Below are 55,942 nucleotides of genomic sequence, written 5' to 3' on the forward strand. Positions count from 1 at the left end.
CGGCTCGGGGCGCGGGCGGGGGGGGCGGCGGCGGGTCCGGTCGGCGGCACCGCCGGGTGCGGGACGGGGGCTGCGCTCCGCTGGGGTGGAAGGTGAGCACATGGCCCGCGGTGGTCGTCCCGGGCGCGGGGGGCGCCCCGGCGGCGGCGCACACCGTGCCGCTGAGCGCGCGGTGACTGGCGACGGTGCTGTGGGGGCGGGAGCGGGGGGCGGGGCGATCAGCGGCATGGTGTGCACCGGTGTCGGGTCGGGTACCGGGGCCGGGACCGTCACCTCGGGGCCTGTGATCTCCTGCCACACCGCCGGTCCGCCACCCGCGTCCGCGTCGCGGCCCAGTCGCTGTCGGCACCACTCGACGACCTCGGCGAGGGTGGCGCGTTCCTGGGGGGCTCTGGCGAGGCATCGCTCGATGAGGGGCCGGAGCGAGTCGGGGAGGCGGGACAGGTCGGGTTCGGAGTGGACGATCCGGTAGAGGATCGTGGCCGAGGGGCCGTCCCCGTACAGGGGTGAGCCAAGAGCCGCGAAGGCCGCGGTCTGGCCCAGCGCGAAGACGTCCGTCGCCGGTGTGATGTCGCCGGCGACCGCCTGCTCGGGGGCCATGAACTGCGGCGTGCCGACGGCGGCGCCCGTGGCCGTGTACGCCGTGGTGTCGGCGGCGAGGGAGATACCGAAGTCGATGACCCGGGGGCCGTCGGCGGCCAGGAGGACGTTGGACGGCTTCAGGTCGCGGTGGACTATGCCCTCGCCGTGGATGGCCTGGAGCGCCTCGGCCACGCCCGCCATCAGCCACAGCACGGCAGGCACCGGCAGCGGGCCGCGCCGGTGGACGGCTTCCGCGAGGGAGGGTCCGGGGACGTAGACCGTGGCCAGCCAGGGCGGACGGGCGTCCGCGTCGGCGTCGATGAGCTCGGCGGTGTAGGCGCCCCGCACCCGCCGGGCCGCCTTGATCTCCCGGCCGAAACGCCGCCGGAAGTCCGGGTCGTCGGCCAGCTCCGGGCGTACCACCTTGATCGCCACGGGTCGGCCGCCCGCCGTGTGCGACAGATAGACCCGACCCATGCCACCCGCGCCGAGCCGGGCGGCGAGACGGTAACCGGCCACCACGGGTGGATCGTCCACCTGAAGTGGCTGGAACACGTCAGCCGCGTTGTTCACCTGTCCCCCTGATCCCCTGATCCCCTGTCGCGACGATCCGATCATCCGTGCGACAGCGGCAGCTTAAAGGGTCTTCAAGTGCTGGTCGTCAAGGTTGGATGAGTGAGCGTAACCATGCGTGAGTGAGTGTCGTTGTCTGAGCATGAATCTCACGGAATGGGCGAAGGCGCAGGGCGTGCATCCGCAGACCGCGTATCGCTGGTTCCGTGAGGGGACGCTGCCGGTACCGGCTCAGCGGGTCGGACCACGCACGATCCTCGTGAACGTAGGCCTCAATGCCGCGCCCGAGGCGATTGGCGGGCTGGGCCTGTACGCCCGTGTCTCCTCCCAGGACCAGAAGACCGACCTGGAACGGCAGGTCGCCCGGCTGTCCCGGTGGGCGGAGCAGGCCGGCCACCGAGTGGTGCGGGTGGAGGCGGAGATCGCATCCGGTATGAACGGGGCGCGACCCAAAGCCAAGCGCCTGTTGGCCGATCCGGACGTGACCACGGTGGTGGTCGAGCACAAGGACCGACTGGGCCGGGTGAGCACCGAACTTGTCGAAGCCACCCTGTCCGCACATGGGCGCCGCCTCGTGGTCCTTGAGGACGGCGAGGTCGAGGACGACCTGGTGCGCGACATGGTGGAGGTGCTGACCTCGTTCTGTGCTCGCCTGTACGGTCGCCGGTCGGCGAAGAACCGGGCCCGCATGGCTTTGGAGGCCGCCGAGCATGGCTGACTCCGCACTGCGCACGATTGAGGCGCCGTTCGTTGCGCCGGGCCCGTCCGGGGTGGCGATCCGCACCAGCATCAAAGGCATGTCCCAGCGGGACCATGAGGTGCTGCCCCTGGTGGGCGCACACCTGGGTTCGCTTGCTTCCGCCGACTTCAAGACACGTTGCCGGGCGGGCACCGATCACAACAGCGACGAGTGGGCAGAGCGTAAACGGGCCCTGACCAAGGAGTCATCCTCGCGCTGGGCCGGGAGCATCACCAAGGCCACCCACGACCAGTGGGGCCTGGCGCGCCGTGCCCAACTCGCCCACATTCACAGCCTTGAGGACGGAGTGCGCACGATTGCGCACCGCCTGTCCCAGCCTGTCGGGGCAAAGGGTACGAGGCGGACGCCAGGCGGCTACTGCACGAAGCAGGAGTGGTTCCAAAAGACCCGGCGACTGCATGTTCTGGAAGACCGGCTGGAACGCGAGCGGTCCGACCGTGAGGCCGGTGTCGTGCACGTGGCGCGGGGAGGAAAGCGCCTGGCCCGAGCCCGGCACAATCTGGAAGCCGCCCAGCTCACCAAGGACGAGTGGCGCAGACGCTGGGATGCCGGACGCTGGTTCCTGCACGCAGACGGGGAGTCGGGTAAGCGTTTGGGGAACGAGACCATCCGTGTCAGCTGCGACGGCGAGGTCAGCATCAAGCTCCCGGCTCCGCTGGCGCACCTGGCCAACGCCGCTCGCGGCCGGTACGTGCTTGACGGCCGGATTGGTTTCCGGCACCGCGGCGAAGAGTGGGCCGACCGCGTATCGGCGAACCGTGCTGTCGCCTACCGCATCCACCTGGATGTGGACCGGGGCCGCTGGTACCTGACCGCGTCGTGGACGATCCCGCCGGTCCGGACCGTTGCCTTGACCGTAGCCAGGGCGCACGGGCTCATCGGTGTGGACACCAACGCCGACCACATTGCAGCGTGGCGTCTGGATGAGCACGGCAACCCGACGGGTGAGCCCCGCCGATTCTTCTACGACTTCGACGGACCGGCCACCTACCGGGACGCCCAGGTGAGGCACGCCCTCACCCGCCTCCTTCGCTGGGCGCGGCGCGAAGGCGTCTCCATCGCGATCGAGGACCTGGACTTCGGCGCGGAGAAGACGCGGGAGAAGCACGGCCGCAGGAAGCGGTTCCGTAAGCTGATCTCGGGCATGCCCGTCGCCAAACTGCGGGCACGGCTGGTATCCATGGCCGCCGAACTCAGCATCACCATCATCGTCGTCGACCCCGCCTACACCTCCCGCTGGGGCGCCGAGCACTGGCAGAAGCCCCTCAGCAGCAAGAACCGCAAGACCACCCGCCACGACGCCGCCGGCGTCGCGATCGGGCGACGCGCTCTCGGGCACCGTGTCCGGCGACGGACGGCACCGCCCCCACACGACCAGAGTGATCGTGTGGGGCATCGGACCGTCCAGGCCGGACACGGCTCGCGCGGGCGCGAGGAAACCCGCCCCCGCATCCCCGGACCACGGACACGATCCGTGTCGCCGGACGCGGCGCGAACGCGGGTGACCAGCGCATCCACAACCGTTCGGGATGCGCCAGTTGACCAGGGCTGGGCCCAATACCCACTCCTGCTCACTGATCAGGAACGGTTTTCTGTGCCCGCTGACCACGGTCGGGACCGAAACCGTCCAGCCCGGCCGCCCACCTGATCCCGCCCAGCAGATGCGCCCGGAAGTCGGGGTCCTCGTACGCCTCGGCGGCGTGGCCGAGCGCCGTGTAGAAGACCCGGCCCCTGCCCTGCTCGCGGCACCAGACCAGCGGGTGGTCGTCACCCATGCCACCCCCGCCGTACGACGACTCGTCGGCGCGGGCCAACACCCGTACCGTGCCACGGGGGTTGGTGCGGAAGTCGTACCACTCGTCGGTGAAGTCCCATACGGCGGGCAGATGTCGGGTGGCCGGGTGGTCGTGGTCCTCGACGACGGCCTTGCCGGGCTGGTGGTCGGGGTGCCGGTCGAAGCGGGCGCCCAGCAGTTCGCCGTAGTACGGCCAGTCGTATTCGGTGCAGGCCGCCGCGTGTACGCCTACGAAGCCGCCGCCCGACTCGACGTAGGAGGCGAGCCGTTCGCGGCCGGCCGGGGTGAGGACCTCGCCGCTGGTGGAGAGGAAGAGGATCGCGGCGTACCGCTCCAGGGGCTGCTCCACTGCCGTCGGGTCCTCGCTCGCGTCGACCTCGAAGCCACCGAGGGTGCGTACGGCGGCGATGGCGGCCGGGATGGAGTCGTGCCGGTAGCCGGTGGTGCGGGTGTAGACGAGCAGTCGGGGCGTCATGGCTTCGACCCTATGCCGCGCGCGGTCCGGGTCCCGGCCAAGTGATCAAGCCCGAAAATTTCGCGGACGACGGCACGCCGGCCCGCGCGTGAGACGACACGCCGTCGCGCAACTGTTCCTTCACGGAGGCCGGTCTGCGTAGCCTCGGCTGCACGATGAACACCATTCCCGCACGACTTGACCATCTTGTGCTCGCAACTCCCGATCTGGCGGCGACAGTTGCCGACTTCACCCGGCGGACCGGGGTGGCGCCCGCTCCCGGCGGGGTGCACATCGGGTTCGGCACCCGCAACTACCTGGTGTCGCTGGGTGGTACCGGTTATCTGGAGATCATCGGGCCGGACCCGGAGCAGCCCGAGCCGCAGGGTCCGCGCCCCTTCGACGTGGACACGCTGGCCGCGCCCCGCACGGTGACCTGGGCGATCAGTCCGCCGGACCTGGACGCGGCGGTCGCGGCCGCCCGGGCCCGGGGGTACGACCCGGGCGCGGTGCATCCGATGAGCCGTCGCAGACCGGACGGCACCCTGCTGGAGTGGCGGCTGACGGACGGCGAGACCCAGCACCCCTCCGGTCTGGTGCCGTTCCTCATCGACTGGGGCACCGCGGTCCATCCCTCCGCGTCGGGGCTGCCCGCCACTCCCCTGCTGGCGCTGTCCGCGACCGCGCCCGACCCGGACGAGATCCGCGGTCTGCTCGCGGCCCTGGACACCGAACTCACGGTCACCGAGGGGCCGGTGGGGCTCTCCTTCACGGTGGACACCGCGCTGGGGCCGGTCCGCTTCGACTGACCACGGGCACCGTCCGTGGTCGAGGACACGTCCGATTCCTTCAAGACCTGGCGCCCCCGCCCTGCCTACGGTGGCCGCATGACTCCACGATTCGATGCCATCGGCCTGATCGTCTCCGACATGGCCGCCTCCCTCGCCTTCTACCGCCGCCTGGGGTTCGAGTTCCCCGAGGGCTCCGAGCAGGAGGGGCATGTCGAGGCACAACTCCCGGGCGGACTGCGGCTGTTGCTGGACACCGAGGAGGTGGTGCGGTCCTTCCACACGGGCTGGCAGGCACCGGCCGGCGGCGGTCGCACGGCGCTGGCCCTGCGCTGCGACAGTCCCGGCGAGGTGGATTCGGTGTACGAGGAGCTGGTGGGCGCCGGTCACCACGGCGAGCTGAAGCCGTGGGACGCGGTCTGGGGCCAGCGGTACGCGAGCCTGCTCGATCCGGACGGCAACGGCGTCGACCTGTTCGCGCCGCTACCGGCGGCCCAGTAGCTCGGTCAGCGGCACACCGGCCAACTCGCGGACGTCCCGGGCCAGATGAGCCTGGTCGGCGAAGCCGGCGCGGATCGCCGTCTCCGCGTACGACACCCCGCCCCGGGCCAGGCCTAGCGCCCGCTGCAATCGCAGCACTCGGGCCAGGGTCTTGGGGCCGTACCCGAACGCGGCGAGGCATCTGCGGTGCAACTGGCGGGCGCCGAGAGCGAGTTCGTCGGCGGTGGCGGCGACCGGCCGGCCCGCGTCGAGGGCGTCCACGACATGTCGTAGCAGAGGATCGCCGGGTTCGGCATCGGCCGCCCGCCCCAACGCCACCTCTTCGAGCCCGCTCGCCGGATCAGCGGCCGCGTTCACGCGCGCGGTGAGCCTGCGGACCTCGGCGGCCGGCCAGAGGTCGGCGAGGTCGACGCGCCGGTCGAGCAGCTCGCGGGCGGGAACGCCGAGCAGCGCGGGCGCGGTACCGGGCGCGAAGCGAACCCCGGCCCACGCGCTCGGCGCGCCTTCGGTGACGTACGCGCGCGTGTCGGGCCCGGCGACGAGCAGCCGTCCTTCGTGCCAGAGCAGATCCATGCACCCGTCGGGCAGGACGCGCCCGGGCCCGTCGGAGGACGGCTGATTGGTCCAGACGACGGCACCGTCGAGTCGGGAAGCCCGCTCCGCGTACATGAAGACCACGCTACGCTCCCCGCGACCGCCGACGCCTCTACGCCCCTACGCCCCTACGCCCCTACGCCCCTACGCCACCCTCCCCCGATGCTCCTGCGGACTCACCCCGTAGACCCGCTTGAAGGCACTCGACAGCGCGAACGCGCTCCCGTACCCCACCTGCCGGGCGATCGCGTCGAGTGTCGCGTCGCTGTCCCGAAGACGGTCCGCGGCCAGGGCCAGCCGCCAGCCGGTCAGATAGGTCATCGGCGGCTCCCCCACCAGCTCCGTGAAGCGCCGGGCGAGGGCCGCCCGGGACACCCCGGCCTTCGCCGCGAGGGACGCCACCGTCCAGGGGTGGGCCGGATCGTCCTGGACGAGTCGCAGCACCCGCCCGACGACCGGGTCCGCCATCGCCCGGTACCAGGCCGGTGCCGCCGCCTCGGGCCTGGAGAACCACGCCCGCAGTGCCGCGATGACCAGCAGGTCGAGCAGCCGGTCGAGGACGACCTCCTGGCCGGGCTCGTCGCGCACGATCTCCTCCATGAGGAACGGTGTGAGCGGGCAGTCCCACACATCGGAGGTGAGTGTGAGCAGGGGCGGCAGCGCGTCCAGGAGGCGCCCGCTGACCTCGCCCTGCCACAGATACGTGCCGATGAGCATCACGGCCGATCCGTCGAGGCGGTCGCCCCAGGTCCGCACGCCCAGGTCCATGGAGCCGTTCAGGGCGCGCCCGTCCGGGTAGTGGCACTCGGCGCCCGGCAGGATCACCGCCTGCGGTGCGGTGCCGGGGTCGTCGGCGCAGGTGTAGGGGTCGGGGCCGCGGGCGATGGCGAGGTCGCCTGCGCGCAGCCGGACCTTCCCCCAGCCTTCGGCCGGGGGGACCCCCATCTCGCTTCGCTCGCCCGTGTCCGGCGTGATCCACGCCTCGCCGCGGATCATGAGCATGACGGTGAGGGGTGCGCGGTCCTCGATGCGTACGCACCAGGGGGGTTCGAAACACGCTCGGATCATGAAGGCGCCCCGCGCGCGGGGTCCTTCGAGAAGGCCTGCGAGTGCGTCCATTCCGTCAGCGTAGACGGCCGCGTATGGGAATGAGCCGTTCAGCGATGGGGTCTTGGGGCGTGCGGCCGTTGACTGGGGGCATGGCAGACAACACGGCGAAGAAGACAGTGGTGGTGACCGGCGCCTCGGGTCGTACGGGCAGCCGGGTGGCGCAGGCGGTGCGGGCGGCCGGGTTCGAGGTGCGGGCGGCGTCCCGGGCCCAGGGCTTCGACTGGGAGAACCCGACGACCTGGGCGGAGACACTGCGGGACGCGGACGCGGCGTATCTGATGTACCCGTCCGACGTCGGCTCCCCGGCGGCGGCCGAGGGGATCGGGGCGCTCGCCCGGGAGGCGGTGGGGCTCGGCGTACGGCGGCTGGTGCTGCTGTCGGCGCGGGGTGAGACGCAGGCGCTGGCGACGGAGGAGGCGTTGAGGTCGTCGGGGGCGGACTGGACGGTCGTACGGGCGTCGTGGTTCTCGCAGAACTTCAGTGAGGGGCCGCTGGTGGAGGAGTTGCGGCGGGGGGAGCTGGCGTTTCCGGCGGGTGAGGTTCCGGAGCCGTTCCTCGATGTGCGGGACATCGCGGACGTGGTGGCGGTGGCGTTGACGTCCGGCGAGGCGTATGTGGGGCGGACGCTGGAGCTGACGGGGCCTCGGTTGCTGTCGTTCCGGGAGGCGGTCGCGGAGATCGCGGCGGCGTCCGGGCGGGAACTGGCGTACATCCCGGTTCCGGCGCGGGACTACGGGGACGCGCTGGTGGGGTTCGGGGTGCCGCCGGAGGAGGCGGAGTTCCTGGTGGAGGTGTTCGAGGGGCTGCTCGACGGGCGGAACGCGCGTCTCACGGACGGGGTCCGGGAGGTGCTGGGACGTGCGCCTCGGGAGTTCGGGGAGTTCGTTCGGGAGGCTGCGGCGGCGGGGGTGTGGAAGGGATAGCGCGCGGCGGAGCCGCACATCGATGCGGCGCCGCGCCCCTGAGGTTCCTCAGGCCACCCCGACCCCTCTAAGAACCGTCCTCCTTGTGCGGGGGGTGTGTGCTCCTCACATGCGTCCGCAGTCTCGACGTCACGTCCTCCGGCGGCAGGAACCGCGACCACCGCTCCGGGAACTCCGAGGGCATGTCGGGGTCTTCCGGGTCGACGCTGTGGTGGGCCGCGGCTCGTGCGACGTACTCGGCGACCTGCGCCTCGCGGACCCGGTCGTTCGCGGCGCGGGCCGCTGCCGTCGCGGCGGCCGGCCAGACCCGGTCGATCGCGGCGTTGACCGCGGCGCCGACGAGGACGGCGAAGGCGGAGACACCGATCCACAGCATCACGGCGACGGCGGCGGCGAGGGAGCCGTAGATCGACGCGCCCTCGATGGTGTTCGTGAGGTAGATGCGCAGCAGGAAGCTGCCGAGCACCCACATGGCGAGGGCGACCAGTGCGCCGGGCACGTCCTCGATCCAGGGGGAGCGGACGGGGACCGACACGTGGTACAGCGTGGTCAGGAAGGCGATCGACAGGATGATCACCACCGGCCAGTACAGGATCTGTACGAGGGTCCCCGACCACGGCACGATCCGTACCACGGCGTCCGGCCCCGCGACCATCAGCGGCAGCGCGATGGAGCCGATGAGCAGGGCCGCGAGGAAGAGCAGGAACGCCACCAGACGGGTCTTGACGATCCCCCGGACGCCGTCGAGGCCGTACATGACAGTGATGGTGTCGATGAAGACGTTGACCGCGCGGGAGCCGGACCACAGGGCGAAGAGGAAGCCTATGGAGATGACGTCGGGGCGGCCGCCGTTCATCACGTCGTCGAGGATCGGCTGCGCGATCTGCCGTACGCCCTTGTCGGACAGGACGGTGCGGGAGGCTTCCAGGAGGTTGGCCTCCAGGCTGCTGATGCTGTCGGTACCGGTCCAGTCGTCGACGTAGCCGAGCAGGCCGATCATGCTGAGCAGCAGCGGCGGCACGGACAGCAGGGTGAAGAACGCGGCCTCGGCGGCGAGGCCCAGGATGCGGTACTCCATGCACGAGTTGACGGTGTCCTTGAGCAGCAGCCAGGCGGTCCTGCGCTTGGAGACGTCCCGATAGAGGGCACGCGCCCGGTGGAGGCGGCCGGAGGGGGGCCGCTGGGGGGATTCACTTGCTGGCTGCACGCCCTAAAGGTATCCGTCGCGGGAGGCTGCACTCATCCCCCGGGTGGTCGTCGGGCCCGTGTGAGCGCGTAGGCGATTCGAACCGTTTTCCTGTCATGTCCGCGTTGGCCGAAATGTTCGGTCACTGATGTGAACACCCTGATCCGGAAATCATCGGGGCCCGGAAACGGGCCAATGACCGAAAATCTCTTGAAGTGTTCATGAATCTGCCGAAACAATCCTGATTGCATTCGTCGCGTATGCCGAGGATCACTCGGGCGCACACGACACGGGGGAATTCACGGGTCACTGACCATGGCCTTTTCCAGCCGCGTCGCCTGTGACGTGGCCTTTCCCACGGCCACTCCCATCACCTCCAGAACATGTCGCACCGCATTTCTCACTGCCCCCGGGGAACTGCACCAATCACCGAGGAGCTCTTGTGCCGAACGGCACTGAACGTGTTCTCGCAGAAATCCTGGCCGGTGTCGTCCGAGTGGACCGTGTACCGCCCGACAGCCACTTCTGCGCCCGGGTCAGGAAACTCCCGGACCTGCCGTCCGTGTCGATACGGGACGACTACGGCCGTCCGACCGTCCGCAGCCCGGCCGCCGCGCTCGAACGGGCCCCGGAATCCGCCGTGGCCAGGGCCGAGGAGCCGCCCCCACCGCCGGACAGGACGGCGGGCGCACCGGGGCGGAAGTCCCGCGGTGGGGAGGTAGGGCCATGAACACGATCCCGCACTGGACCCTCGACCCGAGGCCCGGCACGGCGGTGTACGAGGTCCCGCTGCCGGACGGCCTGTCGGTCGACGCACGGGCCGTCCGGGCCGCACACGACAGGGTGCTCGCGAGCTTCCGCGCCGACCGCGACGACACCGTGCTCCGGGTCGCCGTCGTCGGCCACACCCTGCGCCTGCGGTACCGCACCGACGTCCTCGACCGCGAGGCCGCCGCCCGGATCGCCGGCTACCACCTGGCCGCCCTCACCACACCGGTACGGCGCAGCCTGCTGTCCGAGGCCGAACTCCACTTCCAGCTGGAGGAGTTGGCGGGTCCGCGACGCGTTCTGCCGGACCGGCGGGTGCACGAGCTGTTCGAGGAGCGGGCGGCGGCCCACCCCGACGCCGTGGCCGCCGTGGAAGGGGACAGGCAGTGGACGTACGGCGAACTCAACTCCCGGGCCAACCGCATCGGCCGGGCCCTGCTGGGGCACGGACTGCGCACCGAGGGCGTCGTCGCCGTGCTCATGGAGCGCAACCTCGACTGGCTGGCCGCCGTGCTCGGCGTCCTCAAGGCGGGCGGGGTGTATCTGCCCATCGATCCGCACTTCCCGGCCGGACGGGTCAGGGCGATCCTCGCCCGCGCGGACTACGACCTCGTCCTCACCAAGGACTCGGTCTCGGCCGCCTATGAAGAGGACCATGCCGAGACCGACCTCGGTGTCCCCGTCGCGGCGGACCAACTGGCCTACATCTGCTTCACGTCGGGTTCCACAGGGGAACCCAAGGGTGCGATGTGCGAGCACGCCGGTTTCGCCAACCACGTCCTCGCCAAGGTGGAGGACCTGGACATCGGCCCCGGTCAGGTGGTCGCGCAGACCGCGCCGCAGTCCTTCGGCATCTCCCTGTGGCAGCTGCTGGCCGCGCTGCTGGTGGGCGGGCGGACGCTGCTGGTCGGGCAGGACACGACCCTGGACGTGCCGCGGTTCGTGGACACCATCGAGCGCGGCCGGGTCAGTGTGCTCCAGGTGGTGCCGTCGTGTCTGGAGGCGGTGCTGGCCGAGTTGGAGCAGCGGCCGCGTGAACTCCCCGATCTGCGCAGGGTGTCGGTGACCGGGGAGACGGTGAGGAAGGAGCTGGTGGAGCGCTGGTTCGCGGCCCGGCCCGGAATCCCGCTCGTCAACGCCTACGGTCTGACGGAGACGTCGGACGACACCAACCACGAGGTCATGGACCGGGTACCGGACGAGGCCCGGGTCCCGCTCGGGCGGCCGATCGCCAATGTGCGGATCTACGTCGTCGACGAGCGGTTGGTGCCGGTGCCGCTGGGCGCGCCCGGCGAGATCGTCTTCTCCGGGGTGTGCGTGGGCCGCGGGTACGTCAACGATCCCGAGCGCACGAAGGCGGCGTTCACCGAGGACCCGTACCGGCCCGGGGAGCGGCTGTACCGCAGCGGGGACCACGGGCGCTGGCTGCCCGACGGGAAGCTGGAGTTCCTCGGGCGCCGGGACACCCAGGTGAAGATCCGGGGTGTCCGCGTCGAGATCGGCGAGATCGAGAACACGCTGCTGCGGGTGCCCGGCGTCCGGGACGCGGCGGTGGTCGTCGTGCGGGGTACGCGGCTGGTCGCGTTCTGCACCGGGGCGACGCCGGTCGACGCGGGTGCCGTGCGGCGGAGGCTGGCCGCCTCGCTGCCCGCGTACATGGTCCCGTCGGTCGTGCACTGGCGTCGGCGGCTGCCGCTGACCGCCAACGGCAAGACCGACCGGCGCACGCTCACCGCGCTCGCCGAGGACCTCGACACGCGGACGGACGGTCCCAGTACGCCGGTCGAGCTGCGGCTCGCCGCCGCCTGGGCCGAGGTGCTGGGGATCCCGGCCGACCGGATCGGCCGCCATGATCACTTCTTCGACCGCGGCGGCACCTCACTGGCCGCCGTGAAGCTGGCGATCGCCCTGGACCGGGCGATCACCCTCAAGGACGTCACCCGCCACCCGGTCCTCGCCGACCTCGCGGGCCTGCTCGACCGAACCGCCTGAAAGGAACCACCTGAGGGCAGCGCCCCTGTAGCGGCGCGAGGCTGTAGGGGCGCGGGGCTGTATCGATCTGCGGCCACCGCCGCGTGGGCGCGACCAGCCACGAACGACCCGCACCCGCCGAACGACATCACACCCCCACGGCGGGTAGGTTCCCCCTCATGGCAGGCAGCACGCACACCGTGACCAACCAGCCCCCGCCCCTGATCGGCCACGACCTCTACACAGCCGACAAAGCCCTGGTCGCGGCCGTGGAACGCCACACGGACCCCGACCTCTTGGACGAGGTGCACGGCGAACTCTCGGCCCTGGGCAAGACGTCCGGCTCCGCCCAGGTCCAGGAATGGGGCGCACAGGCCAACGAGCACCCCCCGACCCTGCGCACCCACGACCGTTACGGCCACCGCATCGACGAGGTCGACTTCCACCCGGCCTGGCACCGCCTCCTCGGCAAGGGCGTCTCCGCCGGTCTCACCGCGGCCTGGACCCGCCCCGCCGGCCACGTCCGCCGAGCCGCCGCGTTCCTGGTCTGGACCCAGGTCGACGCCGGCAACCTCTGCCCCCTGTCGATGACCCACGCCGCCGTCCCCGCGCTGCGCACGGACCCGGTCCTCGCCGAGGAGTGGGAGCCCCGACTGACGTCGATGGTCTACGACCGTGGGCTGCGCCCCGCGCACCGCAAGGCCGGCGCCCTGTTCGGCATGGGGATGACGGAGAAGCAGGGCGGCAGCGACGTACGGGCGGGCACCACCCGGGCCACCCCGCTGGCCGAGGACGGCACCTATGAGCTGACCGGCCACAAGTGGTTCTGTTCGGCCCCCATGTCCGACGGCTTCCTCGTCCTCGCCCAGGCTCCCGACGGGCTGACCTGCTTCCTCGTCCCGCGCGTCCTGGACGACGGCACCCGCAACCCGTTCCGTCTCCAGCGCCTCAAGGACAAGCTGGGCAACCGCTCCAACGCCTCCGCCGAGGTCGAGTTCGACGGCACCTGGGCACGCAGGGTCGGCGAGGAGGACCGGGGTGTGCGGACCATCATCGAGATGGTCGCGGCGACCCGGCTCGACTGCGTCCTCGGTTCGGCGGGGCTGATGCGGCAGGCCGTCGCCCAGGCCGTCCACCACTGCACGTACCGCGAGGCGTTCGGCGGCAGGCTCGTCGACAAGCCGCTGATGCGCAACGTTCTGGCCGATCTCGCCCTGGAGTCCGAGGCGGCGACCACGCTGGCGCTGCGGCTCGCGGCGGCCTGCGACGACGGCGGCGAGCAGGAGCGTGCCTTCCTGCGGATCGCGGTGCCCGCCGCCAAGTACTGGGTGACCAAGCGCTGCGCCCCGGTGACGCTGGAGGCCGCCGAGTGCCTGGGTGGCAACGGCTATGTCGAGGACTCCGGCATGCCCCGGCTGGTGCGCGAGTCCCCGCTGAACTCGATCTGGGAGGGCGCGGGCAATGTCCAGGCCCTGGACGTGGTGCGGGTCCTGCGACGGGAGCCCCTGGCCCTCAACGCCTACCTCCAGGAGGTCGGCAGGGCCCGCGGCGCCGACCACCGCCTGGACGGCGCGATCAAGAACCTGCTGACGGAACTGGCCGACCTGGAGGGCATCGAGGCCCGAGCCCGACGGCTCACCGAGCGACTCGCGCTCGTCCTCCAGGGCTCGCTGCTGGTCCGCTTCGCACCACCGGAGGTGGCCGACGCGTTCTGCGCCTCCCGCCTCGGCGGCGACGCAGGCACGGCGTTCGGCACCCTGCCGCCGACCTTGGACCTGGCGTCAGTGGTGGACCGGTCCGGGCCGCAGGCCTGACCGTCCAGGGGCGCGGGACCGTATCAATGTGCGGCTACCGCCGCGCGGGCGCGAGCAACCACGAACCACCCGCGGAGGCCACCACACATCGACCAGGCACCCCCTACCGCGAAACCCGCCCGACCGCCGGAGGCAAGTGGTAGGGGGTGGTGCTGCGCCGACACGGCACCACCCCCACCGTGGCCCGTTCGAGGCCGCGAACGCCGCTCGGGACGGCGTCGCTCAAGTTTCAAACAAGGCTCGGCGGTCCACCAGGGTTGCAGGGGGTTGCAACTTGCTGCTGACTGTGGCCGGACTGAGCCCGTCCACGAGGGGCGAAAGGCACTATGAGACGAACAGTCAGGACGGACGTCGCTCGCGTGGCCGAAAGGCGATGAGAAACCGGTTGTCCGCAGCCCTTCATCAGTCCTTCAACATTCCCTCATCCGGGAGGATCCCGTGGCGCAATCGCCGACGGACGTCACCCAGCTCGCCGCCGTGGACGCGGCGCGTGCGGCACGGGTGCTCAGCGACATGCGCTCCGCCACCCTCTCCGGGCAGCGGGCCGCGCTCGCACCCCGTCCGGTGATCGAGGAGTCCTGGGGACGGATGCTGCGCGGCGGGGTCGATCCCGACCACGACTTCCGGACCGGGCTGCTGTCCCTGGAGGAGGTGCAGCGGCGGCGCGAGACCTCGGTGCTGCGGCACGTCCTGCCGGTGCTGCGGCAGGGGCTGCTGTCGGTCGCGGACGTCGCCCACCACATCATGGTGGTCGCCGACGAGGAGGGCCGGGTGCTGTGGCGGGAGGGCAGTTCCCCGGTGCTGCGCAAGGCCGACGGGACCGGCTTCGAACTCGGCGCGGACTGGCGGGAGAGCGTCGTGGGCACCAACGGCATCGGCACCCCGGTGGTGGCCCGCCGGCCGGTGCAGGTCTTCGCCTCCGAGCACTTCGTGCGCTCGCAGACCTCCTGGACCTGCACCGGGGCGCCGATCACTGACCCGCGGGACGGTCGGCTGATCGGTGTGGTGGACGTGAGCGGGCCGCTGGACACGATGCATCCGGCCACGCTCGCGTGGGTCGACTCGGTGGCCAAGCTCGCCGAGGCCCGGCTGCGGGAGCTGCACCAGGCCTCGCTGGAGCAACTGCGCGCGGTGGGGGCGCCGGTGCTGGCGCGGCTCGGCGGCCGGGCCCTGGTGGTGGACGGGGACGGCTGGACGGCCGCGGTGACCGGGATGCCGTACCAGAACCGGATCGGGCTGCCCAAGTCGCTGACGGCGGGGCGGCGGTGGCTGCCGACGCTGGGTCTGTGCTCGGTGGAGCCGCTCGCGGGCGGCTGGCTGGTGCGGGCGGCGGCCGAGCCGGTGCCGGAGGGCGCCACCCGTATCGTGCTGGATCTGTCGCAGCCGCGCCGCTGGTCGGTGACGGTGTCCGGGATCGCCGGGTCGTGGAGCCATGAACTGAGTCCGCGGCACGCCGAGTTGCTGTATCTGCTGGCCGTGCACCGGAGCGGTCGCAGTGCGGCGGGCCTGGCCGAGGACATGTTCGGGGACCCGGAGCGCCGGGTGACGGTGCGGGCGGAGATGTCCCGGGTACGCCGGTATCTCGGGGGACTTCTGGAACACCGGCCGTATCGTTTCTGCGAAGGTGCGGAGGTCGAGGTCCGCCGCCCCGCCGACCCGCACGACCTGCTGCCGCACTCGACGGCACCCGCGGTGACCGGCAAACGGTTGTCCACACACTCGCCCTGAAGCACCCAACAGGCGGCATCTTTCGCATATTTGCAGGGTCTTCGTCACCGGCGGGGCCCGACTGCCGTAGCATCCCTGTACGGGCCACCCCACCTGCTCCTTGGTCAACGTACGGATCACCAGGCGCAGTTGGCCCGCCTCGGGAGGACGACATGACGCAGCGCGGCAGACACCGCAGGCAGAAGCGAGGCAGAGCGGCGCGAGCCTTCCTGGCCGGGACCGCCCTCGCGCTCACCGCCGCCGCCACGATGATCAGTGCCTCGCAGGCCACGGTCGCCGACGATCCGGGGGCCCTGAAGCCGCTCGCCACGTCCGCCGAGACGGACGTACTGCGCCTGCGCGAACACCTGGAGCCGCAGCGCGATCTCGACCGGCTCGCCTCCGCGATGGGCCGGCCGGTCGGCGTGAGCGCCGTCCTCGACAGCGCCGACCACACCCTGCGCAGCGCCGACGACTGTTCCGCCACCGACCGCGAGGCGCTGCCCGTCGAGCCGGCCGCCACCCGCGCGTACTGCTGGGACGCCGCCGACACCCGGTCCTGGCAGGCCGGCGCGGTCACCACCTCGGGCGACGCGGACGACGACGGCATGTGGGGGCAGAACCGGGTGATCCTGTCGGCCTGGTCGCAGGGCGCCCATGATCTGGCCAAGGTGGCGTTCATCGACGCGGGCGACCTGGACCGCCCCACCTACTCCTGGGTCCTGCTCGCCGTCCCGGTCGACGGCGGCCGTGACTACCGCGCCCTCGACTCCCGGATCTCCGGCATGGTCTGGTACCAGGACAAGCTGCTGGTGACCGCCGCCGAGGGCCTGTACGTGTACGACATGGACCGCGTCCAGCGCACCACGGTGGACAGCCCCGCCGTCGGCCGCGTGGACGGCGGCTGGGCGGCGCACGGCAACCGCTGGGTGCTGCCCGCGGTCGGCACCTACAGCCTGGCCGGCGGGAAGGCCGCCGCGCAGCCCGACTATCTCTCCCTGGACCGCAGCACCTCCCCCGACAGTCTGGTCGCGAGCGAGTGGGTCTCCACGGACGACGACCGGGACGTGCGGCTGTGGCGCTACGACTTCAGCAGCGCCTCCGACCGCGCCGGACTCCTCACCACGGACCCCGCCGGGTACACCCGGGTCGACGAGGCGTACGAGACGGAGGCGGCCGGCGTCGGCGCCGTGCTGTCGTACGGCTCCGACTGGTACCTCGGCCGTGCCGCGGACGCGGACGGCGACCACGGGACGCTGTGGCGGCAGAGCGCGACCGGCGCGCGGGCCACCCGGTGCGGCACCGACGAGAGCCGCCAGTGCTGGAGCACCGAGTCGGATTCCCTGTCCTACTGGGAGGCGACCGGCGAGGTCTGGTCGCAGTCGGGCCGGATGCTGTTCGCCATGCCGCTGGCCTCGGTCGACAGAGCGCTGGGCTAGGGCCCGGCGGGCGGATCACGGCGCCGTTCGACAGATCATCGGGCCGGATGGTTCCCTGGCAGGCATGGCCAACATCCCCGTGACCACCTGGTCCCTGGAACAGACCGCCCCGACCGACGTCCTCCCGGCCGCCGGGCCGGAGGGCGACGTCAGGATCGTGCGCTCCGAGGTCCCCTCCCCCGAGTTCAGCCGCTTCCTGTACGCCTCCGTCGGCGGCGACATCCTCTGGACGGACCGGCTCGGCTGGACGTACCCGCGGTGGGAGGAGCATCTGGGCCGGCCCGGTGTGGAGACCTGGGTGGCGTACGACCGGGGCACGCCCGCGGGGTACGTGGAGCTGGAGCCGCAGGACGACGGGATCGTGGAGATCGTCTACTTCGGGCTGATCCCGGCCTTCCGGGGCCGCCGGATCGGCGGCCACCTGCTGTCGTACGGCGCCGCCCGCGCCTGGGACCTCGCGGACCGCTGGCCGGGGCTGGCGCCGACGAAGCGGGTCTGGCTGCATACATGCAGCCTGGACGGGGAGCACGCCATGGACAACTATCTGCGCCGGGGCTTCAAGCTCTTCGACACCAAGGTCGAGGAGGAGCCCGACGTGGCCGCACCGGGGCCCTGGCCGGGCGCTTACCCGGCCTGACCTGCGCGGACAAGACGTCGCGCAACGTATGTGATCGAGGACACCCTTGTCTCACTCTACGGGACAAGGGTGTCCGCATGATGGACGAAGCTGGACTGTGTCCAGAACGCCGTGACACGCTTCCGTCATGTCTGGAACTGGAATTGCCTTGGTGAGTCGGCGGCACGTCGACCTCGGCCGCATGTCCAGCGCCATCTGTCCGGCGCGCTGACGAGCCGCAGCACCGCCGACATCTCTCGTACCCCTCTTCAGCCTGCACGAAGACGCGCGCGTACACCCATGCGCCCGTACGAGCAGGTAAGAGCCGCTTTCCGCCTGTCCCGAAGGACGAAAAAACCATGGCCGCCACCCCGCAGAACCCTGCTGCCACGACTCCGCGCCGCAAGGTGAGCCGTCACCGCGGTGAGGGTCAGTGGGCCGCGGGACACCACACCCCGCTGAACGGCAACGAGCAGTTCAAGAAGGACGACGACGGTCTCAACGTGCGGACACGCATTGAGACGATCTACTCCAAGCGGGGCTTCGACTCGATCGACCCCAACGACCTGCGCGGCCGGATGCGCTGGTGGGGCCTCTACACCCAGCGCAAGCCCGGGATCGACGGCGGCAAGACCGCGATCCTGGAGCCGGAGGAGCTGGACGACAAGTACTTCATGCTGCGGGTGCGGATCGACGGCGGACGCCTCACCACCCAGCAGCTGCGGGTGATCGGTGAGATCTCCGAGGAGTTCGCGCGCGGCAGCGCCGACATCACCGACCGGCAGAACATCCAGCTGCACTGGATCCGTATCGAGGACGTCCCGGAGATCTGGAACCGCCTGGAGGCGGTCGGTCTGTCCACGACCGAGGCCTGCGGCGACTGCCCGCGTGTCGTCATCGGCTCGCCGGTCGCCGGTATCGCCGAGGACGAGATCATCGACGGCACCTGGGCGATCGACGAGATCCACGAGCGGTACATCGGCAGCAAGGAGTTCTCCAACCTGCCGCGCAAGTTCAAGACGGCGATCTCCGGCTCCCCGCTGCTCGACGTCGTCCACGAGATCAACGACGTGGCCTTCGTCGGCGTCGAGCACCCCGAGCACGGCCCCGGCTTCGACGTGTGGGTGGGCGGCGGTCTGTCCACCAACCCGAAGCTCGGCGTCCGGCTCGGCGCCTGGGTGCCGCTGGAGGAGGTCCCGGACGTCTGGGCCGGTGTGATCGGCATCTTCCGTGACTGGGGCTACCGGCGGCTGCGCACGCGTGCCCGTCTGAAGTTCCTCGTCGCCGACTGGGGCGCGGAGAAGTTCCGCCAGGTCCTGGAGGACGACTACCTGGCGCGCAAGCTGGTCGACGGCCCCGCGCCCGCCGACCCGGCGGGCCGCTGGCGCGACCACGTCGGTGTGCACCGGCAGAAGGACGGCCGTTACTACGTGGGCTTCGCCCCGCGCGTCGGCCGCGTCGACGGCGCCACGCTGACGAAGATCGCCGAGGTGGCCGAGGCGCACGGCTCGGGCCGGCTGCGCACCACCGTCGAGCAGAAGATGATCGTCCTCGATGTGGAGGAGGCGCAGGTCGAGCCGCTGGTCGAGGCCCTTCAGGCCCTTGACCTGACCGCCAAGCCGTCCCCGTTCCGGCGCGGCACCATGGCCTGCACCGGTATCGAGTACTGCAAGCTCGCCATCGTCGAGACCAAGCAGCGCGGCTCCTCGCTGATCGACGAACTGGAGCGCCGGATCCCGGAGTTCGACGAGCCGCTCACCATCAACATCAACGGCTGCCCGAACGCCTGCGCCCGTATCCAGGTGGCGGACATCGGTCTCAAGGGCCAGCTCGTGCTCAACGACCAGGGCGAGCAGGTCGAGGGCTACCAGGTGCACCTGGGCGGCGCCCTCGGTCTGGAGGCCGGCTTCGGCCGCAAGGTCCGTGGTCTGAAGGTCACCTCCGACGAACTCCCCGACTACGTCGAGCGGGTCCTGACGCGCTTCCAGGAGCAGCGCGAGGACGGCGAGCGGTTCGCCGCCTGGGCCTCGCGGGCGTCCGAGGAGGCCCTCTCATGAGCGAGCGGGCCGCCCCCTTCTACTGCCCCTACTGCGGCGACGAGGACCTCCGTCCGTCCGAACAGGGCCACGGCGCGTGGGAATGCGCGGCGTGCAACCGCGCTTTCCAGTTGAAGTTCCTCGGGCTCCTCGCCCGGGGTCTTCAGCAGTCCGAAGCAGGGGGAGAGCACATATGACCGCCGTTCAGGAAGAACGTACGACCGACGATCTCAAGGCGCTCGCCGAGCAGGCGGGCCGTGACCTGGAGGACGCCTCCGCGCTGGAGATCCTCCAGTGGGCCGTCGACACGTTCGGCAAGAGCTTCTGTGTGACCTCCTCCATGGAGGACGCGGTCGTCGCGCACCTCGCGTCCCGGGCCCGCAAGGGTGTGGACGTGGTGTTCCTCGACACCGGCTACCACTTCCCGGAGACCATCGGCACCCGGGACGCGGTCGAGGCCGTGATGGACGTCAACGTCATCACGCTCACCCCGCGTCAGAGCGTCGCCGAGCAGGACGCGGAGTACGGGCCCCGACTGCACGACCGCGACCCCGACCTGTGCTGCAAGCTGCGCAAGGTGCAGCCCCTGGAGCAGGGCCTCACCCGGTATCTGGCCTGGGCGACCGGGCTGCGCCGCGACGAGTCCCCGACCCGGGCGAACACCCCGGTCGTCGGCTGGGACGAGAAGCGCCGGAAGGTCAAGGTCTCCCCGATCGCCCGCTGGACCCAGGACGACGTGGACGCCTACGTCGCCGAACACGGCGTCCTCACCAACCCGCTGCTGATGGACGGCTACGCCTCCGTCGGCTGCGCCCCCTGCACCCGCCGGGTCCTTGAGGGCGAGGACGCGCGCGCCGGCCGCTGGGCGGGCCGCGGGAAGACCGAGTGCGGGCTGCACGAATGACCATCACCGAGAAGGAGTTGCACGTGACGACCGGAGCCACCGTCTGGCTCACGGGTCTGCCGAGTGCCGGCAAGACCACCATCGCGTACGAGCTGGCTGGCCGGCTGCGCGAGGAGGGCCATCTCGTCGAGGTGCTCGACGGCGACGAGATCCGCGAGTTCATCTCGGCGGGCCTCGGCTTCAGCCGCGAGGACCGGCACACGAACGTGCAGCGCATCGGCTTCCTCGCCGAACTGCTCGCCCGCAACGGCGTCAAGGCGCTCGTCCCGGTGATCGCGCCGTACGCGGACAGCCGTGAGGCGGTGCGCAAGCGCCACCAGGAGGGCGGGGCGGCCTACATCGAGGTGCATGTGGCGACTCCGGTCGAGGTGTGCTCCGTACGCGATGTGAAGGGTCTGTACGCCAAGCAGGCCGCGGGCGAGCTGTCCGGGCTCACCGGCGTCGACGACCCGTACGAGGAGCCCGAGTCGCCCGACCTGCGGATCGAGTCGCAGGACCAGACCGTCCAGGAGTCCGCGGCGGCTGTGCACGCGCTGCTCACCGAGAGGGGACTGGCATGACGACGACCGTCGCCGCGGTGGCGGAGGGTACGGACGCTCCGTACGCCCTCTCCCACCTGGACGCTCTCGAATCCGAGGCGGTCCACATCTTCCGCGAGGTGGCGGGTGAGTTCGAGCGGCCGGTGATCCTCTTCTCCGGCGGCAAGGACTCCATCGTCATGCTGCATCTGGCGCTCAAGGCCTTCGCGCCCGCCGCGATCCCCTTCTCCCTGCTGCACGTGGACACCGGGCACAACTTCCCCGAGGTGCTGGAGTACCGGGACCGTACGGTCGAGCGGCACGGTCTGCGGCTGCATGTCGCCTCCGTGCAGGACTACATCGACCGCGGGGTGCTCAAGGAGCGTCCGGACGGGACCCGTAACCCGTTGCAGACGCTGCCGCTGACCGAGAAGATCCAGTCGGAGAAGTTCGACGCGGTCTTCGGCGGTGGCCGGCGCGACGAGGAGAAGGCCCGCGCCAAGGAGCGTGTCTTCTCCCTGCGCGACGAGTTCTCGCAGTGGGACCCGCGCCGCCAGCGCCCCGAACTGTGGAACCTCTACAACGGCCGGCACGCCCCCGGCGAACACGTCCGCGTCTTCCCCCTGTCCAACTGGACCGAACTGGACGTCTGGCAGTACATCGCCCGCGAGGGCATCGAGCTGCCGGAGATCTACTTCGCGCACGAGCGTGAGGTGTTCGCGCGCAGCGGTATGTGGCTGACCGCCGGCGAGTGGGGCGGGCCCAAGGACGGCGAGAGTGTCGAGAAGCGCCTCGTGCGCTACCGGACCGTCGGTGACATGTCCTGCACCGGGGCCGTCGACTCGGACGCGGTGACGCTGGACGACGTCATCGTCGAGATCGCGGCCTCCCGGCTGACCGAGCGGGGCGCGACCCGCGCCGACGACAAGATGTCCGAGGCCGCGATGGAAGACCGTAAGCGCGAGGGGTACTTCTAAGCATGAGCACGACCACGGAACTCTCCGAGACCACGCTCCTGCGGTTCGCCACCGCCGGCTCCGTCGACGACGGCAAGTCCACCCTGGTGGGCCGGCTGCTGCACGACTCCAAGTCGGTGCTCACCGACCAGCTGGAGGCCGTGGAGCGGGCCTCGACCGCGCGCGGGCAGGAAGGTCCCGACCTCGCGCTGCTCACGGACGGTCTGCGGGCCGAGCGCGAGCAGGGCATCACCATCGACGTGGCGTACCGCTACTTCGCCACCGCCCGGCGCCGGTTCATCCTCGCCGACACGCCCGGCCATGTGCAGTACACCCGCAACATGGTGACGGGTGCCTCCACGGCCGAGCTGACGGTGATCCTGATCGACGCCCGCAACGGCGTCGTCGAGCAGACCCGCCGGCACGCGGCCCTCGCGGCGCTGCTGCGGGTGCCGCACGTGGTCCTCGCGGTGAACAAGATGGACCTGGTCGACTACCAGGAGTCCGTGTTCGCCGCGATCGCCGAGGAGTTCACGGCGTACGCGACCGAGCTGGGCGTCCCGGAGGTCACCGCGATCCCGATCTCGGCGCTCGCCGGTGACAACGTGGTGGAGCCGTCCGCGAACATGGACTGGTACGGCGGTCCGACCGTCCTGGAGCACCTGGAGACGGTCCCGGTCACCCACGACCTGAGCCACTGCCACGCGCGGCTGCCCGTGCAGTTCGTGATCCGTCCGCAGACCGCCGAGCACCCGGACTACCGGGGCTACGCGGGCCAGATCGCCGCCGGTTCCTTCCGTGTCGGCGAGGCCGTGACCGTGCTGCCCTCGGGTCGCGGCTCGCGGATCGCCGGTATCGACCTGCTGGGTGAGCCGGTCGACGTCGCGTGGACGACCCAGTCGGTGACGGTCCTCCTGGAGGACGACATCGACATCTCGCGCGGCGACCTGATCGTGCCCAGCAAGGACGCCCCGCCGACCACCCAGGACATCGAGGCGACCGTCTGCCATGTGGCCGACGCGCCGCTGACCGTCGGTCACCGGGTGCTGCTCAAGCACGGCACCCGCACGGTGAAGGCGATCGTCAAGGACATCCCGTCCCGTCTCACGCTCGACGACCTGTCCCTGCACCCGCACCCGGGACAGCTCGTCGCCAACGACATCGGCCGCGTGAAGGTCCGCACCGCGGAGCCGCTGCCGGTGGACTCCTACGCCGACTCCCGGCGCACCGGCTCGTTCATCCTCATCGACCCGAACGACGGCACCACGCTCACCGCGGGCATGGTCGGCGAGTCGTTCGCGTCCCCGGAGCCCGTCAAGGACGCGGCCGAGGACGACGGGTGGGACTTCTGACATGAACTCCACCGACTACTTCTCCACGTTCGCGAAGGAGGGCGGCCGCGTCGGCAGCGGTGCGCTCGGCAGCGGGCAGGGCGGGGTGGCGCGATGTGTGCGCTGACGTACGCGCACCGCTTGCGCGCCCTCACCCCCCACCGCCGTAGACGCAGACCTGCCGACCTCCCGGCCACGACCTGAGAGACCGTGACCGCCGGGCCTCCGAGAGGAACACCTCCCGTGCCTGCAAAATCCGCTCTTCGCCGCACCTTCGCGGTCATAGCCGCGCTCCCCCTTCTCACCCTCGCCGCCTGCGGTTACGGCTCCGAGGCGAAGGACGACGACACCGCCAAGGTCGCTGCCGGGGCCGAGAAGATCGAAGGACTCGACTCCGTCAAGATCGGTTACTTCGGCAACCTGACGCACGGCACCGCGCTGGTCGCCAACCAGAAGGGCTTCTTCCAGAAGGAGCTCGGCGCCACGAAGGCTTCGTACGCGACCTTCAACGCGGGCCCGTCCGAGATCGAGGCCCTCAACTCCAAGTCGATCGACATCGGCTGGATCGGCCCCTCCCCGGCGATCAACGGCTACACCAAGTCCGACGGCAAGAACCTGAAGATCATCGGCGGTTCGGCGTCCGGCGGTGTGAAGCTCGTGGTCAACCCGGACAAGATCAAGTCCCTGAAGGACGTCAAGGGCAAGAAGATCGCGACCCCGCAGCTGGGCAACACGCAGGACGTGGCGTTCCTCAACTGGATCGCGGACCAGGGCTGGGACGTCGACGCGCAGAGCGGCAAGGGTGACGTCACCGTCGTCCGTACCGACAACAAGATCACCCCGGACGCCTACAAGGCCGGTTCCATCGACGGTGCCTGGGTGCCGGAGCCGACCGCGTCGAAGCTGGTCGCCGAGGGCGGCAAGGTGCTGCTGGACGAGGCGTCGCTGTGGCCCGACAAGAAGTTCGTGATCACGAACATCATCGTGCGCCAGGACTTCCTCAAGGAGCACCCGAAGGTCGTCGAGGCGGTCCTGAAGGCCGCGGTGGAGACCAACAAGTGGATCAACGCCAACCCTGACGAGGCGAAGGCGGCGGCCAACAAGCAGCTGGGCATCGACTCGGGCAAGGAGCTGCCGGCCGACGTCCTGGACCCGGCGTGGAAGTCGATCCAGTTCACCAACGACCCGCTGGCCGCCACCCTCAACACCGAGGCGGAGCACGCGGTCAAGGCCGGTCTGCTGGAGCAGCCGAACCTGAAGGACATCTACGACCTGACGATCCTCAACAAGGTCCTCAAGGCCGCGGGCGAGAGCACGGTCAGCGCCGCCGGTCTCGGCACCAGCTGACGTAGATCCCCACGAGTTCCCAGGAGGTGACGACCATGGCCACGACCACGACTCTCGCCAAGGCCACCGAGACGGTCGAGTACGCGGCACGTCTCGACCACGTCTCGAAGTCCTTCGCGACACCGGGCGGGCAGCAGCTCGTCCTGGACGACATCACCATCGATGTCGCGCCGGGTGAGTTCGTCACCCTCCTGGGGGCTTCGGGCTGCGGCAAGTCCACGCTGCTGAACCTGGTGGCGGGCCTCGACCAGCCCAGCGCGGGCTCCATCACGACGGACGGGCGCCCGGCCCTGATGTTCCAGGAGCACGCCCTGTTCCCGTGGCTGACCGCGGGCAAGAACATCGAACTCGCCCTGAAGCTCAGGGGTGTTCCCAAGCCCGATCGCCGGCCCCGGGCCGAGGAACTGCTCGAACTGGTGCGGCTGAAGGGCGCGTACGACAAGCGGGTGCACGAGCTGTCGGGCGGTATGCGCCAGCGTGCGGCGCTGGCGCGGGCGCTCGCCCAGGAGAGCAACCTGCTGCTGATGGACGAGCCGTTCTCGGCGCTCGACGCCATCACCCGGGACGTGCTGCACGACGAGCTGACCCGTATCTGGGAGGAGACCGGGCTCTCCGTCCTGTTCGTCACGCACAACGTGCGCGAGGCGGTGCGGCTCGCGCAGCGCGTCATCCTGCTGTCCTCGCGTCCGGGCCGGATCGCCCGCGAGTGGGCGGTCGACATCCCGCAGCCGCGCCGTATCGAGGACGCGCCGGTCGCCGAACTGTCCCTTGAGATCACCGATGTACTGCGTGGGGAGATCCGCCGTCATGGCCAGCACTGACACGACACCGGTCCAGGACACCGGGAGCGTAGAGGCGGGTCTCGACGCACTGGAGACCCACGACACCGGACGCCCGACGTTCCGGCAGACCTTCGTCAACAAGATCCTGCCGCCGATCATCGCCGTCGGTGTGCTGCTCGCGGTGTGGACCCTGCTGTACCCGGTCGTCGACAACCCCACCAAGCTGCCCTCTCCGGCGGCCGTGGGCTCGGCGTTCCAGGACGCCTGGCTGAAGGGCGATCTGCTCGGCTACATCTGGACCAGCGTCTCGCGCGGTCTGCTCGGCTTCCTGATGGCGCTGGCGATCGGTACCCCGCTGGGTCTGCTGGTGGCGCGGGTGAAGTTCGTGCGCGCGGCGATCGGTCCGATCCTGTCCGGTCTCCAGTCCCTGCCGTCGGTGGCGTGGGTGCCGCCGGCCGTAATCTGGCTGGGTCTGAACAACTCGATGATGTACGCGGTGATCCTGCTCGGCGCGGTCCCGTCGATCGCCAACGGTCTGGTCTCCGGCGTCGACCAGATCCCGCCGCTGTTCCTGCGGGCCGGCCGCACGATGGGCGCGACCGGTCTGAAGGGCACCTGGCACATCACCCTGCCGGCGGCGCTGCCCGGCTATGTGGCGGGCATGAAGCAGGGCTGGGCGTTCTCGTGGCGCTCGCTGATGGCCGCGGAGATCATCGCCCAGTTCCCCGACCTGGGCGTGGGTCTGGGCCAGTTGCTGGAGAACGCCCGTACGGCCAGCGACATGGCGATGGTGTTCGAGGCGATCCTGCTCATCCTGTTCGTCGGTATCGCGATCGACCTGCTGATCTTCAGCCCGCTGGAGCGGTGGGTGCTGCGCAGTCGCGGTCTGCTGGTGAAGGGGTAGGTCCCGTGCACAGGAAGCCCGTCCTGCTCGTCATCGCCCACGGCAGCCGTGATCCACGGCATGCCGCGACGGTGCACGCTCTCGTCCGCCGGGTGCGCTCGCTGCGCCCCGGGGTGCGGGTGGAGACCGGCTTCCTGGACTTCAACATCCCCTCTGTCCAGGGGGTGTTGGAGTCGCTCGCGGCGGAGGGCGTCCGTGATGTGGTCGCCCTCCCCTTGCTGCTGACCCGCGCGTTCCACGCGAAGGCGGACATCCCCGCGGTCCTCAGGGACGCTCCGCCGCAGCTGCGGATCCGTCAGGCGGAGGTGCTGGGCCCGTCCCCGCTCCTGCTGTCGGCGCTGGAACGGCGGTTGTACGAGGCGGGGTTGACGCCCGCCGACAAGTCCTCGACCGGGGTCGTGCTGGCCTCGGCGGGGTCCACGGACCCGGAGGCGATCGCAGTGATCGCAGAAATCGCGCGGGAGTGGCGGCGCACCGGTTGGTGTGCCGTGCGGCCTGCGTTCGCCTCCGCCGCGTTGCCCCGCACCGAGGACGCGGTGCGCGAACTCCGTTCCCTGGGCTGCGAAAAGGTGGCCGTCGCGCCGTACGTCCTCGCTCCCGGCTTCCTGCCGGACCGTATCGCGCGGGGCGCGGCTGAGGCGGATGTCCTCGCGGACGTGCTCGGTTCGTCGTCCGAGGTGGCACGGGTGCTGCTGGAGCGGTACGACGAGGCACGGGTGCCGGCGCTGGCGGTTGTCGGCGCGTAGCCGTCCGCGGGACGGTGGGGGCTGGTCGCGCCCACGCGGCGGTGGCCGCACATGGATACAGCCCCGCGCCCCTGGGGGGCGCTATCGGCGCAGCTCCTGTCCTAGCCGTGTGCGCGCGTACCGTACGCGCCTCCCCTTCAGTACTCCGTTCCGTCGGCCAGCCGTACCAGTTCGGCCACCGGCATCGACCCCGCCGCCCGGCGCTCGCGGGCGAAGGTGTTGGCGAGGCGCTGGAGCAGGTCGTTGAGCGGGGTCGGTACGCCGTGGAGGCGGCCGAGGAGGGCGATCTCGCCGTTGAGGTAGTCGGCCTCGATGGTGCCGGTGCCGCGGGTGAGGGACTGCCAGGAGGAGCCGCCGCCGCGCGGAGTGCCGTGCAGCGGGGCGAGGAAGACCTTGTCGCCGCGGACCGCCTTCTGCTCCTCGGCGTCCGCGTACGGGATCCCGGCGGCTTCGAGGACGGCCGTGCCCTCGGCCTTGGCGCGCTCGAAGAGTGCCACCGCCGCCGTGCTCTCCATCGGCCCGGTGACGGCCTCCAGCGCGTTCCCGAGGTTGGCCAGCAGCTTGGCGTACTGCCAGCGCGCCACGTCCGGTGTGACCGGCGCCTCGAAGTGCGACGCCTCCAGGTCGGCGGCGATCAGCGTGGCGGTCCCGTCGGTGCCGTGCGGGTACCGGCCGAGGTGGAGGATGCCGGTGAGGGGGCTGCCGACGGCGCTGACGACACCCGGTTCGATGTAGGTGCAGGGCAGCCATACGCAGACGCCGTACACGTGCCGGAAGATCCGCAGGGCGAGCCGCTGGCTCTCCACACCGTTCTGGGCGCACAGGAGCGGCAGCCGCTCGGCCGCCGTACCGCCGCCCGCGACCGCTGCCGGGCCCCATGCCTTGAGGGCTGTCTCGCTGTCCTGGGTCTTCACGGCGAGGACGAGGACGTCGTCGGCGCGCAGCTCGCCGAGCCCGGCGGGTCCCTCGACGACCGGCAGCCGGTACGTCAGTTCGCCCTCCGGAACCCTGAGCCGTAGCCCGCCGTCCGCCAGGGCCGCGCGATGGGCGCCGCGCGCGACCAGGACGACCTCGTGCCCCGAGCCCGCGAGCCGTCCGCCGATCGTGCCGCCGACCGCCCCTGCTCCGATGATGACGTAGCGCATGGGACGAGCCTCGCACGCTCGACCTTGTCCTTGGGCAAAGGATCGAGGCGGCGGGAGGAGCGCGGCGACAGGGTCCCGGTGCCGCCCCGTGACTCGGCGTCCTCGTACGGCAGGTCACTCCGCGGCGGTCATCTCCACCAGCTTGACGACGGTGTTCCAGTTGCGGGTGGTGGCGGTCAGGCCCTTGTTCACGCGCGGCTTGGCGAGCTGTTCGGCCAGCTTGGAGCGGCCCAGGCCGTTCGGCGCGTAGAGGTAGAGGGCGCGGTCGCCGAGCCTGAACTCCTCGGGGAGGAAGGCGTCTTGGTCGATAGCGGTGAAGCGGTCCGTGTCGACCTGGCCGGAGAAGTAGGTCACGTGGAGCTGTTTGGCCTCCAACTCCGCCGCCGGGTAGGGGCAGTCGTCGACGATCGCGGCCAGGTAGGAGTGGTCGCGGACGATCACGTCGACCGGGAAGCCGAACTGCTTCTCGATCGCCGCGCCGAGCTCTGCGGCGAGGGACTCCTCGTCACCGCGGCCGGCGTCGAAGGCGGCCTGGCCGCTCTGGAGGTAGGTGCGCACACGGTCGTGGCCCAGGCCCTCCATCAGCGTGCGCAGCTCCGCCATCGGGACCTTCTTGGCGCCGCCCACGTTGATCCCGCGCAACAGCGCCGCATACGTCGTCATGGGCACACCCTAGGGCGGCCCGCCCCCGACGGCCTCCCCGCAGAGCCGCCGTTAGGTGTAAGGGTCATCCTCCTCCTCAGTGAGGAGGGTGCGGGGGGTCCGAGCGGACGATTCCGCCCACCGCACTTCACCAGGCAGAACGACGAGATGACTTTATCCGCCCCATACCTTCGAATCGAACGGTGTGCGGCAGGGGGCCGCCACCACTTTCAAGGGGGCAAGCCCGTCATGGGGAACGGAGAAACACGCGTGCGGGGCCTCGCGGCCCGGGCCGGCGGCTGGAGCGCCCGGCATCGCTGGGCGGCGGTCGGCATCTGGGTGCTGTTCGTGGTCCTGGCGATGGGACTCGGTTCGGCGGCGGGCCGCGTCGACGTCGACGAGAGCGAAGGCCTGAAGGGCGAGACGCACACGGCCGCGACGATCATCAAGGACGCCGACATCGACGAGCCGGCCGGTGAGACGGTCCTCGTCCAGGCCAAGGACGGTGGGCTGAAGGCGACGGACGCCGAGTTCCGGGCCGCCGTGGACGCGGTCGTCAAGGCCGTCGAGGCGACCGGCGAGGTCACGGACGTGCAGTCGCCGTACACCGCCGACACGATCTCGAAGGACGGCCGCAGCGCGCTGGTGCAGTTCGACATGCGCGGCGACGCGGAGACCGCGTCCGAGCGGGTCGAGCCGGTGCTGAACGCGGTCGAGAAGGTCCAGCGGGACCACTCCTCGGTGCGGATCGAGGAGATCGGCAGCGCCAGCATGCAGAAGACGTTCGACGACGCGTTCGGCGACGACTTCCAGAAGGCCGAGTACTCGGCGCTGCCCGTGGCCCTCGGCATTCTGCTCGTGGCCTTCGGCGCGCTGGTGGCGGCGCTGGTGCCGGTGCTGCTGGCGATCACCGCGATCATGGCGACGATGGGCCTGATGGGCATCGTCAGCCATGTGATGCCGATGGGTGATGTCGCCAACTCGGTGATGCTGCTGGTCGGTCTGGCCGTCGGCGTCGACTACTGCCTGTTCTATCTGCGCCGTGAGCGTGAGGAGCGCGAGGCCGGCCGGGACGCCCAGACGGCCCTGCGGATCGCCGCCGCCACCAGTGGCCGCGCGATCATCGTCTCCGGTGTCACGGTGTGCGTGGCGATGGCGGGCATGCTGTTCACCGGGATCGCCGACTTCGAGGCGATGGGCCTGGCTTCGCTGATCGTCGTCGCCGTCGCCATGGTCGGCTCGGTGACCGTGCTGCCGGCGGTGCTGTCGCTCCTCGGCCACCGGGTCGAGAAGGGCAAGATCCCCTTCCTGCACCCGGAGAGCCGGCTGCGCCGCAACCGTGGACGCGCCAACCGGGAGAGCCGGTTCTGGACGGCCGTCCTCGGCGGTGTGCTGAAGCGGCCGATGGTCTCGGTCGTGGTCGCGGCCGGTGTGCTGCTCGCGATAGCGGCGCCCGCGGTCGGCATGAAGACCCAGAACCTCACCCTGGACCAGGAGTTCGGCGACTCGCTGCCGATCGTGCAGACCTACGACCGGGTCAACGAGGCCTTCCCCGGCGGTTCCGAGCCCGCCGAGGTGATCGTCAAGGCGGACGACATCGGCGCCCCGGAGGTGACGAACGCGCTGGCCGCCTTCAAGCAGGAGGCGATCGCCTCGGGCGCCTCGCGCGGCCCGGTGGAGATCAAGCTGCACGAGGCGCAGAACCTCGCCTTCGTGTACGTCCCGCTGGTCGGCGGCTCCGACCTCGACAAGGCGGGCGAGAGCCTGGTGAAGCTGCGGGACGAGGTGCGGCCCGCGACGCTCGGCAAGGTGGACGGCCTTGAGGCGCCGATCACCGGGCAGGTGGCCGGTTCGAAGGACTTCAACGATCAGCTGACCGGCGCGGTCGTCCCGGTCTTCGCGTTCGTCGTGGTCTTCGCCTTCCTGCTGATGCTGCTGTCGTTCCGCTCGCTGACGATCGCGATCACCTCGATCGTGCTGAACCTGCTGTCGGTGGGTGCGGCGTACGGCATCCTCGTCGCCGTCTTCCAGCACGGCTGGGGCGCGTCCCTGGTGGGCGCGGAGGGTGTGGGCGCCATCATCAGCTGGCTGCCGCTGTTCCTCTTCGTGATCCTGTTCGGCCTGTCGATGGACTACCACGTGTTCGTGGTCTCCCGGATCCGCGAGGCCCGGCTGCGCGGCCGCAGCACGAACGACGCGATCCAGCACGGTGTGGTCACCACCGCCGGTGTCGTCACCAGTGCCGCGGTCATCATGGTCGCCGTGTTCGGGATCTTCGGCACGCTGTCCATGCAGTCCATGAAGCAGATGGGCGTGGGCCTGGCGGCCGCGGTGCTCATCGACGCGACGATCATCCGGGGTGTGCTGCTCCCGGCGGTCATGGCACTGCTCGGTGAGCGCAACTGGTATCTGCCCAAGTGGCTGAACCGGCTGCCGGACCTCACGCACGACGAGGCGCCGGAGGCCGTGCTGGAGTCGTCGCGGGACGACGAGAGCGACCGTGTCCCGGTCTGATTCCGCCCGTTGACCGAAGGCCCGTTGGTGTCCCGGGGGAACCAACGGGCTTTCGCCTGTCCGGTCAGCGGGCGGGCAGTTCGGCCTCGATGAGGTCGGCTGCCCGCCGGGTGCCGCCCTCGTCGGCCATCCTGGCCTGGATCTCCTTCAGCTTCCGCGCGACCTCGGGGTCGTCCACGAGGGCGAGGGCGATGGTCCGCAGGGTCCCGGCGGTGGCCTCCTCGGTGGGGATGTGCCGGGCGACGCCGAGGGCCTGGAGCATGTCGGCGTTGCCGAACTGGTCCACGGCCTGGGGTACGGCGATCATCGGGGTGGCGGTGGCCAGTCCTTCCTGGCTGCCGCCGGCGCCGGCGTGGGTGACGAACAGGTCGGCCTGGCGCAGGATCGCCAACTGCGGTACCCACGAGCGCACTTCGACGTTCGCGGGGATGTCGCCCAGTTCGGCCGGATCCACGTTGCCGCCGATCTGGAGCACCAGATGCCAGCCCGGCAGGTCACCGAAGGCCTTCAGGCACTCCCGGTAGAAGCCGGGCTGCTTGGTGAAGGACGAGCCGAGCGACACGAGTGCCACCTTCTCGGCGTCCGCGGGCCGCTGCCAGTCGCCCTCCGCGCCGCGGTCGCCCTGGCATGCGCCGACGAAGCTGTACACGCTCTCGTCGACGCGGTCGGCGTTCGGTTGCAGCGCCTTGGGGATCAGGGCGAGGGAGCGCGGGGGCCGGCCGGCGAAGTCGTCGGGGTGCAGGGTGATCCCGTTCTCCTCCAGCCAGGCGTGGAAGCGGGCGTAGTAGGCCTGCCCGCGTTCGGTCTTCTTCGGCTCCGCCCACATCGGCTCGGCGACCTCCTCCTCGTAGCCCTCCCAGGCGACGAGGTTCGGCGAGAGCGAGACGGCGGGCACGCCCCAGCGGTGGGCGAGGACGCGGGCCGGGTAGGAGGTGATGTCGTGCACGACGAGATCCGGCTCGTCCCCGTCGTACGCCTCGATCAGCTGCGGGAGCGCCTGGACGGCGTCGGCGAGGAACGGCTCCACGTTGTCCAGCAGGGTGCTGCCCCACTCCTCCGGGTCGGCGCCGGGGCCGGGCAGGGTGGAGTTCCAGAGTCTGGGCTCGGCGCCGGTCGCGGCGACCTTCTCCGCGAAGGCCGGCGGGATGGCGTAGGTGACGCGGTGGCCGCGCGCGACGAGCTCCCGGATCACTTCCAGGCTCGGGTTCACGTGGCCGTGGGCGGCGATGGAGAACATGGCGATGTGTGCGGGAGTGGTCATGCCATCGACAGTAAACGAGACGATACGTCTCGTGCAACTTGTTTCGGTGGGGTTCGGGGTCCTCACGGGGCCAGCACCTCGTGCAGCCTCAGCCAGGCAGCCGGAGGGACCTCGCCGACCAGGGTTCTCGTATCGAGACACGCCTCTCGGAACGCCGCGTCGACCCGCCGCCGCGGGTGCGCCCGGCACAGCGACGCGTACAGCGAACCGCCGACCCCGGAGAAGCCCAGCGCCACCATCCGCCGCCAGCTGTCGTACGCGCCCGCGTCGAGCAACGCCGTGCGCCGCCGTTCGATCCGTACGATCCCGGCGTCCACCCGCGGCACCGGCCGGAAGCTGCCGCGGCCGACCCGTCCGACGAACCGCCACTCGTGGCGGGGCCAGGTCAGGATCGTCAGCCGGGTCCAGCTCCCGTAGTCCCCGGTGCGTTTGCGGGCGTACTCCAGCTGTGTGAGGAGCGTGGCGTCGGTGAGGGCGGGCGCTCGCAGACACCAGTCGACGATGGCCGCGGTGCGCGAGAAGGGCACATTGCCGGCGACGCGGAAGGGTGTACGGGGCGGGCGGGCGGCGAGGAAGTCCTCGGCCACGACCCGTACCTGGGGTGCTTGGGCGAACCGGGCCCGGAGGGCGGGGACGAGTCGCAGGTCGATCTCGTACGCGTGCAGGGCCCGGCAGCGCGGGGCGAGCAGCTCGGTCAACGCGCCTTTGCCCGCGCCGACTTCGAGCAGCAGAGGGCTCTGCTGCCCTCGTGGGACGGCGAGTTCGGCGAGACGTGCGGTGGCGGCGCGGTCGGTGAGGAAGTTCTGCGAGAGCGCGCGGGAAACGCGGGTGGGGCGGCCCATGGCCAGTGGTCCTTGTCTTCCGTGACGGGAAACGGGCAGACGAAGGCCCCGACCGGAAGACAGGGGAAGAGAAGGAGGAGCTCGGACGCGCGCGGGCGTCAGAGGATGCTGCTCCCCGGGCCGGTCAGGGCACCGAGGCCGGCCCGCATCCGGATGGAGTACGTGCAGCCCCGGCCGTGACCGGAGATGTTGATCGCGTTACAGGCTCCCACGGGCGGCACGTTAGGCGCGGACCGTGGGCGCCGACAACCGAATTACGTCAGCGCTGATAGCGGGCGAGCACCAGATTGCCGTCCTTCTCCAGCCGCTCGCGCAGCTCGTCGAGTCCGATCGCCCCGCTGTAGTACTCCTGGAAGGCGGGCGTGGCGACCTTGTCCTTCCACTCGGGATAGCCGCGCACCGACTGCGCGGGTGCCGAGCGGAGGTGGGCGGCGAGGGCGGTCCCGGTGGCCCAGTCGTCCTTGCTCGTGCGCAGGGCCGGGTCCTTCAGCGCCTCGGTGCCGGTGGGCAGCATCCAGTCGCCCAGGGCGAGGCGGACCATGTTCTTCGGCCGGAGCAGGAAGTCGACGAACTCGGCGGCCTCCTTCTTGTGGGGGCTGTCCTCGGCGACGGAGAGCGTCTGCGGGCTGACGCCCTGGCTGAGTCCGTCGGCACCGGCCGGGGCGGGCAGCACCTGCCAGTCGAAGCCCTCGGGGGCCTGCTGGACGATCTGCTGGCGGTAGGAGAAGCCGAGCGGGACCATCGCGTACTTGCCGCCGAAGAACCCGGGCAGGGTGTCCGAGCCGCCGCTGCCCAGGGTGGTGGGTGAGGCGCTGTGGTCGGTGTTCGCCTGGTCGTGGACGGTGCGCGGCACGACCTCGTCGCCCTCCTCGAACCGGATCGTCACCTTGCCGTCGGAGCCGCGGTGGAAGAGCTGTCCGCCCGCCGACAGGGACAGGTTGAGCGTGGCCGAGACGGGCTCCTTGAGCGGCCAGGCGACGCCGTACTTCCCGTCGCCGCTCAGCTCGTCGGTGATCCGCCGGAACTCCGTCCAGCTCCAGGGGTCGTCGGGGGTCGGGATCCGTACGCCGGACTCCTTCAGCCATGTCGCGTTGGCGATCAGCACCCGCGGTTCCTGGAGGAAGGGCACGCCGTAGACACCGTCGCCGAAGGTCGTCGTCTCCCAACTCCGCCGCGGGATGTCCGACGTGAGGCGGGCGGGCAGCAGGTCGGTCAGGTCGGCGAGATAGCCGCCGTACGCGAAGTCCGCCAGGTCGTCGGAGGCGTCATGGATGATGTCCGGCGCCTCGCCGCCCTCGAAGGAGGTGAGGAGCTGGTCGTGGACGCTGTCCCAACTCCCCTGGACGTACTCGACCTTGACGTCCGGGTGGGTCGCGTTCCACTCCTTCACCAGCTGCCGGTTCGCCTCGACGGACTCCTCCTGCCAGGCCAGGGACTGGAAGCGGAGGGTGACGGTGCCGTCGTCGCCGGTGCCGCCGCCTGCCGTGCACGAGGTGAGCAGCAGCGTCAGGCACAGGGCCGGGATCCATCGCGGGCGCCGCATCAGCTCTTCACCGCCCCGGCGAGCATGCCGCTCGTGATCCGCCGCTGGATGACCGCGAAGACGACCAGGGAGGGCAGGGTCGCCAGGAACGCGGCCGCCGCCAGCGGGCCCAGGTCGGCGACGCCCTCCGCGCCGATGAAGTGGGTCAGCACGACCGGCAGGGTCTGTTTCTCCGGGGTCTTCAGCAGGACCAGCGCGAAGAAGAACTCGTTCCACGCGGTGATGAACGCGAACAGTGCCGTCGCCACGATCCCCGGCGCCAGCAGCGGCGCGGTCACCGACACCAGCGTCCGCAGCTTCCCGGCCCCGTCGACGGCCGCCGCCTCCTCCAGTTCGACGGGCACCGCCCGGACGTATCCGACGAGCATCCACAGCGCGAACGGCAGCGCCCACACCACGTACACCAGCACCAGTCCGAACAGCGAGTTGATCAGTCGCAGGTTCTTCAGCACCAGGAACAGCGGGATGATCACCAGCACCAGGGGGAACGCCTGGCTGACCACCACCCAGCCGGTCGCCGCCCGCGCGAGCGGGGTGCGGCGGCGGGCCATGACGTAGGCCAGCGGGGTCGCGATCAGGGCGGCGATCAGGGCGGCGCCGAGCGCGGCGAGCAGGGAGTTGCCCGCAGCGCGCAGCAGGGGCTGTTCGTCGAAGGCCTGCCGGAAGTTGTCGAGGGTGGGGTCCTCGGGGATCCAGGTCGGGTGCAGACTGCCCAGTTCCCGGGGGGACTTGAACGCGGTGGAGATCAGCCAGAGGAACGGGAACGCGAGGAAGACGAGGTACGCGAGCAGGGCGGCGTACTGTCCGACGCGGCCCGTGGTGCTGGTCCTCATGCCTCGTCACCTCCCCTGATCCGGCCCACCAGGAAGACGGCGAGGAGGATCGAGATCACCGCGACCATCACGCATCCCATGGCCGCCGCGTACCCGAACTGCCCGTAGCGGAAGGCCTCTTCGTAGGCGAAGAGCATGGGCAGCCGGGTGCGGCCGCCGGGTCCGCCGCTGGTGAGCACGTACACGAGGGCGAAGGAGTTGAAGTTCCAGATCAGGTTGAGGGCGACCATCGCGAGGGCGACCGGCCGCAGCGCGGGCCAGGTGACCGTCCGAAAGCGCCGCCAGGCACCGGCTCCGTCGACCGCCGCCGCCTCGTGCAGTTCACGTGGGGTGCTCTGGAGACCGGCGAGCAGGGCGACGGTGGTGGTCGGCATGCCGGCCCAGATGCCGACGACGATCACGGCGGGCAGGGCGGTGGCCAGACCGCTGAGCCAGTCCCGGCCGTCGCCGAGGCCGAGATCGCGCAGGGTCTCGTTGAGGACGCCGGCGTCCGGGTTGTAGACGAGGCGCCACATCACACCGACGACGACCTCGGGCATGGCCCAGGGGATGATCGCCAGCGCGCGGGCCAGCCAGCGCAGGCGCAGGTCCTGGTTGAGCAGCAGGGCGAGACCGAGGGCGAGCAGGAACTGCGGCACGGTCACGCCGACGGCCCACACCAGGCCGATCCGGAACGACTCCCAGAACAGTGTGTCGTGCAGCAGGTCCTGGAAGTTGAGCGTGCCGATCCACTGCGTGGAGCGGGTCCGGCCGGACTGGGCGTCGGTGAACGCCAGCAGGATGCCGTACAGCAGCGGGCCGACGCTCAGCACCAGGATCGGGATCAGCGCGGGCAGCACCAGGAACCAGGCACCGTGGTCCCGGGGCCGCCTCGTCGCGGTCACCGTGGTCACGTGATCGGCTCCCTCGTGCTGATCGTGACGTTCTGGACCCGACGGGCCTCCGTCATGGTCGTGAAGCGGGTGAACGGCGTCAAGGCGGCGCACGCCCACGTCGACCTGTGGCGATGCGAGACTGGCCGGTGGTTGGCGCGATCATGTCGTTGTTCGCGGCGGCAACATGACGGCATACGGGGACTGGGAGGCGGACGATGGACGAGGCACGGGCGCGGGACGTACTGGCCGCGGCGGGAGTGCTGCCCGGGCCGGCCGCCGGGGCGCGGCTGCTCGCGCTGGGCGAGAACGCGGTGTTCGCCGCCGGTGACCTGGCCGTCAAGGTGGGCCGGGACGCCGAGCTCCTGGACCGGGCCCGCCGGGAGCTGGACATCGCGGCATGGCTCGCCGAGGCGGGCGTACCGGCGGTGCGGGCGGCCGAGCCGAAGGCGCTGCTCGTGGAGGGTCACCCGGTGACGGTGTGGCACCGGCTGCCCGATCCCGTACGGCCCGCCGAGCCGCGGGATTTGGCCGAACTCCTACGGGTGGTCCACGCGCTCCCCTCCCCCTCCTTCACGCTTCCGCCCCGCGAGCTGCTGGGCGGTGTGGAACGCTGGCTGCGCCTCGCCGGCGACGCGATCGACCCCGCGGACGCGACGTACCTCCGGGAACGCCGGGACGGTTTCGCGGCGGCCGCGGCCGCGCTCACCCCGCGGCTGCGGCCCGGCCCCATCCACGGCGACGCCCTCCCCCGCAATGTGCACATCGGCCCCGACGGCCCGGTCCTGGTGGACCTGGAGACCTTCTCCGCCGATCTGCGCGAGCACGACCTGGTGGTCATGGCCCTGTCCCGTGACCGCTACGGGCTGCCCGCCGCGGCCTACGACAGCTTCACCGAGGCCTATGGCTGGGATGTGCGCGAGTGGGCGGGCTGCTCGGTGCTGCGGGGCGCCCGGGAGACGGCGAGCTGCGCCTGGGTGGCCCAGCACGCGCCCGTCAACCCGGAGGCGCTGGTGGAGTTCGAGCGTCGGGTGGCGTCCTTGCGGGACGGGGACGAGACGGTGCGGTGGTATCCGTTCTGAGCCGTTGGACCCGCGGGGTCAGACCGGTTCGTCCGCCGGCTCCCTGAGCGGCCAGGTCCCGTCGACCACCGCGTCCGTCTCGCCCTTGCCGCGCAGGAAACTCTGGAAGTCCGCCGCCCATTCCGCATACCACTCGATCTGGCGGCGGTGCAGTTCCGCCGGGCCGAGGGCGGCGATCTTGGGGTGGCGGTCGGCTATCGCGTGGGCGAGCCGGGCCGCGGCGAGGGCGTCCGCCGAGGCGTTGTGAGCGGCGTCGAGCGGGACGCCGTACTCCCCGCAGACCGCTTCGAGGTTGCGCTTGCCGCGGCGGTAGCGGTCGACGGAGCGGTCGATCGTGTACGGGTCGACGACCGGGGCCGGGTCGACGCCGCCCAGGCGGTCGCGCAGCGAGGGCAGGCCGTGGCGGCGCAGCTCCGCCGAGAGCAGGGTCAGGTCGAAGGCCGCGTTGTAGGCGACGACCGGGACGCCCGTCCTCCAGTACGTCGTCAGGACGTCGGCGATGGCGTCGGCGACCTGGTCGGCCGGGCGGCCCTCCGCGGCCGCGCGTTCATTGCTGATCCCGTGGACCGCCACCGCGTCCGCCGGGATCTCCACGCCCGGGTCCGCCAGCCATTCGCGGTGCCCTATGGGCTGTCCCGCCCTGACCTCGATCACGGCGCCGGTGACGATGCGCGCCTCGCGCGGATCGGTACCGGTCGTCTCCAGGTCGAAGCCGATCAGCAGCTCCTGGTGCCAGCCCATGCGGCGGCCCCCCTTCTTGGTGGTGCTTTCCCCCAGTGGTCTCCACGATCCCATGCGCCACTGACAATCAGAGGACCGCGTTCCGCTTGCCCTCCGCACCAGGAACTTTCAGGACACCGGACGTGAATCCGCCCAAGACGTCTCGAACTCTTCGCGATAGGTCGGGAAGAGACCGCTCTCATCTATTTCGCCCGGCTTGACGACCTTGTTCCCGTTGCGCAGCACCAGTACCGGCGCCTCCATGCCCCGCGACCGCCGCAGATAGGACTGCACGACCGCGACCCCGTCGGCGCCGTCCCCGTCGACGAGATAGGCGGTGAAGCGCGGTGTCTCGTCGTAGACCTGGATCTCGAAGGCGCCCGGGTCGCGCAGCCGGGACCGCACCCGGCGCATGTGCAGGATGTTCATCTCCACGGCCCGGCTCAACTCACCGCGCTTGATGCCGAGTTCACGCTCGCGCCGCTTGACCGAGCTGGAGGCCGGGTTCAGGAACAGCAGCCGCACCCGGCAGCCGGCCTCGGCCAGGCGCACCAGACGGCGGCCGGAGAAGTTCTGCACGAGCAGGTTGAGGCCGATGCCGACGGCGTCGAGACGGCGGGCGCCGCCGAAGATGTCCTCGGCGGGGAACTGGCGCAGCAGCCGCACCCGGTCGGGGTGCACGGCGACCACGTCCGCGTACCGGTCGCCGACCAGGTCCTCGACCGCGTCCACGGGGAGCCGGCGCGCGGAGGGCACATCGCCGCCGGCGAGTATCTCCAGCAGTTTCGCCGAGGCCCGCTCGGCCTGGCCCAGGACGGCCTCGGACAGGGCCCGGTTGCGCGAGACGACGTTCCGGGTCACTTCCAGCTCGTCCAGGGCGAGTTCGACGTCCCGGCGCTCGTCGAAGTAGGGCTCGAAGCACGGCCAGTGCTGCACCATCAGCTCGCGCAGCTGCGGCAACGTGAGGAAACTCAGGACGTTGTCGTCGGCCGGGTCGAGCAAGTAGCCCTTGCGGCGGCTGACTTCGCGTACGGCGACCGCGCGCTGCACCCACTCCTGCCCGGCCGGGCCTGCGGCGGCGACCACCCAGTCGTCGCCGTGGACGGGTTCGTAGATGGGACGCAGAACAGCGGCCACGACCGCGCGCAGCCGCTGTTCGACGAGGTTCAGCCAGATGTAGGCCCGGCCGGCTCGCTGGGCGCGCGTACGCACCTCGCGCCAGGCGTCGGCGTCCCAGTCCAGCTCCGGCCCGATGGAACCGGCGGCGTCCATGGGCCGTGCCAGGCTCACCGTGCCGGGCGGGACATCTGCGGAGTTCCCCTCGTGACCCTCGTCACCAGGGGGCAACTCCAGCCCTCCCGAGCCCACCCGCGCACCGCCTTCCGCTCCCCCGAGCACTCCCGGGGGTCTCGCCCCACCCAACGATCAAGGAAGGGTACTCCGGGAGCGGTCGGCGGTGCAGCCGGATGGACAGGGTCGTTTCTCAACTACCGCCGTTCCAGTTGCCGTTCTGACCGGCGAGGGCGGCGGGAGTGAGCGGATTCATAGCCGTGACGTCGCGCGGGGCGATGGAGAAGCCCTGCCAGTGGACCGGCATCGGCTGCTGGTCCTCGTCCCGGGCTATGTGGTGGAAGCCGACGTTCATCCAGACCACGGGGTGCGTGAGGGTCTGCCCGTTCACGAACTTGTCGACGGAGGAACCCGATCCGGTGGCGCAGCCGGGCTGGTTCTCACTGGCGTACTTCTCGCAGCTCTTGTACTCGGTGAAGTACACGTCGTGCTTCGTGAAGGGGCGACCGGAGTACTTGCTGCTGGGCCCGGGGACGAGCTCGTACGAGCGCGGGTGGCCGTCCTTGTTCTTGCCCGCCGTGCTCACCACGCGCCACCAGCGCATGTTCTTGCTGTCGCCGGCCAGTTCCTTGGTCACCGTGGTGCGGGTGGTCTTGGCGGTCGGGCCGTTGCCGGCGCCGGCCGGGGCGCTGACCGTCGAGTCGTACTGCTCGACCTTCGTCTTGGAGGAGCCGTCCAGGGCGAAGTCCAGCTTCCAGAACACGTTGTGGCTGTGGCTGTCCGCCTTGGCCGCGGCGCCCTTGCCGATCGGCCAGCTGCGGCCGTCACCGGCGTCGTAGTCGTACGGCGACAGGCTGCCGGTCGCGCCGACGTTCATGTTGACGGTGCCGTCGTCCTGGAAGCGCCACTCGGTGATGTACTCGTACCAGTCGACCTTGTTGACCGTGTAGACGAGCAGGTCCTTGCCCTGCGCCTGGTAGACCGTGTTGCCCTGCTCGTAGTTCATGAGCCGGTAGGCGTGGCCGCGGGTCTTGGTGGTGGTGCACAGACCCTTGATGTTCGGGTCCTGGTAGTACGAGGTGTTCTTGACCTTGACCGTCTTGATGGTGCCGCCGGGGCACTCCGCGGCGGTCATGTTCATCAGGCCGTCGCCGAAGTTGTACGTCGTCAGGTCGTTGTACTCGCTCTTGCCGTCGTCGTACGGCACGTGGATCTGGGCGAGCCTGGCGCTGTTGAGGACCTTGATCGGCTTGGTCTCGCCGGGCGGCTGGTAGGAGATGTCCTCCAGGACGATCCCGGCCTTGCTCTCGAAGCGCCAGCACATCCGCCAGGTCGTGCCGGAGGCGAGCTTCTTCTCGATCTGGTAGGCCGTGCTGCAGTCGGCGGCCGCCGCGGCGGGAGCCGCCTTCGGCTGGGCGGTGGCCGGGCCCGCACCGGTGGTCACGCCGGCCGCCAGGGCGACGACGGTGACACCCAGGGCCGTCCGCCTGCGGGCACGGCTCATTCTGTTCACGCGCATGAAGAAGTGACTCCCTTACAGGAGGATCAGGTGGGCGAAGTGGACGGACGGGCGGCTCAGCCGCGGACGATCTCGACGATCTTGCGGGTGCTCAGGTCGATGACCAGGTCCCGGGTGTCGATCCACGGTCCGTTCTTGACCTTCGGGGTCAGGGTCGCGCAGCGGTGCTCGCCGCAGGCCGTGAGCGCGGCGGGCCTGATCCCCGGGTTGGCCCTGAAGACCATGCTGTTCAGCTGGAGCTGGTCCGGCGAGGTGAGCTCCTTGCCGGTGGCGTCCTTGTAGTCGCCCTTCAGCCCCGCGGAGAGCGGGTCGGCGAGCAGCAGCCGGGCCGCCTCGGTGGTCTCGGCCCGGCTCAGCGGCGGCTGTACGCCGTGGCTGGTGGAGGTTCCCTCGACCTTGCCGGTGTCGAGATTCACGGTCCGGGTGACGAGGGTGTCGTCCTTGTAGTCGTAGTACGTCACGTCGGCGCGCCGCGGCGCGTTCGCGTCGTCCAGCTCGCTCGCCTCGGGGTCGGCAAGGTCGATGCCGAGCTGCTGCGGGCCGCGGTCCCCGTCGACGTCCTCGCTGGCGTTGAACAGCTGCCGGTTGAGGGCGAGTTTCGCGACCCGTTCCATCTCGTCGTCGGTCAGCGGGTCGCGGCCCTTGCCCTTGTCGCCCTCGGCGGGGGCTTCCTCGACGACGCCCGGCGCGGCGGCCGAGCCCTGTGCGTCCTGGCCCTGTTGCTGCCCGGCGGCGGCCGCCTGGCCGGCTCCCTTGGTCCCTCCGGTCTCGTCGGCCCCGGCCGTGCCCGGCAGGGTGATTCCGACCATCACGGCGGTCGAGGCCACCGCGATGGCCGCCCCGGCCACCACCTTGCCAAGGTGGCGGCGCACTATTTCGCGCACGTCTTTCCCCCTACTCCCCCTGGTCCACGGGAGTATGTGATTGCCCCACAGGTCTGTGCATACCGCGTATGCACCGGTCGATCGGTAAGAGGGACGTAAGTCATAGGTGGTTCCATCACTTTCGGGGAGACTCGGGGCCAAGGGCGCCCCGGCGGCGGGCACGAGCTGAAAGAGTCGTATCCATGCAGGTCTGGCCTGGAGAGGCGTATCCACTCGGTGCCACGTACGACGGCGCCGGCACCAACTTCGCGGTCTTCACCGAGGCCGCGGACCGAGTAGAGCTGTGTCTGCTGCACGACGACGGCTCGGAGACGGCGGTGGAGCTGCGGGAGAGCGACGCCTTCGTCCGGCACGCGTATCTGCCCGGTGTGATGCCGGGCCAGCGCTACGGGTTCAGAGTGCACGGCCCGTACGCGCCGGAGCGCGGACAGCGCTGCAACTCCGCGAAGCTCCTTCTCGACCCGTACGCGCGCGCGATCAGCGGAGCGATCCAGTGGGGCGAGGAGGTCTACGGCTACCACTTCGACTCGCCCGACAAGCGCAACGACCTGGACTCCGCCCCGCAGACCATGAGCTCGGTCGTGGTCAACCCGTACTTCGACTGGGGCGACGACCGCCGCCCGCGCACCGACTACCACCACACGGTGATCTACGAGGCCCATGTGAAGGGCCTCACCATGCGCCACCCGGGCCTGCCGGAGGAGCTGCGCGGCACCTACGCCGCCCTGGCGCACCCGGCGATCATCGAGCATCTGACGGAACTGGGCGTCACCGCGCTGGAGCTGATGCCGGTCCATCAGTTCGTGAACGACCACCGCCTGGTCGACATGGGCCTGAACAACTACTGGGGCTACAACACCATCGGCTTCTTCGCCCCGCACAACGCGTACGCCTCCTGGGGCGACCGCGGCCAGCAGGTCCTGGAGTTCAAGTCGGCGGTCCGGGCGCTGCACGAGGCCAATATCGAGGTCATCCTCGACGTGGTCTACAACCACACCGCCGAGGGCAACCACCTGGGCCCGACGCTGTCCTTCCGGGGCCTGGACAACGCGTCGTACTACCGCCTCACCGACGATCCCCGCTACTACATGGACACCACGGGCACCGGCAACTCCCTACTCATGCGCTCCCCGCACGTCCTCCAGCTGATCATGGACTCGCTGCGCTACTGGGTCACCGAGATGCATGTCGACGGCTTCCGCTTCGACCTCGCGGCGACCCTGGCCCGGCAGTTCCACGAGGTGGACCGGCTGTCGTCCTTCTTCGACCTGGTGCAGCAGGACCCGGTGGTCTCCCAGGTGAAGCTGATCGCCGAGCCGTGGGACGTCGGCGAGGGCGGCTATCAGGTGGGCAACTTCCCGCCGTTGTGGACCGAGTGGAACGGCAAGTACCGCGACACGGTCCGGGACCTGTGGCGCGGTGAGCGGCGGGCGGTCGCGGAGTTCGCGTCCCGGCTGACGGGCTCCTCCGACCTGTACCAGGACGACGGGCGGCGCCCGCTGGCCTCCATCAACTTCGTGACCTGCCACGACGGGTTCACGATGCACGACCTCGTCTCGTACAACGACAAGCACAACATGGCCAACGGCGAGGAGAACCGCGACGGCGAGAGCCACAACCGGTCCTGGAACTGCGGGGCCGAGGGCGAGACCGACGACCCGGACGTCCTGGAACTGCGCGCCCGGCAGATGCGGAACTTCATCGCCACCCTGATGCTGTCCCAGGGCGTGCCGATGCTCAGCCATGGCGACGAGTTCGCCCGCACCCAGCGCGGCAACAACAACGCCTACTGCCAGGACAGCGAGCTGGCGTGGGTCCGGTGGCCCGAGGACGGTGAGGTCTTCGGCGATCTGCTCTCCTTCACGCGCGCGATGGTGTGGCTGCGCCGGGACCATCCGGTCTTCCGCAGGCGGCGCTTCTTCCACGGGCGGCCCGTGGAGGGCACCCATGACGAGCTGTCGGACATCGCCTGGTTCACCCATGAGGGCGAGGAGATGACCCAGCGGGACTGGGACCGGGCGCAGGCGTCGGCCATCTCGGTGTTCCTCAACGGCAACGCGATCTCCGAACCCGGCCCGCGCGGGGAGCGCATCGGCGACGACTCGTTCCTGCTGATGTTCAACCCCTCGCACCGGACGCTGGACTTCCTGGTGCCGGTCAACCACGGCCGGCAGTGGGAGGTCGTCGTCGACACCGCCCTCACCGACGGCGTGCCCCCGGGCACGGGCCCCAAGGTGCGGGCCGGGGACCGGCTGACGCTGGTGGACCGCAGCATGACGGTGTTGCAGCGGCCGGTCTAGGGACCGCCCGGACCGGGGATCGCCGGTGGACACGCGCGCGTGGAGGGCGCTTCCGTGTCCCGGGACGACGTCGGCCGCGCCGTGCACACGAGGGGACGTGCGCGGGGCGATGACACGAAAGGCGGCGGGGCGGGTACGTAGGTCTGCATGACACCTGAGCGACCCGACCCGGTGGTGCCGACCGCCACGTACCGGCTGCAGTTGCAGCCCGAGTTCCCTTTCGACGCCGCGGCGGCGGCCGTGCCGTACCTGGCCACGCTCGGCGTCTCGCACCTGCACCTGTCCCCCGTCCTGGAGGCGGTCCCCGGCTCCGCGCACGGCTACGACGTCGTGGACCACGCGCGCGTGCGGGCCGAACTGGGCGGCGAGGAGGGACTGCGGGCGCTGGCCGGCACCGCGCGGGAGCACGGGCTCGGTCTGGTCGTGGACATCGTGCCGAACCACATGGCCATGGCCCCGCGCCACAACCGGGCCCTGTGGGAGGTGCTCAGGGAGGGCCCCAAGTCGCCGTACGCGCGATGGTTCGACATCGACTGGGAGGCACAGGGCGGACAGGTGCTGCTGCCGGTCCTGGGAGGCCCGCTCGGCTCGGTCATCGGTGACCTGCGGGTCGACGGCGACGTCCTGCGCTACCACGACCATGTCCTCCCGTTGCGCGAGGGCACCGGGGAGCTGCCGCTGCCGCAGCTCCTGGACGCGCAGTGGTACCGCCCGGTGTGGTGGCGGCTGGCCCGCACCGAGCTCAACTACCGGCGCTTCTTCAGCATCTCGGAGCTCATCGGGGTGCGGGTGGAGGACCCGGAGGTGTTCGAGGCCACCCACGCCAAGATCCTCCAGCTGCTCCACGAGGGCGTCGTCGACGGGCTGCGGATCGACCACCCCGACGGTCTCGCCGACCCCGACGGGTATCTGCGGCGGCTGCACGAGGCCACCGGCGGCCGCTGGACGGTGGTGGAGAAGATCCTCGCGGACGGGGAGCCGCTGCCGGCGTCCTGGCCGGTCGCGGGCAGCACCGGGTACGACGCCCTGCGGCACATCGACGGCGTGCTCACCGATCCGGCGGGGTTCGGCGAACTCCTCGGCCAGTACCGCCGGTTCGCGGCCCCGCAGACGGACCGGGGCGGACAATGGGACGCGACGGTGCGGCGGGCGGCGTACAAGGTGCTCGCGCACGAGCTGGCCGCCGAGACGGAGCGGCTGACCCGGGTGGCGGTCCGGCTGTGCGCCACGTCCCCGGAGCCCGCGCTGCGCGACCGCGCGCCGTGGGCGCTGCGCACCGCCCTTCAGGAACTGCTGGTCCGCATGGAGGTCTACCGGCCCTACGGCGCCGCCGACGCCGCCCGTGTCGTCACCGCGGAGGCCGCGGAGGAGGCCCGGCAGGCGTTCGTGGTGCCCGAGGAGTCCGGTGCGGTGGACGTGGTCCGCGATCTGCTGCTGGGGCGGGCGGGTGAGGGACCCGAGCACGTGGAGTTCGGGACCAGGTTCGCGCAGACCTCGTCGGCGCTGCGGGCCAAGTCCGTCGAGGACACGGCGTTCTACCGCTATGTGCCGCTGCTGTCGGCGACCGAGGTGGGCGGGAATCCGGGTGCCCCCGCGGTGTCCCCGGACGACTTCCACGCGTACTGCGCGCGCGTGCAGCGCGACTGGCCGGCGACCGGGACGGCCGTGTCGACGCACGACACCAAGCGCAGCGCCGACGTACGGGCCGCGCTGGCCGTGCTCACCGAGTGCCCGCGGCGCTGGGCCGACGTCCTGGCCGAGGTGACCCGCACCGGCGAGGGCGTGCCGGACGCGCAGGTGGCGTGGGCGGCCTGGCAGACGGTGTTCGGGCTCGGCCCGGCGGACCCGGAGCGGGTGCGGCAGGCGCTGCTGAAGCATGTGCGCGAGGCGGGGCTGTACACGAGCTGGACGGAGCAGGAGCCGCCGTACGAGGAGGCGGTGGCGGCCTTTGTCGCGGCGGGGCCCTGTGGGGCACCGGGCGAGCATGTGGCCGCCTTCCGCAGCACGCTGGGACCGTCCGTCCGGGCGAACCTGCTCGGCACGGCGCTGCTCCACCTGACCATGCCGGGGGTGCCGGACGTCTATCAGGGCACGGAGGCCGAGTACCGGGCCCTGGTGGATCCGGACAACCGCCGGCCCGTGCGCTTCCCGCCCGAGGAGCCCGGCGAGAAGGGCGCGCTCACCGCGGCGGCCCTGCGCCTGCGCGCACGACGCCCTGCCGCGTTCGGTGACTCGGCGACGTACGCCCCGCTGGCCGCCGAGGGCCCGGCGGCGGCCCACTGCCTGGCGTTCGCCCGTTCCGGGGAGGTCGTCACCGCCGTGACCCGGCTGTCGCTGCGGCTGGCGGAGGCGGGCGGCTGGCGCGAGACAGGGTTGGCGCTGCCGGCGGGCCGTTGGTCCGATGTCCTGTCTCCGGAGCGGGAGTTCACGGGGCACGTGCGCGTGGCGGAGCTCTTCGAGGGGTGGCCGGTGGCGTTGCTGGAGCGGGTGGAAGCGGAACGCGACCGGGGCGGCCCGGCCGGCTCGCCTCGGGTGTAGTCGCCGTCATCGCACGCCGTCGCACGGCCCGGGCCTCCGGCTCGTGACCGCGTGCGCTCCCGGAGCCCGGGCCGGGCGGCCGGCGCGCGGTGACGGGCGACGGCGCGCGCTCGGTCCACGCCGTGGACGACGACCGGAAGCGGCCCGGACGGGCGGGCCGGCGCCCGGGTCCCGCCCCATCCGACCCCGGCACCCCTGCTGGCACCAACGGCCCTTCCTGCTGGCGGTAAATGCATCTGGGCGCCCCCTGGAGGCTCCCCCGTCGTGTGCTTGACACTGCACAGAGGGCGTGGGGTACTGCGGATTGCGAAGCCGGTCGGATGTGTCGGGGGTGAGTCTGCTGCCGGAGCTGCGCTACCCCACAGTGCCCGAAGTCGTCGCGTCCGCAAGGGCGTTGGCTGCTCGTCGGCCCGCTCTGTGCACCCTGCGCGAGGTCGGCCGGTCCCGGGCGGGCAGGCCCCTGCACCTGCTGTCCGTGGGCCATGCCCGGCGTGCCGTGCTCGTCGTCGCCGGCGCCCACTCCAACGAGCCGACCGGCGGCGCGACCCTCCTCGACGTCGCCGAACGTGTGGTCAGCGAGCGGGAGTTGCGGCTGGGCACGTCCTGGCACTTCCTGCTGTGCGCGGATCCCGACGGGGCGAGCCTGCACATCACGCCGGCGCCGCGCAGCCTGTTCGACTACCACCTGGGCTTCTTCCGGCCCGCGGGGCACGAGCAGCCGGAGTGGTCCCCGGCGGTGCTGCCGCCGGACCGGCTGCCACCGGAGACGCGCGCCCTGACGGGCGTCATCGACGAGTTGCGCCCCTACCTCCAGGTGACCCTGCACGGCACCGATCTGGGCGGCAGCTGGGTGCAGCTGACGAAGGACATCCCGGGTCTCGCGGAGCCGTTCGCCAAGTCCGCGGCGGAGCTGAACATCCCGGTGGAGACGGGCGCCTCGGACGCCGCGGGCTGGCCCGCGTCAGGTCCCGGGGTGCATGTGATGCCCGCGCCGGGCGCGGGGGCGGCGTATCCGAGCATGCCGGACGACGCGCGCAACAGCACCTGGTACCACGCGCATCGCTACGGCGGACTGACGGCGATCGTCGAGGTGCCGATGTGGGCGAGCGACCTGGTCGACGACCCGGCGCCGCATCCGGCACCGGCCGTGGCGCTGCGGCGCCTGGCGGGACGGCTGCTCCAGGACGCGCGGCAGGTGGAGCGGGTGCTCGTCGACGCCACGCCTCGTCTGCCGGACCTCGACGGGCCGCTGCTGCGGGCCTCCAGGTGGGGCCTGGAGCTGGTGCCGGGGCTGGCCGCGGACTGGGCGCACACCCCGCCCGCCGACAACACGCGCGCGTACGTGGGCAGCGTGGACGCGTTCGCGCGCCGACTGCCGCTGCGGGCGGCGTCGATGCTGCTGCGGGTGCTGCTGGAGAACGACGACCGTGCGGCGCCCCGTCTGGAGCGGTTGGTGGCGACCTGGAGCGAGGCCTTCGCGGACCGTTTCCGGGCCCGCTGGGTGCCGTTGGAGCACCAGATCGAGCACCAGTCCCGCACAGTGGTGGCGGCGGCGCTGCACGCGCGCGTGAGGGCGGCCTGAGCCCCGCCGCCACCGGCCGGGTTCAGGTGGCGAGGCCGTCGAGCGCGAAGACCGATCCGGTCCGCCCGGCCATCACACAGCTGTTGGAGAAGGTCTCCGTGTAGTCGACCGGCCGCCCGTTCCACTGCCCCTGCGCGCGTGCGGTCACCGGGGCGTAGTGCATCGGGCAGTAGGTGTTCCGCGCGGGAAGGACGGCGGGGTCGCCGTCGGCGGCCTCCAGTGCCGCGCAGGCCTCGGCGGCCTTGCCGTGCCCCTGGGGCGGGTCGCACAGCAGCATGGTGCCGCGGGTGTCGCCGGCCCGGGTGTCGCCCTCGGTGACGTCGCCCTCGGTGACCGTGAGGTAGAGCCAGTTGCCGTCGGCGCGGGAGTCCCCGGGGGCCGCCTGTGCGGGTGCGGGGGCCGTGGCGGCGACGAGGAGGGCGGCCGCGGCGAGGAGAGTGCCTCGTGCCGCTTTCGACGCGGTGCGGTTCTTCGGTCCGGCCTTCATGCCAGTCTTCTTGCCAGTCTTCATTCCCGATGCATCGGCACGGCGGCCTGGGATCCCCACCCCGGCTCACCCGAACGGGAGCCCACGCGCGCGTGCCGCCCGGCCAGTTCGAACACGGTCTGCACCACCCGCGTCTGGTACTCCACCTGGCGGGTGACGGGGATCCAGCGTGCCCCGCAGCTGTCGCGGTAGTCGGCGCACCACTCGTCGATGAGACGGTCCAGCTCGGGCAGGGCGCCGGCCGGATCGGTCCCGGCGGCCGTCACGAGCTGGTGCAGCAGGCCCGCGGTGCGCAGCGTCAGGCGGCGGCCGGAGATCCGCAGGGCGGCCAGGTGGGCGGTGCTGAGGGGCGGCAGCGGACGGGCGCCGTCGTCGACGTCGGGGTCCCAGGAGTCCGCGATGCCCGGGCAGACCAGTAAATAGTCGTCGACCGGTGCGAGCAGCCGCTCCGCGTCCGGGGCGGCGGTGACGAAGGGGCGGACGCTCGCGAAGAGGCGTTCCAGGCGTTGGGTGTCGCGGCGCAGGGTGTGGCTGACCGTGCGCAGTACGGCGGCCGCGTCGGTGGGCGGGGAGCCGTCCTCGACGGCGGGCACGCCCCACATGGGCGCCTCGACGATCGCGGTCACGGTGCCGTACCGGTGCGGGTGGTACCAGGTCGACTCGACGGCGGCCTCGGTGATGGCGGCGGCCAGGTCGCCGCGGCGCGGTGGCGGGATACGGAAGACGGCGGGGCCCAGGGCCGGCCAGTACAGGGTGTCGTACGGGCCGAGTTCGCGGGGGATGCCGAGACGGGCCGCGTGCTGGGCCACGCGGCCCGCGATGCCGGGCAGGTCGTGGGTCAGCTCGACGAAGCCGCCGCCCACGTCGACTCCGTGCAGCGAGCACTGGAGGAAGGGCCGCAGTTCGTCCTGGACGTCGAGCAGCGCGCGGGTCTCCGGCAGTGTGACGGCGTCGGCGCCGTCGGGCAGCCACTCGGGCTGTTCCAGGAAGCCGGGCCGGAAGAAGTTCCGGAAGTGCCGGCCGAGGGTGTACGGGCCGTGCAGCCAGCCCTCGTTGCGGCGCAGGCCGTCGGGGTCGAGGCTGAGCAGCAGGTTCCAGGTGGCGTCGGCTCCCTCGGTGAGCAGGGGGTCGGCGAGGGCGCGTTCGGCGAGCCGCAGGACGGTGCCGCCGCCCACGGGTTCGTTGGCGTGCGGGCCGGCGACTACGAGGGCCTGGCGGGTGCCGTGGCCCACGGACAGCAGCCACAGCGGTGTGCCCGCGCGGGACGTGCCGACCGTGCGGAGTCTGGCGTCGCCGGGGTGGCGGGCGACGAGTGCGGACGCCCGGGCGCCCAACTCGTCGACGGTCGGGTAGCGGAGGAGTGGCGGCAGGGCACACCTCCACGAAGATGGTGCCGTCGGTTCACCTGATGTGCATGGTGTACGCACAGTGAGTCACGACTTGTGGGGTACGTCAACACCGCGGTCGGCAAAGGGATCTGGGCTCTCGACAGGACGTAAATCCCAGGCCAGAGCTAAGGTTGGGCTCAGTTCACGGACGTCCGGACTCAGTCGACGGAGAGCCGGAACCACATCCGGCCGAAGCCGATCTGGTCGCCCTCGCGGACCACGGCGGCCCCGATGACGCGCCGCCCGTTCACGGTCGTGCCGTTGGTCGAACCGAGGTCCCGCAGCACCCACATGCCGCCCTGGCGGCTCAGCTCGGCGTGCACCCGGGACACCGTCTCGTGGGTCAGCCGCAGCCCGTTGGCGGGGTCGCGGCCGATCCGCAGCGGGTATCCGTTGCCGGGGTGCGGCAGCAGCAGCTTGGGCAGCCGCTCGGCCTGCCAGGCGCGGCGCAGCCGCTGGGTGAAGCCGGAGACCGCTTCCACGGAGCCGAACACCAGCCGGGAGAAGCGTCCTTCCGAGGGCAAGTCGGCGGTGAGCGCCGCGAGTTCGTCCGAGCGGCGGGCGGCGAGCGCCAGCTCCATGCGCCGGATGAACGTGTCGTGCGACAGCCGACCCATGGCGACGCCGTCACGGAGCACGTTCAGCGCCTTGTCGCGCTCCGCGTCGGAGAGCCGCGCGGGGTACGTGTTGAACTCGAAGGACGACGTCACGTTCGTGATTGTCGGGCAGTGGACGCCGGGTGTCCAGAAAACATGGGAACAGCCGCCACGCGCGCGTACCTGCGGATCGGGGGCGGTTTGACGCACCATGGACGGGCTACATCACGGTGAGCAGACGAAGGGGAACCGTCCGTGCAGTTCGAGGTGTGGGCACCGCAGGCCGACCGTGTGACGCTCCAGTGCGACGGCGCCACGCGCGCGTTGGAGCGCGATCCCGAACGGACCGGCTGGTGGCGGGGTGAGGCGCGGGCGCGGGACGGCTCCCGGTACGGCTTCGCGCTGGACGACGGTCCCGTGCTGCCGGACCCGTGCTCGCGCCGGCAGCCCGACGGGCCGGACGGGTTGAGCGCGGTCGTCGACCAGGGGCGGTACACCTGGCGTACGGAGTGGGCCGGACGGCCGCTGCCGGGCGCGGTCCTGTACGAACTGCACGTGGGCACGTACACGCGCGAGGGCACTCTGGAGGCGGCCGCCGAGCGGCTCGGGCATCTCGTCGAACTGGGCGTCACCCACGTGGAGTTGATGCCCCTGTGCCCCTTCCCCGGCCGGCACGGCTGGGGGTACGAGGGCGTCTCGCTGTGGGCCGTGCACGAGCCGTACGGCGGGCCCGAGGGGCTGAAACGGTTCGTCGACCGGGCGCACGAGCTCGGTCTCGGGGTGGTCCTGGACGTCGTACACAACCATCTGGGGCCGTCAGGCAATTACCTGCCCGCGTTCGGGCCGTACTTCACGGACACCCACCACACACCGTGGGGTTCCGCGGTGAACCTGGACGCGCCCGGGTCGGACGAGGTGCGGGCGTATCTGCTCGGCAGCGCGCTGGCGTGGCTGCGGGACTACCGGATCGACGGACTGCGCCTGGACGCGGTGCACGCGCTGGCGGACACGCGCGCGTGCCACTTCCTGGAGGAACTGTCGACGGCGGTGGACACGCTCGCCGCCGAGGCGGGCCGGCCGCTGTTCCTGATCGCCGAGTCCGACCTGAACGACCCACGGCTGATCACCTCCCGCGCGCAGGGCGGATTCGGGCTGCACGCGCAGTGGAACGACGACTTCCACCACTGTCTGCACACCGCGCTGACCGGCGAGTCCCAGGGCTATTACGCGGACTTCGGCCGCGCCCCTCTCGCCGCGCTGGCGAAGACGCTCACCGGCGGGTACTTCCACGACGGCACGTACTCGAGTTTCCGGGACCGCCGGCACGGGCGTCCGCTGGACCGTTCACGGGTGGCCGCGCACCGTCTGCTCGGCTACAGCCAGACCCACGACCAGGTGGGCAACCGCGCCCAGGGCGACCGGCTCGCGGCGTCCCTCTCCCCCGGTCTGCTGGCCTGCGCGGCGGCGCTGACGCTGACCGCTCCGTTCACGCCGATGCTGTTCATGGGCGAGGAGTGGGCGGCGGGGACGCCCTGGCAGTTCTTCACCGACCACACCGATCCCGAGCTGGCCGAGGCCGTACGGCGGGGCCGGCGGCGGGAGTTCGCCGAGCACGGCTGGAAGGAGGAGGACGTGCCCGATCCGCAGGATCCGGCGACCCGGGACCGCTCCTGCCTCAACTGGTCCGAGCCCGCACGCGAGCCCCACGCGCGCGTACTGGACTGGTACCGCCGGCTCCTCTCGCTCCGCCGGGAACAGGCCGACCTCACCGACCCGGACCTCGCCGACACGAAGGTGGCCTACGACGAGCGGGAGCGCTGGCTGGCCTTCCGGCGCGGGGACGTGCGGGTGGCGGTGAATCTGGCCAAGGGACCCGCCGCGATCCCTCTGGGGCCGCGTCAGGCGCGTGTACTGGCCGCCTGGGAGCCCGTGGAGGCGCCGGGGGCGGACGGGGTGCTCCAGGTGCCCGGGGAGTCGTGCGTGGTGCTTCTTCAGGAGTGAGGGTCCGGGGCCCGGACGGGGTGAGGGGCCCAGCGGGGGTCATGGGCCCGGCGGGGGTCACGGGCCCGGCGGGCTATTCCTCCTCGTCGCCCTCCCGCAGCTCCGTCACCCGCTCCAGCAGGATCGCCTCCCAGGCGTGCCGCAGCTGCACCCGTAGCTCCGGAAGCGGTGTGGCGCCGCGGCCCTCCAGGCGTTCGGCGAGGCGGACGACCGCGTCGCAGCGGGCGAGCCACAGGCCGCGCAGGCAGGGGCGGGCGCCGTAGCCGGCGAGGGTGGCGGCGCGGACGGCGGCGGGGGAACCGACGGCGAGGGCGAGCCCCGCGATGTCCTCGGCGGGGTCTCCGACGATCACCTCGGCCCAGCCGAGCACACCGCGTACCCGGCCGTCGGCGCTGACCACGAGGTGGCCGCCGGTGAGCCCGTGGTGGACGAGGACGGCCGTGCCGGGCTGGGCGGCGAGCTGGACGGCGGCCGCCTGGGTGAGCTGGTGGAGGCGCCCCGCGTCGAACTCGTCGGCGGCGGCGAGGCGCTGGGCGGAGCGTTCGGCGGCTCGGCGCAGTGCCTCCAGGGAGCGCGGCGAGGTGCGCGGGACACCGAGGGTCTCGGCCTGGCGGGCGGGCACCTCGCGCAGCCCGGTGAGCAGCGCGGCCAGGTCGGCCTCGCCGACGGCGGAGACGTCGTGCTCGCGCGCCGAGCCGCCGGGGACCAGGGCGTCGAGCGTGTAGGTCAGCCCCGGGGTCCACTCGCCGTGGGCCACGCTCGTGGGGACGGCGGCCGGGACGTGCGGGCGGACGAGGTCGCGAAGCCGCAGTTCACGGCGCTGACGCAGGGCGGCCTCGCGGTCGGGGGCGAGGCGCAGCACATGGCGGGTGCCGACCCACCAGGTGGCGGGCTCGGCGCTCTCGGCGACGGGCCGGACGTCGGGTCCGGCGCCGGCCGAGGCGTCCTTGAGGAGGGAACGGACCAGCCGGCGGACGGTGTCCGCGGTGGGTGTCGGTGCCTGGGTCATGGTCGCGCCGTAGTCACTCGGGGGATGTGCTGGGGCTCCTGGTGGCTGCTCAGTCCACTATGACCATGTCGCGGGTCGTGTCGTTGAGACGGCGGCCGCCGTCCTCGGTGACCGTGACGATGTCCTCGATGCGCACCCCGAAGCGTCCCGGCAGGTAGACGCCGGGCTCGACGGAGAAGCACATGCCGGGCACGAGGGGCTGCCGCTCGCCTTCGATCATGTACGGCGGTTCGTGCGTGGTGACGCCGATGCCGTGGCCGGTGCGGTGGATGAAGTACTCGCCGTACCCGGCGTCGGCGATGACCTTGCGGGCCGCCCGGTCGACCTCCTGGCAGGCGACGCCGGGACGCACCGCGCGGAAGCCGGCCTCCTGGGCCTCGCGCACGAGGTCGTGGACCCGGCGCTCCTCGTCGGTGGGCTCGCCCACGTGGACGGTGCGGGAGGTGTCCGAGCCGTACCCGTCCTTGAGGCCGCCGAAGTCGAGGACGACCATGTCGCCGCGCTCGATGACCCGGCCGCCGTTCTCGTGGTGCGGGTTGGCGCCGTTCGGGCCCGAGGCGACGATGGTGAAGTCGACCTGGGAGTGCCCGAAGCGGCGCAGCAGCTCGGCGAGGTCGGCGGCGACCTCGGACTCCCTGCGGCCGCCGAAGGGAACCTTCCGGATCTCCTCGAACGCCGCGTCGGCGGCCGCTCCCGCGGCCGCCAGGAGCTCCAGCTCGGCCGTGTCCTTGACGGCCCTCAGCATGGGCAGGGCGTCCGTGAGGGAGGCGTACGAGGTGCCGGGGAGCGCGTTCTGCAGGCCCAGCAGATGCATCGCCCAGGCGTTGTCGCTGATCCCGAACCGGCCGCCGGAGTCGAGGAGGGCGGCGGTGGCGGCGTAGGGGTCCTTGCCGTCGGTCCAGTCACGCAGGGTCAGCGCGGGCGCGCCGGTGGCGTGGGCGGCGTCCGGGGCCTCCAGGGTGGGGACGACGAGGACGGGGTCCTGGCCGTCGGCGAGGACCAGCAGAGTGAGCCGTTCGGTGATCGCGGTCGGGGTGTAGCCGGTGAGCCAGACCAGGTCCGGGCCGGGGGCCACGAGCAGTGCGGCGAGTCCGGCGTCGGCGGCCGCCCGGGCGGCGCGCGCCATGCGGGCCCGGTAGTCGTCGGCGGTGAAGGGCGTACTGCCGGTCATCCGGGCCTCCCTGGGCGGACAAAGGGACAACGAGGGCTACGGGCAGCATCCTGCCCGGACAGCGGGGCCCGCGCGAGCCGGTTCGCGGTGTTTTCCGAGGGTGCGGCGGGGCGGCGGGCCGGTGCGAGGGTCCGTCGACGTACTCCGGCGCGGGACAGCGGGGTGCGCATCCGGCCGACGCACCACACGCGCGGGCCGTGGGGGACGGCCCGGAGGAGGACCGGATCGGGGGCCGGCACACCAGCGCACGGCCCCTCGCCCCTCGCCCCCCGTTCCCGGATCCGCATCCGCATCCGGGCGTTCCCCACCTCCCCACGGCACAGGTCAGGTGACGATGCCCGGCGTCGCGGTCAACTGCTGGTAGCCGCCGCTCTGGGGACGGACCGTCAAGGTGATCTCCTTGCCGGGGCGGGCGCCGGCGACCGCGCGGGCGAGGTCGGCGGCCGAGTCCACGCGGGCCTTTCCGACCTGGAGGAGTACGTCGCCCCGGACCAGGCCCGCCGCGAAGCCGGGGCCCGGCACATGCACGCCGATGATCAGGGCGCCCGCCTTCTCCGCGTCGACGGCCTCCACGCCGAGGGCGGCCGTGGGCGGGGCCGGCGCGGGGGTGGGCGACAC

At 71.4% G+C, this 55,942-nt stretch carries 48 protein-coding genes and 2 pseudogenes; 28 read left to right on the forward strand and 22 right to left on the reverse strand.

Annotation, left to right across the window (positions count from 1 at the left end; genetic code table 11):
* A partial coding sequence (locus tag HLK59_RS17110) for a serine/threonine-protein kinase (protein ID WP_346779749.1) occupies positions 1 to 1,155 on the reverse strand: 1,155 nt, incomplete at its 3' end.
* A 142-nt stretch (positions 1,156 to 1,297) separates the two neighbouring features.
* Between HLK59_RS17110 and HLK59_RS17115 the strand changes: the two genes are divergently transcribed.
* Together HLK59_RS17115 and HLK59_RS17120 are read left to right on the forward strand one after the other, a co-directional pair.
* Complete coding sequence (locus tag HLK59_RS17115) at positions 1,298 to 1,873, forward strand: IS607 family transposase (protein ID WP_171142299.1); 576 nt, start codon at positions 1,298 to 1,300, stop codon at positions 1,871 to 1,873.
* Positions 1,866 to 3,563 (forward strand): transposase, encoded by a 1,698-nt coding sequence (locus tag HLK59_RS17120; RefSeq protein ID WP_240982466.1) that lies wholly within the window; start codon positions 1,866 to 1,868, stop codon positions 3,561 to 3,563. Before HLK59_RS17115 ends, HLK59_RS17120 begins: the two co-directional genes overlap by 8 nt.
* On the opposite strand, the gene HLK59_RS17125 is transcribed toward HLK59_RS17120, so the two are convergent.
* Positions 3,487 to 4,185 (reverse strand): ThuA domain-containing protein, encoded by a 699-nt coding sequence (locus tag HLK59_RS17125; RefSeq protein WP_171142300.1) that lies wholly within the window; start codon positions 4,183 to 4,185, stop codon positions 3,487 to 3,489. The two genes, HLK59_RS17120 and HLK59_RS17125, sit on opposite strands and share 77 nt — an antisense overlap.
* Before the next feature lie 155 nt (positions 4,186 to 4,340).
* On the opposite strand from HLK59_RS17125, the gene HLK59_RS17130 reads away from it, so the two are divergent.
* Both HLK59_RS17130 and HLK59_RS17135 read left to right on the forward strand, forming a co-directional pair.
* Entirely contained in the window at positions 4,341 to 4,973 is a 633-nt protein-coding gene (locus HLK59_RS17130; protein ID WP_171142301.1) for a VOC family protein, read from the forward strand.
* A 78-nt stretch (positions 4,974 to 5,051) separates the two neighbouring features.
* Complete coding sequence (locus HLK59_RS17135) at positions 5,052 to 5,453, forward strand: VOC family protein (protein ID WP_171142302.1); 402 nt, start codon at positions 5,052 to 5,054, stop codon at positions 5,451 to 5,453.
* On the opposite strand, the gene HLK59_RS17140 is transcribed toward HLK59_RS17135, so the two are convergent.
* The gene (locus HLK59_RS17140; protein WP_171142344.1) at positions 5,436 to 6,122 is read right to left on the reverse strand and encodes a helix-turn-helix domain-containing protein; all 687 of its coding nucleotides are present in this window, start codon (positions 6,120 to 6,122) and stop codon (positions 5,436 to 5,438) included. The genes HLK59_RS17135 and HLK59_RS17140 overlap by 18 nt on opposite strands.
* Before the next feature lie 69 nt (positions 6,123 to 6,191).
* Complete coding sequence (locus tag HLK59_RS17145) at positions 6,192 to 7,166, reverse strand: AraC family transcriptional regulator (RefSeq protein WP_171142303.1); 975 nt, start codon at positions 7,164 to 7,166, stop codon at positions 6,192 to 6,194.
* A gap of 80 nt (positions 7,167 to 7,246) precedes the next feature.
* On the opposite strand from HLK59_RS17145, the gene HLK59_RS17150 reads away from it, so the two are divergent.
* On the forward strand, positions 7,247 to 8,080 hold the full coding sequence (locus tag HLK59_RS17150) for an NAD(P)H-binding protein (RefSeq protein ID WP_171142304.1): 834 nt from the start codon (positions 7,247 to 7,249) through the stop codon (positions 8,078 to 8,080).
* 67 nt (positions 8,081 to 8,147) lie between these two features.
* Here HLK59_RS17150 and HLK59_RS17155 read toward each other — a convergent pair whose 3' ends face one another.
* Complete coding sequence (locus HLK59_RS17155; protein ID WP_171142305.1) at positions 8,148 to 9,287, reverse strand: YihY/virulence factor BrkB family protein; 1,140 nt, start codon at positions 9,285 to 9,287, stop codon at positions 8,148 to 8,150.
* Positions 9,288 to 9,708: 421 nt separating this feature from the next.
* On the opposite strand from HLK59_RS17155, the pseudogene HLK59_RS50485 reads away from it, so the two are divergent.
* From HLK59_RS50485 to HLK59_RS17240, 17 genes and pseudogenes are all read left to right on the forward strand, one after another.
* A pseudogene (locus tag HLK59_RS50485) lies at positions 9,709 to 9,897 on the forward strand (hypothetical protein); the annotation flags it as partial.
* A gap of 95 nt (positions 9,898 to 9,992) precedes the next feature.
* Entirely contained in the window at positions 9,993 to 12,026 is a 2,034-nt protein-coding gene (locus HLK59_RS17165) for a non-ribosomal peptide synthetase (RefSeq protein WP_171142306.1), read from the forward strand.
* A 158-nt stretch (positions 12,027 to 12,184) separates the two neighbouring features.
* Positions 12,185 to 13,819: an acyl-CoA dehydrogenase family protein gene (locus tag HLK59_RS17170; RefSeq protein WP_171142307.1), complete on the forward strand. Its 1,635-nt coding sequence runs from the start codon at positions 12,185 to 12,187 to the stop codon at positions 13,817 to 13,819.
* A 438-nt stretch (positions 13,820 to 14,257) separates the two neighbouring features.
* A complete protein-coding gene (locus tag HLK59_RS17175; protein WP_171142308.1) occupies positions 14,258 to 15,547 on the forward strand; it encodes a GAF domain-containing protein in 1,290 nt (429 codons plus the stop codon).
* 152 nt (positions 15,548 to 15,699) lie between these two features.
* Positions 15,700 to 16,965: a hypothetical protein gene (locus tag HLK59_RS17180; protein WP_171142309.1), complete on the forward strand. Its 1,266-nt coding sequence runs from the start codon at positions 15,700 to 15,702 to the stop codon at positions 16,963 to 16,965.
* 64 nt (positions 16,966 to 17,029) lie between these two features.
* Complete coding sequence (locus HLK59_RS17185; protein ID WP_171142310.1) at positions 17,030 to 17,602, forward strand: GNAT family N-acetyltransferase; 573 nt, start codon at positions 17,030 to 17,032, stop codon at positions 17,600 to 17,602.
* A gap of 127 nt (positions 17,603 to 17,729) precedes the next feature.
* Positions 17,730 to 17,813: a putative leader peptide gene (locus tag HLK59_RS52395; protein ID WP_310591794.1), complete on the forward strand. Its 84-nt coding sequence runs from the start codon at positions 17,730 to 17,732 to the stop codon at positions 17,811 to 17,813.
* A 127-nt stretch (positions 17,814 to 17,940) separates the two neighbouring features.
* Positions 17,941 to 19,638: a nitrite/sulfite reductase gene (locus tag HLK59_RS17190; RefSeq protein WP_171142311.1), complete on the forward strand. Its 1,698-nt coding sequence runs from the start codon at positions 17,941 to 17,943 to the stop codon at positions 19,636 to 19,638.
* Positions 19,635 to 19,814, forward strand: coding sequence for a hypothetical protein (locus HLK59_RS17195; protein WP_171142312.1), 180 nt, complete (start codon positions 19,635 to 19,637; stop codon positions 19,812 to 19,814). The genes HLK59_RS17190 and HLK59_RS17195 overlap by 4 nt, the downstream gene beginning before the upstream one ends.
* The gene (locus tag HLK59_RS17200) at positions 19,811 to 20,521 is read left to right on the forward strand and encodes a phosphoadenylyl-sulfate reductase (RefSeq protein WP_171142313.1); all 711 of its coding nucleotides are present in this window, start codon (positions 19,811 to 19,813) and stop codon (positions 20,519 to 20,521) included. Before HLK59_RS17195 ends, HLK59_RS17200 begins: the two co-directional genes overlap by 4 nt.
* Positions 20,518 to 21,081, forward strand: a complete 564-nt coding sequence (gene cysC, locus HLK59_RS17205) for an adenylyl-sulfate kinase (protein ID WP_206327234.1) — start codon at positions 20,518 to 20,520, stop codon at positions 21,079 to 21,081. The genes HLK59_RS17200 and cysC overlap by 4 nt, the downstream gene beginning before the upstream one ends.
* Positions 21,078 to 22,016 carry a sulfate adenylyltransferase subunit CysD gene (cysD, locus tag HLK59_RS17210; protein WP_171142315.1) on the forward strand — a complete coding sequence of 313 codons (939 nt, stop codon included), beginning with the start codon at positions 21,078 to 21,080 and terminating at the stop codon, positions 22,014 to 22,016. The genes cysC and cysD overlap by 4 nt, the downstream gene beginning before the upstream one ends.
* Positions 22,017 to 22,018: 2 nt before the next feature.
* Positions 22,019 to 23,347 carry a GTP-binding protein gene (locus tag HLK59_RS17215; protein ID WP_171142316.1) on the forward strand — a complete coding sequence of 443 codons (1,329 nt, stop codon included), beginning with the start codon at positions 22,019 to 22,021 and terminating at the stop codon, positions 23,345 to 23,347.
* Positions 23,348 to 23,569: 222 nt separating this feature from the next.
* Positions 23,570 to 24,673, forward strand: coding sequence for an aliphatic sulfonate ABC transporter substrate-binding protein (locus HLK59_RS17225; protein WP_171142317.1), 1,104 nt, complete (start codon positions 23,570 to 23,572; stop codon positions 24,671 to 24,673).
* A 35-nt stretch (positions 24,674 to 24,708) separates the two neighbouring features.
* Positions 24,709 to 25,494 carry an ABC transporter ATP-binding protein gene (locus HLK59_RS17230; RefSeq protein WP_171142318.1) on the forward strand — a complete coding sequence of 262 codons (786 nt, stop codon included), beginning with the start codon at positions 24,709 to 24,711 and terminating at the stop codon, positions 25,492 to 25,494.
* Positions 25,481 to 26,359 carry an ABC transporter permease gene (locus tag HLK59_RS17235; protein ID WP_171142319.1) on the forward strand — a complete coding sequence of 293 codons (879 nt, stop codon included), beginning with the start codon at positions 25,481 to 25,483 and terminating at the stop codon, positions 26,357 to 26,359. Before HLK59_RS17230 ends, HLK59_RS17235 begins: the two co-directional genes overlap by 14 nt.
* 5 nt (positions 26,360 to 26,364) lie before the next feature.
* On the forward strand, positions 26,365 to 27,105 hold the full coding sequence (locus tag HLK59_RS17240) for a sirohydrochlorin chelatase (protein WP_171142320.1): 741 nt from the start codon (positions 26,365 to 26,367) through the stop codon (positions 27,103 to 27,105).
* 137 nt (positions 27,106 to 27,242) lie between these two features.
* Here the strand turns inward: HLK59_RS17240 and HLK59_RS17245 are convergent, their stop codons facing one another.
* Both HLK59_RS17245 and HLK59_RS17250 read right to left on the reverse strand, forming a co-directional pair.
* A complete protein-coding gene (locus tag HLK59_RS17245; protein WP_171142321.1) occupies positions 27,243 to 28,250 on the reverse strand; it encodes a ketopantoate reductase family protein in 1,008 nt (335 codons plus the stop codon).
* Between the two features lie 114 nt (positions 28,251 to 28,364).
* Positions 28,365 to 28,913, reverse strand: coding sequence for a DUF1697 domain-containing protein (locus HLK59_RS17250; RefSeq protein WP_171142322.1), 549 nt, complete (start codon positions 28,911 to 28,913; stop codon positions 28,365 to 28,367).
* 228 nt (positions 28,914 to 29,141) lie between these two features.
* Between HLK59_RS17250 and HLK59_RS17255 the strand changes: the two genes are divergently transcribed.
* A complete protein-coding gene (locus tag HLK59_RS17255; protein ID WP_171142323.1) occupies positions 29,142 to 31,406 on the forward strand; it encodes an MMPL family transporter in 2,265 nt (754 codons plus the stop codon).
* A gap of 64 nt (positions 31,407 to 31,470) precedes the next feature.
* Here the strand turns inward: HLK59_RS17255 and HLK59_RS17260 are convergent.
* The 5 genes and pseudogenes from HLK59_RS17260 to HLK59_RS17280 form a co-directional block, all read right to left on the reverse strand.
* Positions 31,471 to 32,704, reverse strand: a pseudogene (locus tag HLK59_RS17260) (glycosyltransferase).
* 25 nt (positions 32,705 to 32,729) lie between these two features.
* Positions 32,730 to 33,509: an ErmE/ErmH/ErmO/ErmR family 23S rRNA (adenine(2058)-N(6))-methyltransferase gene (erm, locus tag HLK59_RS17265; protein ID WP_171142325.1), complete on the reverse strand. Its 780-nt coding sequence runs from the start codon at positions 33,507 to 33,509 to the stop codon at positions 32,730 to 32,732.
* A gap of 259 nt (positions 33,510 to 33,768) precedes the next feature.
* Positions 33,769 to 35,052: a sugar ABC transporter substrate-binding protein gene (locus HLK59_RS17270; RefSeq protein ID WP_171142326.1), complete on the reverse strand. Its 1,284-nt coding sequence runs from the start codon at positions 35,050 to 35,052 to the stop codon at positions 33,769 to 33,771.
* Entirely contained in the window at positions 35,052 to 35,885 is an 834-nt protein-coding gene (locus tag HLK59_RS17275) for a carbohydrate ABC transporter permease (protein ID WP_171142327.1), read from the reverse strand. Before HLK59_RS17275 ends, HLK59_RS17270 begins: the two co-directional genes overlap by 1 nt.
* A complete protein-coding gene (locus tag HLK59_RS17280; protein ID WP_171142328.1) occupies positions 35,882 to 36,778 on the reverse strand; it encodes a sugar ABC transporter permease in 897 nt (298 codons plus the stop codon). Before HLK59_RS17280 ends, HLK59_RS17275 begins: the two co-directional genes overlap by 4 nt.
* Positions 36,779 to 36,975: 197 nt before the next feature.
* Here HLK59_RS17280 and HLK59_RS17285 point away from each other — a divergent pair, with 197 nt between their 5' ends.
* On the forward strand, positions 36,976 to 37,839 hold the full coding sequence (locus HLK59_RS17285) for an aminoglycoside phosphotransferase family protein (protein ID WP_171142329.1): 864 nt from the start codon (positions 36,976 to 36,978) through the stop codon (positions 37,837 to 37,839).
* Between the two features lie 18 nt (positions 37,840 to 37,857).
* Here the strand turns inward: HLK59_RS17285 and HLK59_RS17290 are convergent, their stop codons facing one another.
* From HLK59_RS17290 to HLK59_RS17305, 4 genes are all read right to left on the reverse strand, one after another.
* Entirely contained in the window at positions 37,858 to 38,580 is a 723-nt protein-coding gene (locus tag HLK59_RS17290; protein WP_171142330.1) for a 3'-5' exonuclease, read from the reverse strand.
* Positions 38,581 to 38,688: 108 nt separating this feature from the next.
* Positions 38,689 to 39,927, reverse strand: a complete 1,239-nt coding sequence (locus HLK59_RS17295) for an SAV2148 family HEPN domain-containing protein (RefSeq protein ID WP_171142331.1) — start codon at positions 39,925 to 39,927, stop codon at positions 38,689 to 38,691.
* A 115-nt stretch (positions 39,928 to 40,042) separates the two neighbouring features.
* Positions 40,043 to 41,368, reverse strand: coding sequence for a copper amine oxidase (locus tag HLK59_RS17300; RefSeq protein ID WP_171142332.1), 1,326 nt, complete (start codon positions 41,366 to 41,368; stop codon positions 40,043 to 40,045).
* Between the two features lie 56 nt (positions 41,369 to 41,424).
* Positions 41,425 to 42,252 (reverse strand): Tat pathway signal sequence domain protein, encoded by an 828-nt coding sequence (locus tag HLK59_RS17305; protein ID WP_171142333.1) that lies wholly within the window; start codon positions 42,250 to 42,252, stop codon positions 41,425 to 41,427.
* Between the two features lie 182 nt (positions 42,253 to 42,434).
* Here HLK59_RS17305 and glgX point away from each other — a divergent pair, with 182 nt between their 5' ends.
* The 3 genes from glgX (at position 42,435) to HLK59_RS17320 (ending at position 48,672) form a co-directional block, all read left to right on the forward strand.
* Positions 42,435 to 44,552, forward strand: coding sequence for a glycogen debranching protein GlgX (gene glgX, locus HLK59_RS17310; protein WP_171142334.1), 2,118 nt, complete (start codon positions 42,435 to 42,437; stop codon positions 44,550 to 44,552).
* Positions 44,553 to 44,699: 147 nt separating this feature from the next.
* A complete protein-coding gene (gene treY / locus HLK59_RS17315; RefSeq protein WP_171142335.1) occupies positions 44,700 to 47,090 on the forward strand; it encodes a malto-oligosyltrehalose synthase in 2,391 nt (796 codons plus the stop codon).
* Positions 47,091 to 47,421: 331 nt separating this feature from the next.
* Positions 47,422 to 48,672: a M14 family zinc carboxypeptidase gene (locus tag HLK59_RS17320; protein WP_171142336.1), complete on the forward strand. Its 1,251-nt coding sequence runs from the start codon at positions 47,422 to 47,424 to the stop codon at positions 48,670 to 48,672.
* Between the two features lie 22 nt (positions 48,673 to 48,694).
* Here the strand turns inward: HLK59_RS17320 and HLK59_RS17325 are convergent, their stop codons facing one another.
* The 3 genes from HLK59_RS17325 to HLK59_RS17335 form a co-directional block, all read right to left on the reverse strand.
* The gene (locus HLK59_RS17325; protein WP_171142337.1) at positions 48,695 to 49,159 is read right to left on the reverse strand and encodes an SSI family serine proteinase inhibitor; all 465 of its coding nucleotides are present in this window, start codon (positions 49,157 to 49,159) and stop codon (positions 48,695 to 48,697) included.
* 20 nt (positions 49,160 to 49,179) lie between these two features.
* Positions 49,180 to 50,493 carry a M14 family zinc carboxypeptidase gene (locus HLK59_RS17330; RefSeq protein WP_240982467.1) on the reverse strand — a complete coding sequence of 438 codons (1,314 nt, stop codon included), beginning with the start codon at positions 50,491 to 50,493 and terminating at the stop codon, positions 49,180 to 49,182.
* A gap of 212 nt (positions 50,494 to 50,705) precedes the next feature.
* Positions 50,706 to 51,257 carry an FHA domain-containing protein gene (locus HLK59_RS17335; RefSeq protein WP_171142339.1) on the reverse strand — a complete coding sequence of 184 codons (552 nt, stop codon included), beginning with the start codon at positions 51,255 to 51,257 and terminating at the stop codon, positions 50,706 to 50,708.
* A 141-nt stretch (positions 51,258 to 51,398) separates the two neighbouring features.
* Here HLK59_RS17335 and treZ point away from each other — a divergent pair, with 141 nt between their 5' ends.
* Positions 51,399 to 53,144, forward strand: a complete 1,746-nt coding sequence (gene treZ / locus HLK59_RS17340; RefSeq protein ID WP_171142340.1) for a malto-oligosyltrehalose trehalohydrolase — start codon at positions 51,399 to 51,401, stop codon at positions 53,142 to 53,144.
* A gap of 73 nt (positions 53,145 to 53,217) precedes the next feature.
* On the opposite strand, the gene HLK59_RS17345 is transcribed toward treZ, so the two are convergent.
* From HLK59_RS17345 to HLK59_RS17355, 3 genes are all read right to left on the reverse strand, one after another.
* Positions 53,218 to 54,153, reverse strand: a complete 936-nt coding sequence (locus HLK59_RS17345; protein ID WP_171142341.1) for an aminoglycoside phosphotransferase family protein — start codon at positions 54,151 to 54,153, stop codon at positions 53,218 to 53,220.
* Positions 54,154 to 54,202: 49 nt separating this feature from the next.
* Positions 54,203 to 55,324: an aminopeptidase P family protein gene (locus tag HLK59_RS17350; RefSeq protein ID WP_171142342.1), complete on the reverse strand. Its 1,122-nt coding sequence runs from the start codon at positions 55,322 to 55,324 to the stop codon at positions 54,203 to 54,205.
* Positions 55,325 to 55,648: 324 nt separating this feature from the next.
* The coding region (locus HLK59_RS17355; protein WP_206327238.1) for a PDZ domain-containing protein at positions 55,649 to 55,942 on the reverse strand (294 nt) is incomplete at its 5' end.

Source organism: Streptomyces sp. S3(2020) (assembly GCF_013044505.1).
GTDB lineage: Bacteria > Actinomycetota > Actinomycetes > Streptomycetales > Streptomycetaceae > Streptomyces.

Coding starts and splice junctions, on each gene's coding strand:
- HLK59_RS17115 (WP_171142299.1), top strand. CDS start 1,298: ATGAATCTCACGGAATGGGCGAAGGCGCAGGGCGTGCATCCGCAGACC.
- HLK59_RS17120 (WP_240982466.1), top strand. CDS start 1,866: ATGGCTGACTCCGCACTGCGCACGATTGAGGCGCCGTTCGTTGCGCCG.
- HLK59_RS17125 (WP_171142300.1), bottom strand. CDS start 4,185: ATGACGCCCCGACTGCTCGTCTACACCCGCACCACCGGCTACCGGCAC.
- HLK59_RS17130 (WP_171142301.1), top strand. CDS start 4,341: ATGAACACCATTCCCGCACGACTTGACCATCTTGTGCTCGCAACTCCC.
- HLK59_RS17135 (WP_171142302.1), top strand. CDS start 5,052: ATGACTCCACGATTCGATGCCATCGGCCTGATCGTCTCCGACATGGCC.
- HLK59_RS17140 (WP_171142344.1), bottom strand. CDS start 6,122: ATGTACGCGGAGCGGGCTTCCCGACTCGACGGTGCCGTCGTCTGGACC.
- HLK59_RS17145 (WP_171142303.1), bottom strand. CDS start 7,166: ATGGACGCACTCGCAGGCCTTCTCGAAGGACCCCGCGCGCGGGGCGCC.
- HLK59_RS17150 (WP_171142304.1), top strand. CDS start 7,247: ATGGCAGACAACACGGCGAAGAAGACAGTGGTGGTGACCGGCGCCTCG.
- HLK59_RS17165 (WP_171142306.1), top strand. CDS start 9,993: ATGAACACGATCCCGCACTGGACCCTCGACCCGAGGCCCGGCACGGCG.
- HLK59_RS17170 (WP_171142307.1), top strand. CDS start 12,185: ATGGCAGGCAGCACGCACACCGTGACCAACCAGCCCCCGCCCCTGATC.
- HLK59_RS17180 (WP_171142309.1), top strand. CDS start 15,700: ATGACGCAGCGCGGCAGACACCGCAGGCAGAAGCGAGGCAGAGCGGCG.
- HLK59_RS17185 (WP_171142310.1), top strand. CDS start 17,030: ATGGCCAACATCCCCGTGACCACCTGGTCCCTGGAACAGACCGCCCCG.
- HLK59_RS52395 (WP_310591794.1), top strand. CDS start 17,730: ATGTCTGGAACTGGAATTGCCTTGGTGAGTCGGCGGCACGTCGACCTC.
- HLK59_RS17190 (WP_171142311.1), top strand. CDS start 17,941: ATGGCCGCCACCCCGCAGAACCCTGCTGCCACGACTCCGCGCCGCAAG.
- HLK59_RS17195 (WP_171142312.1), top strand. CDS start 19,635: ATGAGCGAGCGGGCCGCCCCCTTCTACTGCCCCTACTGCGGCGACGAG.
- HLK59_RS17200 (WP_171142313.1), top strand. CDS start 19,811: ATGACCGCCGTTCAGGAAGAACGTACGACCGACGATCTCAAGGCGCTC.
- cysC (WP_206327234.1), top strand. CDS start 20,518: ATGACCATCACCGAGAAGGAGTTGCACGTGACGACCGGAGCCACCGTC.
- cysD (WP_171142315.1), top strand. CDS start 21,078: ATGACGACGACCGTCGCCGCGGTGGCGGAGGGTACGGACGCTCCGTAC.
- HLK59_RS17215 (WP_171142316.1), top strand. CDS start 22,019: ATGAGCACGACCACGGAACTCTCCGAGACCACGCTCCTGCGGTTCGCC.
- HLK59_RS17230 (WP_171142318.1), top strand. CDS start 24,709: ATGGCCACGACCACGACTCTCGCCAAGGCCACCGAGACGGTCGAGTAC.
- HLK59_RS17235 (WP_171142319.1), top strand. CDS start 25,481: ATGGCCAGCACTGACACGACACCGGTCCAGGACACCGGGAGCGTAGAG.
- HLK59_RS17245 (WP_171142321.1), bottom strand. CDS start 28,250: ATGCGCTACGTCATCATCGGAGCAGGGGCGGTCGGCGGCACGATCGGC.
- HLK59_RS17250 (WP_171142322.1), bottom strand. CDS start 28,913: ATGACGACGTATGCGGCGCTGTTGCGCGGGATCAACGTGGGCGGCGCC.
- HLK59_RS17255 (WP_171142323.1), top strand. CDS start 29,142: ATGGGGAACGGAGAAACACGCGTGCGGGGCCTCGCGGCCCGGGCCGGC.
- erm (WP_171142325.1), bottom strand. CDS start 33,509: ATGGGCCGCCCCACCCGCGTTTCCCGCGCGCTCTCGCAGAACTTCCTC.
- HLK59_RS17270 (WP_171142326.1), bottom strand. CDS start 35,052: ATGCGGCGCCCGCGATGGATCCCGGCCCTGTGCCTGACGCTGCTGCTC.
- HLK59_RS17275 (WP_171142327.1), bottom strand. CDS start 35,885: ATGAGGACCAGCACCACGGGCCGCGTCGGACAGTACGCCGCCCTGCTC.
- HLK59_RS17285 (WP_171142329.1), top strand. CDS start 36,976: ATGGACGAGGCACGGGCGCGGGACGTACTGGCCGCGGCGGGAGTGCTG.
- HLK59_RS17290 (WP_171142330.1), bottom strand. CDS start 38,580: ATGGGCTGGCACCAGGAGCTGCTGATCGGCTTCGACCTGGAGACGACC.
- HLK59_RS17300 (WP_171142332.1), bottom strand. CDS start 41,368: ATGCGCGTGAACAGAATGAGCCGTGCCCGCAGGCGGACGGCCCTGGGT.
- glgX (WP_171142334.1), top strand. CDS start 42,435: ATGCAGGTCTGGCCTGGAGAGGCGTATCCACTCGGTGCCACGTACGAC.
- treY (WP_171142335.1), top strand. CDS start 44,700: ATGACACCTGAGCGACCCGACCCGGTGGTGCCGACCGCCACGTACCGG.
- HLK59_RS17325 (WP_171142337.1), bottom strand. CDS start 49,159: ATGAAGGCCGGACCGAAGAACCGCACCGCGTCGAAAGCGGCACGAGGC.
- HLK59_RS17345 (WP_171142341.1), bottom strand. CDS start 54,153: ATGACCCAGGCACCGACACCCACCGCGGACACCGTCCGCCGGCTGGTC.
- HLK59_RS17350 (WP_171142342.1), bottom strand. CDS start 55,324: ATGACCGGCAGTACGCCCTTCACCGCCGACGACTACCGGGCCCGCATG.